Raw genomic sequence first — 54167 nt, 5'->3', positions numbered from 1 at the left:
CGGTGCGGGTTCATCGACCCGAATTCGGGCGTGTCGAGGCCGCCATGGGCGTGGCCATAGTCGAGCCGCTCGCAGTCGAGGCCAAGCTCGGCGAGGGTCCACATGACCAGTTGCACGTTGGAGGAGGTGGCGCGGCCATAGACGGTGAGCATCATTCGCCCCTCGGGTAGCGGGCGTTTTCCTCGACCACGTTGAGGTCCATGTGGTTGCGCATGTAGCGCTCAGAGGCCTTTTGCAGCGGCTGGTAGTCCCACGGGAAGTAGCCGCCCTGGCGCAGCGCCTCGTAGACGACCCAGCGGCGGGCCTGGCTTTCGCGGACCTGGGCATCGAACGCCTCTAGGTCCCAGCGGGCGGCGGCCTCGACGCGGAAGCGTTCGAGGGTGGCCTTGTGCGCGGGGTCTTCGGCCAGGTTGGTGAGCTCGTACGGGTCGGCGTCAAGGTCGAAGAGCTGTTCGGGGTCGAGCGCGCAGTTGGTGTATTTCCAGCGTCCGTGCCGCAGGGCGACGAGCGGCGAATAGGAGGCCTCGGCGGCGTATTCCATGGCGACGGGGCTTTTGCGGGCTGAGCCCTGTCCCGTCGGCACGAGGCTTTCGCCGGCGACCCAGGGCATGACCTCGGACATGTCCACGCCGGCGAGGTCGCACAGGGTGGGGCAGACGTCGATGTTGCTGACCGGCTCGGTGACGAGGCCGGGTTTCATCGACGGGGCGGAGATCATGAGTGGCACCCGCGACGAGCCCTCGAAGAAGGACATCTTGAACCACAGGCCGCGCTCGCCCAGCATGTCGCCGTGGTCGGAAACGAAGAGGATGATGGTGTCCTCCTCTTGGCGCGTGCCGCGCAGGGCCTCCATCACCTCGCCGATCTTGTCGTCGAGATAGGAGATGTTGGCGAAATAGGCGCGGCGGGAGCGGCGGATGTCCTCTTCGGTGATATCGAAGCTGCGCCAGTCGTTGGCGTCGAAGATGCGCTGGGAGTGGGGGTCGTGATCCTCGTAATCCATCGCGGGCACTTCGGGCAGGAGGTGCTCGCAGTCTTCGTAGAGGTCCCAGTATTTCTTGCGCGCGACGTAAGGATCGTGCGGGTGGGTGAAGCTGACCGTCAGGCACCACGGGCGGTCGTCCTTGCCGCGCCCGTAGTCATAGACCTTGCGGGTGGCGTTATAAGCGACCTCGTCGTCATATTCCATCTGGTTGGAAATTTCGGCCACGCCGGAGCCGGTGACCGAGCCCATGTTGTGGTACCACCAGTCGATCCGCTCGCCCGGTTTGCGGTAGTCGGGCGTCCAGCCGAAATCGGCGGGGTAGATGTCGGTGGTCAGGCGTTCCTCGAAGCCGTGAAGCTGGTCGGGGCCGACGAAGTGCATCTTGCCCGACAGGCAGGTCTGGTAGCCCGCGCGGCGCAGGTGGTGCGCGTAGGTGGGAATGTCGGCGGAGAATTCGGCGGCGTTGTCATAGACGCGGCTGCGCGACGGCAGGAGGCCGGACATGTAACTGGCGCGGCCGGGCGCGCAGAGCGGCGAGGCGGTGTAGGCGTTCTTGAACCGGGTCGAGCGGGCGGCGAGCGCCTTGAGGTTGGGCGCGTGCAGCCAGTCGGCGGGGCCGTCGGGAAAGAATTTTCCGTTCAGCTGGTCGACCATGAAGATGAGGATATTGGGACGTGTCATGTAGGGGCGCCTTCCGGGAGTGAGGTGTCGATGTAGTGCAGCAGCACACCGATGGCGGTTTCGCCCGAGAGCGGTGCGCTGTGCAGCGCCTGCCGGATATAAAGACCGTCGATCATCGCGGCCAGACCGCGCGTGAGGGTGCGGGCCTCTTCCGCCGGGGCAAGCTGGCGGAAGGCGTGGTGCAGATTGGAGCGCAGGCGGCGGTGGTAGACATGCAGAAGGCGGCGCGCCTCGTCGGATTTCTGGGCCTGGACGTAGAAGTTGAGCCAGGCGGCGATCATCTCGTCGCGGAACTGGCCGGGGGCGAAGCTGGCGCGGACGATCGCCTCGAGCCGCTGGCGGGGCGTCCTGGCCATGATGAGCGCGCCGCGCACCTCGGCCCCGTAGAGGGTGAGGATGTGGCGCATGGCGGCGGCGAAGATCTGTTCCTTGGAGCCGAAATAGTGATGCGCCAGCGCCGAGGACATGCCGGCGCGGCGGGCGATCTGGCTGACGGTCACGTCGAGCGAGCCGCGCGCGCCGATCTCGTGGATCGTGGCCTCGACCAGCGCCGAGCGCCGAAGCGGTTCCATTCCGATCTTGGGCAATTCGTCCTCCGAAGGTGATAACGGGAGTCGGTATTGAGTTTTGATTGACTCGTCAATCAATAAACGTATTGTCGGCACCAACAGAAGGCTGGGGAGTAAGGATGGGATGTCCGTAGCTTTCGCGTTGCACGTGGTCGTGCGTGGCGTCTAAGGTTGCCGCAATGTCGTTTCCGGACATTCCGGACCGACGCGAGGCGCTGCGTGTACGACAAGCCCGCGCCGGGACGCATCGGACCATCCGAGACATATGCGCGTCATGCGCAGAGCATAAAACAGTATCGTGTCAACAAGGGAGAACATGACATGTCATTGATCAAAGGCGGACTTCTGGACCGTCGCGGATTTCTGAAAACCACGGTCGCGGCGGGTGCCGCGGCGGCCCTGCCGATGGGCGCCTTCGCCCAGAGCACGCCGAAACGCGGCGGTGACCTGCGCGTGGCCAAGGGTCACGGCCAGACGACGGACACGCTGGACCCGGGCCAGTGGGAGAACGGTTACATGCTGGCGCTGGGCTTTGGCGTTCACGGGCGTCTGACCGAAGTTGCCCCCGACGGCTCGCTGGTGCCGGAACTGGCCGAAAGCTGGGAAGCGTCGGAGGATGCCAGCGAGTGGCGCTTCAAGATCCGCCAGGGCGTGACGTTCCATGACGGCAAGTCGCTGACCGTGGAGGACGTGGTGGCGTCGATCAACCATCACCGGGGCGAGAATTCGACCTCGGCCGCGGGGCCGATCGTGGCGCCGATCGCCGACATCACCACCGAGGGCGACGACACGGTCGTCTTCACGCTGGATGGCGGCAACGCCGACTTCCCGTTCATCCTGTCGGATTATCACCTGGTGGTCTGCCCGGCGACGGAAGACGGTATCGACTGGCAGTCCGGCAATGGCTGCGGCAGCTACATCCTGAAGAATTTCGACGCCGGGGTGAGCAGCCAGTTCGAGCGCAACCCGAACCACTGGCGCGACGACGTGGCGTGGTTCGACACGATCGAGATGCTGTGCGTGGTGGACCAGAACGCGCGGACCACGGCGCTGGTCTCGGGCGACGTGCATGCGATCGACCGGGTCGACCTGAAGGCCGCGAACCTGCTGGGCCGCAACCCCGGCGTGAGCATCGAGTCGGTCGCGGGCACGCAGCATTACACCTTCGCGATGTCCACCAACACCGATCCTTACACGGACAACAACATCCGTCAGGCCCTGAAATGGGGGATCAACCGCGAGGAAATGGTCGAGAAGATCCTGTTCGGTTATGGCTCGGTCGGGAATGACCATCCCATCGGCGAGGGTCAGCGCTATCATAACTCCGAGATGGAGCAGAAGACGTACGACCCCGACAAGGCGAAGTTCCACCTCAAGGAAGCCGGTCTGGACAGCATCGACATCAACCTGTCGTCGTCGGATGCGGCGTTCAGCGGCGCGGTGGATGCGGCAATTTTGTACCAGGCCTCGGCCAAGGAAGCGGGCATCAACATCAACGTGGTGCGCGAACCCAAGGACGGCTACTGGTCGGACGTGTGGATGAAGAAGCCGTTCACCGCCGTCTACTGGGGCGGCCGTCCGGTCGAGGACCAGATGTTCGCCACCGCCTACCAGTGCGGGGCGGCGTGGAATGACAGCTTCTGGTGCAATGACCGGTTCGAGGAGCTGCTGGTCAAGGCCCGCGCCGAGCTGGACGAGGACAAGCGCCGGGAGATGTATTACGAGATGCAGGACCTGGTGGCCAACCAGGGCGGCGTCGTGATCCCGATGTTTGCCAACTATGTCTTCGCGGTCGGCGACAAGGTCGCGCACGGCGAAATGGCGTCGAACTGGGAAATGGACGGCGAGCGCTGGATGGAGCGCTGGTGGATGGCCTGATTTCAGGCTTTATCCGTGAGCATTGGAGGACCCCCGGTTTGGCCGGGGGTTTTCTTTTTTGGGGGTGGTGGGTTGGAAACCCACCCTACGCAAGAGGTCCCGGATCAAGTCCGGGACGGGTGGGTTCAAGGGCTGCCGCGCGGCTATCCTACCTTGTAGGGCAGAACGCCGCGTTCGTCGGGGGTGACTTGCAGACGGCGTTCCAGGGGCGGGACCGAGCGCTGGTGACAGTGCGTGCGCTCGCAGATGCGGCAGGAGATGCCGATGGGCTCGTAGGCTTGTGAGAGCGTCAGGTCGAGGTCGTCGGCGTAGACCAGGGCGTCGGCGTGTTTCACCTCGCAGCCGAGGGCGATGGCGAAGCGGCGGACGGGGGCGCCAAAGTGCCCGCCGCGCTTGGAGACGTCGCGGGCAAGGCTGATGTAGCGCACGCCGTCGGGGGTTTCGGCCAGCTGGCGCAGGAAGCGGCCGGGGGTCTCGAACGCGCGGTGGACGTTCCAGAGCGGGCAGGCGCCGCCGAAGCGGGCGAATTGCAGCCGCGTGGCGGAGTGGCGTTTGGTGATCGTACCGGCCTGGTCGACCCGGACGAAGAAGAAGGGCACACCCTTGGCGCCGGGGCGTTGCAGGGTCGAGAGGCGATGGCAGACTTGTTCGATGGACGCGCCGAAGCGGGTGGCGAGGCGTTCGAGGTCGTGCCGGTGGTCTTGCGCCGCCTGAAGGAACGCCGTGTAGGGCATCAGCGCCGCCCCGGCGAAGTAGTTCGCAAGGCCGATCTTGGCGATGTCGCGCGCCGCGTCGGACTGGAACCGGGCGAAGTCGAGCGTGGCCTCGATCAGCTTTTCCTGTGTCAGCAGAGCCACTTGCAGGAGGAGCTGAAAGCGGCGGGTCTCGGGCTCGGCGTGGTTCGAGAGGTACAGGATGCGCGCGTCGCGGTCGTAGTGGCGCATCCTCGGGTCGTCGCTGTCCACGACCTTGATGCCGAGCGCATCCAGCCGCGCCTCGGCCAGGTCGGTGATGCGGCGGGGACCGGAGGCGGGGCCGGCGAAATGTTCCGCTGCGCGGTCGACGGCGTCGATGTAGTTGTCGCAGTAATGGAAGAAGTCGCGCACCTCATCCCAGGGAGAGGTCTGGGGGCGGGCATCCTCGCGCCCCAGCGCCTCGTCGAGGGAGGCGAGGCGTTCGTGGGTGTCGCGGTAGGCGCGGTGCAGTTCGAGAAAGGCGCGGGCCATGGCGGGGGCGTTGGAGGCGGTCAGGCGCAGGTCGCTGAGGCTGGGCGTGTCGTCGGCGAAGACGGCATCGGCCATCGCCTCGCGCATGTCCGTCACCAGCCGTTCTGCGTCGCCGGTGGCCAGTTCCGTGACGTCGAAGCCGAATTCCTGCGCCAGGGCGAGGATGACCGTGGTGGAGACCGGGCGATTGTTGTTCTCCATCTGGTTCAGGTAGGGCAGGGAGACGCCGAGCTTGGCGGCGAAATCCTTTTGCGTCAGGGCGAGGCGCTGGCGCGTCTCGCGCAGCTTGGCGCCGGCATAGAGTTTCTGGGTGGCCATGGGTGGCTCGCTTTGCAGGTTTGCGTAAGCGAAGGTTTAGATTTGCAAAGCCGTGTGCGCAAGGGCAGGGTTCAGATAGAGGGCGCGCCCAACTGCCGTTCGCGCAGGATGACGAGTGTAATGGCGAGGATGCCGCCAATGGCCGTCAGCAGCATCAGCCACACCAGCGGGAAGGCCCCGGTGCCGGGGCCCAGCAGGGCACCGGCCAGAGCCGAAAGCCCGGCGCCGCCGCCGATCATCAGGAAGCCGGCAAGGCCGCTGGCGGTGCCCGCGAGGCTGGGGCGGACGGACAGCGCGCCGGCGGTGGCGTTGGGGATGGTCATGCCGTTGCCGAGGCCCATCAATGTCATCAGGCCGAAGAAGGTGACCGGCGTGCTGATCCCGGCATAGAGTGTGGCGAGGTTGATGCCGTGGCCGATGGCGTTGGCGAGCGCGCCGTAGAAGACCATGCGGTTGATGCCGATCCGGGTGGAGAAGCGGCCCGACAGGAAGTTGCCGGTGAAATAGCCAACGGCGGGGGCGCCGAAGAAGAGGCCGAGTTCCGACGGGCTGAGTCCGAAAACCTCTGTGCCCACGAAGGGCGCGCCGCCCAGGTAGGCGAAGAAGGCGCCGGAGGAGAGCGCGGCGGCCAGCGCGTAGCCCCAGAAGCGGTAGGAAGTGAAAAGTTCGGGGTATTCGACGAACTGGTCGCGGAAGGTGCGGCCTTCGAGCGGGGCGGTTTCGCCGAGGTCGTTCCAGACCAGCCAGAGGACGGCCGCGGCCATGGCGAAAAGCGCCCAGAAGCTGCCGTGCCAGCCGAAGGCGGCATCCAGCGCACCGCCGATGGCCGGGCCGATCATGGGCACGACCGACATGCCCATGGTGACATAGCCGATCATCGAAGCGGCCCGGTCGGCCGGGACCATGTCGCGCACCACGGCGCGCGACAGGACCATCGCGGCGACGATGCCGCCCTGGAACATGCGGAAGATCAGGAAGATCCAGATGTTGGTCGACAGCAGGCAGCCAAGCGTTGCGAGCAGAAAGATCACCAGCCCGCCAAGGATCACCGGGCGGCGCCCGACCCGGTCGGAGATCGGGCCGATCAGCAGTTGCAGGATGGCGTTGATCCCGAGATAGCCCGCGACGGCAAGTTGCATCACGCCGTAATCGGTCTCGAAATAGGCGGTCATGCCGGGCAGGGACGGCAGGAAGATGTTGAGCGCCAGCGTCGAGATCCCTGCCAGCACGATCAGGGTGAAGATATGCGGCGGTGTGCTGCGGTCGAGGAAGCGGACGGTGGGCATGGCGAAGGCGCTATCCCGGAGTGCGGGGGATGTCCAGACGGGGCGGTGAGCGGAATGCTGTCCGCGTTTTGCCCCTTGCTGTCGCCTCGGGCCTCAGGCGAATGGTTTCAGTTCCCGGACGAAGCCAGCATGTCTCCGGCGTAGGCATCCATCAATTCTGCCCCGAATTCTTCCGCGCCTTCGCTGCGAAGTGCCGATATGCGTGCGAAGGTTTGATCGCGCACCTCGCGGGAGGGGTAGACCGTCACAATGGCGAACCGGTCCAGGTCGGTATCGACGAGCATCGAATGTTCGGCGCCCAGGGCAAGAAGCCCCGGAAAGTATTTTCGCTCCATTAGATCCTTCACGTGCGCGAGGGTCTCGGTCTCCCCCACCATTCTCCATGTCGTGATTGAAACAAAACTCATCGGTACGTCCTCCGCTAATCCAAGGTATAGCACAGTTCTGTACGCCGGTCTTTGCGTGATACGGGTCGTGTCCGGCGTCGGTGCGCCCTGCAGTTGGGGAGTGGCGTTCCTTTTTCTGTTGGCTGGTGATTGTTCCGAGGGCTGCGTGTCATCCGAGAGCGGCGCCAAGAGGGTCAATTTGCAGATTTGCAAGTTAGCAAGCACCGCTTCGCCAGATTTGGCAAATTTGCGGAAATTTTCTTGGATGGCCCGCGCGCAACCAGTAGGGTCGCGCCAGTCAACGAGGGGGACAGCATGAAAGATATCCTGCAGGAACTGGACACGCGCCGCGGCAACGCGCGGCTGGGCGGCGGGCAGAAACGTATCGACGGCCAGCACGAGAAGGGCAAGCTGACCGCGCGGGAGCGGATCGACCTTCTGCTGGACGAGGACAGTTTCGAAGAGTTCGACATGTTCGTCGCCCATCGCTGTACCGATTTCGGGATGGAGAAGAACCGGCCCTACGGCGATGGCGTGGTGACCGGCTGGGGCACGATCAACGGGCGTCAGGTGTACGTCTTCAGCCAGGATTTCACCGTGCTGGGCGGATCGGTGTCGCATACGCACGCAATGAAGATCTGCAAGATCATGGACATGGCGATGCAGAATGGCGCGCCGGTCATCGGCATCAACGACTCGGGCGGTGCGCGGATCCAGGAAGGCGTGGACAGCCTTGCGGGCTATGGCGAGGTGTTCCAGCGCAATATCGAGGCGTCGGGCGTGGTGCCGCAGATCAGCGTGATCACCGGGCCCTGCGCGGGTGGGGCGGTGTATAGCCCCGCGATGACCGACTTCATCTTCATGGTGCGCGACAGTTCCTACATGTTCGTGACCGGCCCCGACGTGGTGAAGACCGTCACCAACGAGCAGGTCACGGCCGAGGAACTGGGCGGGGCCTCGACCCATACGAAAAAGTCCTCGGTCGCCGATGCGGCCTTCGAGAACGACGTGGAGGCGATGGCCGAGGTGCGGCGGCTGGTGGACTTCCTGCCGCTGAACAACCGCGAGCCTGTGCCGGTGCGCCCGTTCTTCGACGATGTGAACCGCGCCGAGACCAGCCTGGATACGCTGATCCCCGACAACCCCAACATGCCCTACGACATGAAGGAGTTGATCGTGAAGATCGCCGACGAGGGCGATTTCTACGAGATCCAGGAGGATTTCGCGAAGAACATGGTCACCGGGTTCATTCGTCTGGAAGGGCGCACGGTGGGCGTCGTGGCGAACCAGCCGATGGTGCTGGCCGGGTGTCTGGACATCGACAGCAGCCGCAAGGCGGCGCGGTTCGTGCGGTTCTGCGATTGTTTCGAGATCCCGATCCTGACTTTCGTGGACGTGCCGGGCTTTTTGCCCGGCACCAGCCAGGAGCATAACGGGGTGATCAAGCACGGCGCGAAGCTGCTCTTTGCCTATGGCGAGGCGACGGTGCCGAAGGTGACGGTGATCACGCGCAAGGCCTATGGCGGGGCTTACGTGGTGATGTCTTCCAAGCACCTGCGGGGGGACATCAACTATGCCTGGCCCACGTCCGAGATCGCGGTGATGGGCGCCAAGGGCGCGACGGAGATCATCCACCGCGCTGACCTGGGCGATGACGAGAAGATCGCCAAGCACACGGCGGATTACGAGGCGCGTTTCGCCAACCCCTTCGTGGCCGCCGAGCGGGGGTTCATCGACGAGGTGATCCAGCCGCGCAGCACGCGCAAGCGGGTGAGCCGGGCCTTTGCCGCGCTGCGCCACAAGAAGCGCAAGCTGCCGTGGAAGAAGCACGACAATATTCCGCTTTGAGGGCGGTGTAGGGTGGGCGAAAGCCCACGCGGCGCGGATGGTGGGTTTTCACCCACCCTACGAGGACGGTCGAGGGTGCGAGCAAGAATGAGCAAGGGGTTTCATATCCTGCGTGAAGAGGGCGTGGTGACCGTTGCGCGGTGCGTGCCGGTGCGGTTCGACGTGAGCGCCGAGGCGCGCTTTGGCCCTGTGCGCAAGCTGGCGCTGGCGCAGCAGGTGCGGCAGGACCTGTGGCGCGCCTTGCGGCAGGTGCGGGGGTTTGCGCCGGTGGTGCGGGTTGCCGAGGCCGGCGGTGGCGTCACCGTGACCGCGGGCGGGCAGGTCGAGGGGCGGCACGACCGCGCCCGGCTGGAGGAGAGCATCGCGGTGCTTTTGGCCGATCCGCGCCATGTGGCGCGCTGGACGAGGTGGGCGCGATGAAGGGGATATGTGCAGGGACGCTGGCCGCGCTGATCGCGCTGGCCGCCCCAGAGCAGGGCGAGGCGCAAGAGGAGGAGCGCCTTGTCCTGCCGTCGGGGTTGGAGGCGGAATTGCAGGAGGTCATCACCGGCGAGGCGGCGATGGGGCTGACGGTGCGCTTTCGCTTCATAGCCGAGGGCTTTACCGGCACGGAGGATTTCGAGACCCAGGCCGCCGACCTGGAATACCTGTGCAACGGGTATGCGCTGGAGCGGATCGACATGAGCGAAACGACCCCGGATCGCATCGTGATCTCGCTGGCCGACAGGCCCTCGCAATTCGGGCAATTCGACCCCGATGTGGCGCAGATTTTCGAGAGCTTCTCGGTCGCGGACGCCGCCTGTATCTTGGAGCTGTTCTGATGGAAGCACTATATCTTGCGGGTCAAAGCGCAGGCCCTCGCCGGTTTGAGGCTTTCCAGACACAGGCGGGCGGGATTGCGCCGGCCACGTATGAAAATCGGATGGATTCCGCTATGTTCACACTCGGTTACAAACCCGTGACCCATCCCTTGAACGAGGGGCAGGTGGGGCGTTATGCGCGTCACCTGTTGGAGTACAGAGACAGGAGACAAAAATGTCGAACAGCATCAAGAGCGTCCTCGCGGTTGGTCTGGTTGCCCTCGTGGCGGCCTGCGCCCAGCAGCAGCAAGAAGAAGAATTCGTCGTGGTCGATCCCGAGCCGATCTCGACCGAGCCGACCTACACCGGCAAGCTCAAGTAAGCACGCGGACACACGACAGGGGCAGGCCCTTGGGCCTGTCCTGACCCAAGACGAGATCCGGCGGTCCCTTCGCATTGACGGAGGCGGGTCATGATAAAGCACCGCGGTTTTCCCGGGCGTCTGCCCGGCTCCGACTTTCAGTTCACCATTCGCCGCGCCAATCCGAAGGGCGCCACCGCCATCGTGCGGCGCGAACGCTATCGCGACCGCCGGCCTGCGGACAAGCGGGCGGATGCGGCTTTTGTCCGCGCGCTGTGGGAGAATTTCGGGGATCAGCCCTTCGAGCGGGGCAACCTGGATGCCGGGCGGCTGAGTTGGCTCTTTGGGCGCGAGGTGCTGCCGGCGGAAGATCCGTTCGATTCGGAGAGTTACGAGGCGTTGCTGATTCTGGATGTTCCGGCGGCGCAGCGCGCCTTTCCCGACGCCTTCGACGGAGGGGGCTGGGAATGATTGGCTCAATTCCGGTCCCTTATTTAGGCACGTTTTTGCCGACGCCCTGGAAATACACGCGAATTACAGCCGATCATCCGCAAGCTGAGATTTCCAGCTTGGCGCAACGAGCGATTGCGTGCAGGTTCGAGCCTGTAGTGGCGGCCTTTCCCCAATGGGCCGAGACATACCGTCTAAACCGTTACCCTTCCCCTGATGGGCGGCCTTTTGCAGTATTGCAAAGGCCGCCCTTTTTTGCTGCACGGTCAGAGGTTTGCAAAGGTAGGCGGGAGGTCGCCCAAATCCGGCGGCGGGGCAAGGACCGCTTTGACGCGGGGCCCGCCATGGCATTGACTGCGCGCAGTCATAATCATAGCGCGCGAGGCGATATACGATGCAGTTGGTCAAACCTTTCCTTGTTCTGGGGCTTCTGGGCCCGCTTGCGGCCTGCGGCAACACCGTGCCGGAACAGGCGCTTTTCGGCGGGGCCGCGGGCACCGGCGCAGCGGCCGTCGTGGGGGGATCGCTGCTTACCGGGGCGGCCGTCGGCGCCGCGGGCAACGTGGCGTTCTGCCAGGTCTACCCGGAAAAATGCCTGTAGCCTGAATAGCGCGCCCGGTTTCCGGGCGATTCAACCTGTATCAGACCACCCCTCGCGGCAGCGGGGCGGTGGTCTTTTTCGTATCATTTCCGACCGGCGCGCGTGCCGGGGCGGGCAAGACTGAAGGGGACGTGAGATGTTCAAGAAAATCCTGATCGCCAACCGGGGCGAGATCGCCTGCCGGGTGATCAAGACGGCGCGCAAGATGGGTATTCAGACGGTGGCGATCTATTCGGACGCCGACCGCCACGCGCTGCATGTGGAGATGGCCGACGAGGCGGTGCATATCGGCCCGCCACCGGCGTCGGAGAGCTATATCGTCATCGACAAGGTGATGGAGGCGATCAAACTGACGGGCGCCGAGGCGGTGCATCCCGGCTATGGTTTCCTGTCGGAGAACCCCAAGTTCGCCGAGGCGCTGGAGGCCGCGGGCGTGGCCTTTATCGGCCCGCCCAAGGGGGCCATCGAGGCGATGGGTGACAAGATTACCAGCAAGAAGATCGCCGCAGAGGCGGATGTGAACACCGTGCCCGGCCATATGGGCCTGATCGAGGATGCCGAGGAGGCGCTGAAGATCTCGGAAGAGATCGGCTTTCCGGTGATGCTGAAGGCCAGTGCGGGCGGCGGCGGCAAGGGTATGCGGATCGCGTGGAATGCCGAGGAGGTGCGCGAGGGCTTCCAGGCGTCGAAGAACGAGGCGGCCAGCAGTTTCGGCGACGACCGGATGTTCATCGAGAAGTTCGTGACGCAACCGCGCCATATCGAGATCCAGGTGCTGTGCGACAGCCACGGCAACGGGATTTACCTGGGCGAACGGGAATGCTCGATCCAGCGGCGGAACCAGAAGGTGATCGAGGAAGCGCCGAGCCCGTTCCTGGACGCCGAAACCCGCAAGGCGATGGGCGAGCAGGCCGTGGCGCTGGCCCATGCGGTGGGCTATTCCAGCGCGGGCACGGTGGAGTTCATCGTCGATGGCGACAAGAACTTCTATTTCCTCGAGATGAACACGCGCCTGCAGGTGGAACACCCGGTGACCGAGCTGATCACCGGCGTGGACCTGGTGGAGCAGATGATCCGCGTCGCGGCGGGCGAAAAGCTGTCGCTGAACCAGGACGACGTCACGCTGACGGGCTGGGCGATGGAAAGCCGGCTTTATGCCGAGGATCCGTATCGGAACTTCCTGCCCTCCATTGGGCGGCTGGTGCGCTATCGCCCGCCGGTGGAGGTGGCGGCTGGGCCGCTGCTGGACAAGGGCAAGTGGCAGGACGAGGCCGAGGCCGGAGAGACGGCGGTGCGCAATGATACCGGCGTTTATGAGGGCGGCGAGATCAGCATGTATTATGACCCGATGATTGCCAAGCTGTGCACTTGGGCGCCCGACCGGGGCGCGGCGATCGAGGCGATGCGCGTGGCGCTGGACAGCTTCGAGCTGGAAGGGATCGGGCACAACCTGCCGTTCCTCAGCGCGGTGATGGATCATCCCAAGTTCGTGTCGGGCGACATGACCACGGCGTTCATTGCCGAAGAGTACCCGGACGGGTTCGAGGGCGTGGAACTGGAAGAGGCGGCGCTGCGGCGCATCGCGGCCAGTTGTGCTGCGATGCACCGGGTGGCGGAAATCCGGCGCACGCGGGTGTCGGGCCGGATGGACAACCACGAGCGCCGCGTGGGCGAGGATTGGGTCGTCAGCCTGCAAGGCATCAGTTTCGAGGTCAGCATCGACGCGGATCGCGATGGCGCGACGGTGACCTTTGCGGATGGCGGCAGCCACCGGGTCTCCAGCGGCTGGACGCCGGGCGACGCGCTGGCGGTGCTGAACGTGGATGACGAGACGCTGGTGCTGAAGGTCGGCAAGGTTTCGGGCGGGTTCCGCATCCGCAACCGGGGCGCGGATCTGAAGGTGCATGTGCGCACGCCCCGGCAGGCGGAACTGGCGCTGTTAATGCCCGAGAAACTTGCCGCTGATACATCGAAGATGCTGCTGTGCCCGATGCCGGGCCTGATCGTCAGCGTGAACGTCGCGGAGGGCGACGAGGTGCAGGAAGGCCAGGCGCTGTGCACCGTGGAGGCGATGAAGATGGAAAACATCCTGCGGGCCGAGAAAAAGGCCCTGGTGACCAAGATCAACGCCGGTCCGGGTGACAGCCTGGCGGTGGATGACGTGATCATGGAGTTCGAATGACGCGGTGAGCCTTAGCGGTCATCATATCCTGCCGGTGGCGATGGCGGGCGCGGTCCTGCTGGGCGCCTGCACGCGCGACGACGAGGTGTCGATGCGGGCGCGGCTGGCGCCGTGGTTCAGCCTGGGGGAAACGCTGGCGTTTTCGTCCAAGGCGCGGTGTTCCGCGGCGGCGTTTCGGCTGGTAAGCTCGGATATCGGCGCCGGGGTGCCGGTGGAGCGCAATGTGCCCGACATGCTGCGCGCATTGCCGCGCCGGGGCGTTGCGGCGCTGGACGACCCGGAGATGACGCCGGATGCGGCGATGGTCGACGCGGTCAACATGCAGCGCACCGTTGGCATGGGGATGCGCCGCGCAGGGCTGGAGGCGCGGCTCTGCATGGAGGGCAAGGTGGGGGTGGAATTCCGCCGCCTTCTGATGCGGCCTGAGACCGTGCTGGCTTATGAGACGACCGAGGGCACGCTGATGCTGATGGACCGCGCCAACCGGGTTCTGGTGGTCGCGGCGGGAGAGCGGGCATGAATGGCGCGGGGGATCAGTTGCCGCTCAGCCGGTCGCGGATTTCCTGTTGCCGGATGGGCATCTTGTCGATCGCGCGCGAAAGCTCGCGCACGCTCCACGGCGCGGGTTTGCGCAGCTCGACCTTGCCGTCCTTGCCGATGAGCGCCAGCATGAAGCCGCGCGGGCGCAGCGTACGACGCAGGTCACTGTCGGCGGACGGGTCGGTGTCTGTCAGGACCACGACGTCGCGTCGGTCCAGATCATCCAGCCGGTCGGTGATGAAGTTCATCTGTTCGATGTATCGCGGGTCCGAGGCGTTGTCCGCAAAGACGACGATGGGGCGCTTTATCCAGAGAAATTCTTTCAAATCGACGCTTTCGCCGGGAAGTATGATCCCGTCATTCAGCGATACATCGGTCGCGCGGGCGCTGTTCGCGACGAATGAAAACGAAGTAAGCGCCAGAAAAGAAAGAACGATCAGCTTGCGCATTTGGCCTCCTGCTCGACCAGATATAAGGCCCGGGGCGCCGAAAGCGAAGGCCGTTTGGCCGCAGGGCCGCGAAAATTTTACCGTTAATCCCGTGGTCAGGTCCCGCGGTGCAGGGTTGCGCGACGCAAGGTCGACCGCCCGTGTATCGCGGGCCGCACGGGAAAGGCGCGTGATCATGGATGTTGTTCTGCATATCGGGGCCCACCGCACGGCTACCACGACATTTCAGGCTTATCTGGCGGAAAACCGCGCCGCGTTGTCGCGGATGGGCGTCACCGCCTGGGGCCCGAAACAGACGCGCGATGGCCTGCTGACCGGGGTGATGCCAATGGACAGCCCGCGCCCGCCGCAGGACCAGTTGGACCGCGCGCGTGCCCGCATTGCGATCAATATAGCCAAGGAGCGTCGCGCGGGGACGCGGGTGCTGGTGATCAGCGACGAGAACATGATCGGCGCGCCGCGTCGCTGCCTGCGGCAGGGGCGGCTTTATCCCGATATCGGCCAGCGGCTGGCACGGTTCGCCCACGCCTTTGACGGCCAGGTGACGCGGGCCTGCCTGTCGATCCGCAGCCACGAGAGTTTCTGGGCGTCGGTCGTGTCCTACGGCGTGGCGCGGGGGCATCGCGTGCCCCACCGCGCGCCGCTGGACAGGCTGGCGGCCTCGCCGCGGCTGTGGCGCGACGTGGTGCTGGACGTGGCCTGCGCGCTGCCCAAGGTCGAGCTGACCGTGCTGCCCTACGAGATTTTCGGCGGCCTGCCCGAGCGGGTGCTGGAACACATGACAGGGCTTGGCCCGATGCCGCGCGCCCATGCGCGGGAGTGGATGAACCAGGGCCCCGGCCTGGGCCAGTTGCGCCGGATCGTGAAGGATCGCGGCGGCGACCCCGCGCGCCTGCCCGAGGGGCCTGGCAAGTGGCAACCGTTCGACGACACCGCCTTGCGTGACATGCGCGAGGCCTATGCCGATGACCTGTTCTGGCTGCGTGCCGGGGCGGAAGGATTGGCGCAACTGACAGAGGAAACCGGACCGGCCAAGACGGGGACAACCCCGCGCCCGGACCAGAAGCGAAGAGGACAAGACGATGGGATCGAAAACCGACGATTGGCGTAAGATCGCGGAAGGCGAGCTGAAGGGCCGCCCGCTGGACGACCTGACGTGGAAGACCCTTGAGGGGATCGACGTCAAACCGCTTTACACCGAGGAAGATGTCGAGGGAATGGACCACCTTGGCACCATCCCCGGGCAGGCGCCGTTCACGCGCGGCGTGAAGGCCACGATGTATGCCGGGCGGCCCTGGACGATCCGGCAATATGCGGGTTTCTCGACGGCCGAGGAATCGAACGCGTTCTACCGCCGCAACCTTGCGGCAGGGCAGCAGGGCGTCAGCGTCGCCTTCGACCTGGCAACGCACCGTGGTTACGACAGCGATCACCCGCGCGTGGTGGGCGACGTGGGCAAGGCGGGCGTGGCCATCGACAGCGTCGAGGACATGAAGGTGCTGTTCGACGGCATCCCGCTGGACCAGGTGAGCGTCAGCATGACGATGAACGGCGCGGTGATCCCCGTGCTGGCCAGCTTCATCGTCGCGGGCGAGGAACAGGGGCATGACCGCAGCGCCCTGTCGGGCACCATCCAGAACGACATCCTGAAAGAGTTCATGGTGCGCAACACCTATATCTATCCGCCCGAGCCCAGCATGCGGATCGTCAGCGACATCATCGAGTTCACGGCGAACGAGATGCCGCGCTTCAACTCGATCAGCATCTCGGGCTATCACATGCAGGAGGCGGGCGCGAACCTGGTGCAGGAGCTGGCCTATACGCTGGCGGACGGGCGCGAATACGTGAAGGCCGCGATCGAGGCGGGGATGGACGTGGACCGCTTTGCCGGGCGGCTGTCGTTCTTTTTCGCCATCGGCATGAATTTCTTCATGGAGGCGGCGAAGCTGCGCGCGGCGCGCCTGCTGTGGCACAGGATCATGACGGAGTTCGGGGCGAAGAACGACCGCTCGAAGATGCTGCGGACCCATTGTCAGACCAGCGGGGTCAGCCTGCAGGAACAGGACCCCTACAACAACGTGGTGCGCACCGCCTACGAGGCGATGAGCGCGGTTCTTGGGGGCACGCAGAGCCTGCACACCAACGCGCTGGACGAGGCCATCGCGCTGCCCACGGATTTCAGCGCGCGGATCGCGCGGAATACGCAGCTGATCCTGCAGGAAGAGACCGGCGTGACGGCGGTGGTCGACCCGCTGGCGGGCTCTTACTACGTCGAAAGCCTGACAGCCGAGCTGGCCGAAAAGGCCTGGGAGCTGATGGAAGAGGTCGAGGAAATGGGCGGCATGACCAAGGCCGTCGCCAGCGGGATGCCCAAGCTGCGGATCGAGGAAAGTGCCGCGACCCGTCAGGCGATGATCGACCGGGGCGACGAGGTGATCGTCGGCGTCAACAAGTACCGCAAGGACAAGGAAGATCCGATCGACATCCTGGACGTGGACAACGTCAAGGTGCGCAAAGGGCAGGTCGAGGCGCTGGAGCGCATCCGCGCCGAGCGTGACGAGGACGCCTGCACGAAAGCACTGGATGAACTGACGCGCCGCGCCAAGGACGGCGGCAACCTGCTGGAGGCCGCGGTCGAGGCGGCACGGGCACGGGCTACTGTGGGGGAAATCAGCATGGCCATGGAAAAGGAATTCGGACGGCACCGCGCCGAGGTGAAAACGCTGGCCGGGGTCTACGGCAAGGCCTACGAGGGTGACGAGGGGTTTGCCGCGATCCAGAAATCGGTCGAGGCCTTTGCCGAGGACGAGGGGCGTCGGCCCCGGATGCTGGTCGTCAAGATGGGGCAGGACGGGCATGACCGGGGCGCCAAGGTGATCGCCACGGCCTTTGCCGACATTGGCTTCGACGTGGATGTCGGCCCGCTGTTCCAGACGCCGGACGAGGCGGCGCAGGATGCCATCGACAACGACGTGCACGTGATCGGCATTTCCAGCCAGGCGGCAGGGCACAAGACGCTGGCGCCGCAGCTGATCGATGCGCTGAAAGACAAGGATGCGGGCGATATCATCGTGATCTGCGGCGGGGTCATTCCGCAACAGGATTACGAGTTCCTGACCAAGGCGGGTGTGAAGGCCATTTTCGGCCCCGGCACCAACATCCCCGAGGCGGCGCAGGATATCCTGCGGCTGATCCGCGAGGCGCGGGCAGCCTGATGCAAAAGCGGCCCACGATCCTGGTCGGCATGGCAGCGGGGCTTGTCTGGGCCGTGGCCGTGTTGTGGATCGGGCGCCAGATTCCGGTGCCGATGGCGATGATGCAGCCGACGCTGATGGGGGCTGCGTTCGGCCCCGGCGTGGTGCTTGTGCTGATGATCGGACGGCTGGCGCAGCGGCGGTTTTTCGACGATGACACGATCGACGGGCAGCCGCTGACGGGCGGTGCTGCGATCGACGCCAGGGTGTTGCAGAACACGGTCGAGCAGGTGGTGCTGGCCTTGTGCATCTGGCCGCTGGTTGGCTTTTTCCTGGGCGCGGGCACGGTGCTGGCGCTGGGGATCGGCTTTGCCGTGGCGCGGGTGGCGTTCTGGGTGGGGTACCACGTGGCGCCGCCCTTGCGGGCCTTCGGGTTCGCGGCGACGTTCTATCCGACAGTGCTGGCGGCGCTCTGGGTGCTGTGGCGGCTTACGGTGGGGTAACATGCTGAAACTGGATCATTTCGCGGTGGCGGCCGAGACGCTGGACGAGGGCCGTGCCTATGCAGAGGAGAGCTTGGGCATCGCGTTGCGGCCCGGGGGGCAGCACGCGCATTTCGGCACGCATAACATGCTGCTTGGGTTGGAGGACGGGCTTTACCTGGAAGTTATCGCGATCGACCCCGAGGCACCCGCGCCGGGCTATGCGCGGTGGTTCGATCTGGACCGGTTCGAGGGGCGGCCGAGGCCGACGAACTGGATCTGCAATACGCCCGATCTTGGCGCGGTGGTGGCGCGGTTTCCGCAGGCGGGTGTGCCGGTGCCGCTGGCGCGGGGCGACTTGCGCTGGCAGATGGCGGTGCCCGAGAATGGGCGGCTGCCGTGGGACAACCTGTTTCCGGCCGTGATCGAATGGCAATGCGCGCAGCACCCCGCGCAGATGTTGCCGGCGTCGGGCTGTCGGCTGGACCGGCTGGTGGTGACGCACCCGGAGGCAAAGGCGCTGGAGGCGGCGCTTGGGCCAGTGTTGAGCGACGGACGTGTCGTCTATGAGACCGGCCCGGTGGCGTTGCGGGCGGAGTTGACCACGCCGCGCGGGGCGTGCGTGCTGGCATGAAGGTCCGGGCGGCGGAGGCCAGCGACGCGGCGGCGCTGGCGGGGATCGTCAATCACTATATCCGCGAGACCACGGTCAGTTTCACCGAAGACGAGAAGACCATGCTGGAAATGGCGCTGGCCATAAAGACGCGGGACGAGGCGGGCCACGGGTTTCTGGTAGCCGAGGACGCGGGCGAGTTGCTGGGCTATGCCACCTACGGGCCGTACCGCAACGGCTCGGGCTATCGCGAGACGCTGGAGCATACGGTGCTGCTGCGCCCCGGCGCAGAGGGCAACGGGGTGGGCCGGGCCCTGATGGCGGCGCTGGAGGAACATGCCCGCGCGGGCGGCGTGCATTCCCTGATCGGCGGGATCAGTGCCGAGAACGACGGCGGCATTGCCTTTCACCGCAGGATCGGCTTCGTCGAGGTGGGGCACGTTCCGCAGGCCGGGCTCAAATTCGGGCGGCGGATCGATCTTGTTCTGATGCAGAAACTCCTGTCCCCCGGGGGCCACGCCCTTTAGGTTGGCCGCCATGTCGATCTGGAGTCGCATATCCGAGGCGCTGTCGGCGCTGGCCAGTGGCGAGCCGCTGACAAGCGTGTTCGACCGGTTGCGCACGCCGCCCGAGCGGACGGTGGCCTTTGCCATTGCCGTGATCGCTCTGGGCGCGAAGATGGCCAAGGCGGACGGGCAGGTGACGCGCGACGAGGTGACGGCGTTCCGCGAGGTGTTCCAGATCGCCCGCGACGACGAGGCGGGTGCGGCGAGGGTGTTCAACCTTGCGCGGCAGGACGTGGCGGGGTTCGAGGAATATGCCAAGCGGATCAAGGCGATGTTCGGCGAAGATGCAGCGACGCTGAACGACTTGCTGGAAGGGCTTTTTCACATCGCGGTGGCGGACGGGGTGTACCATCCGAACGAGGATATCTTCCTGTCGGAGGTGGCCACGATCTTTGGCCTGCCCGAGCGGGAGTTCAACACGCTGAAAAGCCGCTTCGTGCCGGATGCGCGGCCCGATCCCTATGCGGTGCTGGGGGTCACGCCCCACACGCCGCTGGCCGAGATCCGCAAGGTCTGGCGCGACAAGGTGCGCGAGATGCATCCCGACCGGATGGTGGCGCGCGGCGTGCCGCAGGAGGCGATCAAGCTGGCCGAAAAGCGCCTGACCGACGTCAACGACGCGTGGGAGCAGATCCAGCGCGAGGCGGCCTGAGCGATGCGGTTCGCCACTTATAACATCGAGTGGTTCAACGCGCTTTTCGATGACCATGATGCGGTGCTGGACGACAATGGACCTTCGGCGCGGTACGGTGTGACGCGGGGCGATCAGCTTGCCGCTCTGGGAATGGTGTTCACGGCGATGGATGCCGACGCGGTGATGGTGATCGAGGCGCCGGACAGCAATGGCAAGCGCGATACGGTCAAGGCGCTGGAGGCGTTCGCGAGGCTGATGGACCTGCGCGCGCGCAAGGCGTTGATGGGGTTCGTGAATGATACGCAGCAGGAGATCGCGCTGCTTTACGACCCGGACGTGATGACCTGTCGGCATGATCCCAAGGGCGAGGAAACCGGCAAGAAAGGGTCGAGTGGGGCGCCGCGCTTCGACGGCGTGTTCCGGATCGACCTGGATATCGACGCGACGGAGGATCTGGTGACGTTCTCCAAGCCGCCGCTGGAAGTGGCGGTGGAGGTGAAGGGTGGGTTCGGGTTTCGCATGATCGGCGCGCATCTGAAGTCGAAGGCGCCGCACGGGGCCACCACGCGGGACGAGGTGATGCGGCTGTCCATTGCCAACCGGCGCAAGCAGCAGGCGCAGGCTGTGTGGCTGCGCAAGCGCGTCCGGGCGCATCTGGAGGCAGGTGAGCACCTGATGCTGCTGGGAGACCTGAATGACGGTCCGGGTCTGGATGAATACGAGAACCTGTTTGGCCGCTCGTCGATCGAGGTGATCATGGACGGGGCCGAGGCGGGCGGCTTGCGGCTTTATGATCCGCACGCGCGACGGGCGCTGACCCAGCGGATCGGCGCCCAGAACAGCACCGCGCGGTTCTACCTGAAGGACGAGGGACGGTACCTTCAGGCGCTGTTGGATTACATCATGATTTCCAGTGGGTTGCGGGCGAAGGGGCCGAAATGGCGCATCTGGCACCCGTTCGAGGACCCCGATTGCTGGAAGGTTCCGGACCTGCGCGATGCGCTGCTGGCGGCGTCGGATCACTTCCCGGTCACGCTGGATATCGACCTGACATCTTAAAATCGCCACGCAGACGCGCTATATTGGGCGTATGAAACGCATCGTACCCATCGCCGCCCTGTCGTTGTGCCTTGCCGCCGCGCCCGCCCTGGCGCAGGAGGAAGAGGACGAAGGCTTTTCCCTGATGGAGCGCGGGGCGCAGATGTTCATGGAAGGCATCATGCGCGAGATGGAGCCGGCGATGCGCGATCTTGAAGGGATGGCGAAGGACATGCAGCCGGCGCTGCGGAATTTCGTCGAGGAGATGGGCCCGGCCTTTGCCGACCTGATGGGCCAGATCGATGATCTGAGCAATTATCACGCGCCCGAGATGATGCCGAACGGCGATATCATCATCCGCCGCAAGACGCCGCTAGAGCAAGAGATCGACCCCGACGAGGAAATCGAGATCTGAGGCGGGTCGCCTTTGATCTCTTGATTGGTCCTAGGACTTGCCCGGCACGGCCTTAGCGCGGCGCGGGCGCAGCAGCTTGACGTCAAATTCGGCCTGAAGCGTGTCGGCGAGCGAGGCGAGGCGCGTCTGCGCCACCTCGCCGTAGAGCGGCACGGCTTCTTCCGTCAGACGCAGGACAAGCTGCTTCTTCTTGGGGTGCCATGTCAGCTCGCCCAGCTGCGTGTCCTTGCGCAGCCAGAACATGGCGGCAAAGCGCATGGCCTTGCCCAGAACTTCGGCCTGGTGCTGGTCACGCTCGTCCAGAAGTTCGGCGAGTTTCTCGAACTGGGTGCCATCACGCTTGTTGGAATAGCGGTGCATCAGGGCAAGGCCGAGAAAAACCCGCTCGGAATGCTTGAGCCCGCCCAGGTTGGCGCGGGTGGCGTTGTCGAAACAGTCCTGCGCCCGGTAGTCGGGATGCGAGCGCCAGCTGACATCGTGCAAGAGGCAGGCGGCGCGGATGATGCGCAGTTTGTCGTGCTTGGCACTACGAAAGAGCGGTTCCACGAAGTGATAGATGGCGCGGCCATAGCCGGGCAGGCGGGCGTCCTTGGCCTCGGCAAAGCGGCAGGCCTCGATCAGGGGGTCGCGGTCGCGCAACTGTTGGGGCATCTGTTCGTACAAGAGCCCCTCGCGGATGCCGTAGCTGGACACGGCGATGTCGCGGGGGCCGAAGGTCTTGACCAGGCGGCGCAGCACCTCGGCGGCGTCGGGGACGAGGGCCATCCGCTGAGAGGAAACGCCGGCGCGGTTGCGGAGCTCTTCGGAGTCGTTGTCGGCGATGTAGTCGGCGGTCTTGCGCACGTCCTTGGGGGTCATGCGGTATTCGTGCAGCACGTGCAGGGGATAGCCGCGGCGTTCCATGTCGATCTTGGCGATGGCGCGCCACGAGCCGCCGACGAGAAAGAGGCGGTTCTTCTGCTCGCCCAGCTGGTCGTGCATGCGCTCCAGCGTGTCCTTGATATAGGCCTTGCGGGCCTTCTTGCCGCCCTTGACCTCCTGCAGGGAGAAGGGGCCAAGGCGGGAGGTCAGGCGCTTGCCGACCTGTCCGCCGTTGATCTCGGCCAGTTCCATGGACGAGCCGCCGATGTCGCAGACAAGGCCATACGAGCCGGGCCAGCCCAGAAGCACGCCCTGGGCCGACAGGCGCGCCTCTTCGGGGCCGTCGACGACCCAGAGGTGGACGCCTGTTTCGCGCTTGATCTCGTCGCGGAAATCGTCGCCGTCGGTGGCCTCGCGCACGGCGGCGGTGGCCACGGCGGTCAGCGGGCCGGTGTCCATGTTCTCGGCCAGCCGGGCGAAGCGTTTCATGGCGGCCAGCGCGCGTTCGCGGCCCTCGGGGTTCAGGCGGCCGGTTTCCGACAGGCCCTGGCCGAGGCCGCACATGATTTTCTCGTTGTAGAAATAGGCCGGGCTGCGGGCGGCGCCGTCGAACACGACCATGCGGACGGAGTTGGAGCCAACGTCGACCACGCCCACGCGGCTGAGCGCCTTGGCCGCGTCCTTGTCGAAAAGCGGGCGCCCGAAGGGGCCCCATTCGCTGTGTTCAGGATCGGTCGTGCCGTCCATGACATCCCCGGCTTGGTAACGGCCCCCTATATGCGACAGGGGGCCGGAAGGGTCAATCGTCGGTATGGGTGAGTTTCGGCACGTCCGCCGCCCCGGCGGAGCCGCGGCCCGACAGCGACGGGTTTTCCATGAAGAAGCGGTGGCAGTTGAAGGCGAAGGTGCCTTCCTCGGTCAATTCGCGGTGGAAGCTGCCGTCTGGGGACATCACCCAAGTCTGCGCCACGTCGGCGAGGTTGGCGGCCATGACCTGGCCCACGATCTGGGCCTTGACGGTGGGGTTTGTGATCTCGACGAGGGTTTCGACGCGGCGGTTGAGGTTGCGGCCCATCCAGTCGGCGGAGGACATGTAGACCTTGGCTTTTTTCGAGGGCAGGCCCGCGCCGTTGCCGAAACAGACGATGCGGGAATGCTCGAGGAAGCGCCCGACGATGGACTTGACGCGGATGTTTTCCGAAAGCCCCTTTATCCCCGGGCGGATGCCGCAGATGCCGCGCACGACAAGGCAGATCTTCACGCCGGCCTGTGAGGCGGCATAGAGCGCGTCGATCACGTCGGGTTCGATGATGGAATTCATCTTGGCCCAGATCTCGGCCGGTTTGCCGGATTTGGCATGCTCGATCTCGGCGGCGATCATTTCCAGCAGGCGCGGCTTCAGCGTGGTGGGCGAGATCGCGAGGTTTTCCAGCTTTTCGGGCTGGGCGTAGCCGGAGAGGTAGTTGAAGACCTTGGTGGCGTCGCGGCCCAGCGAGGAATCGCATGTGAAGAGGCTGAGGTCGGTGTAGATCTTGGCCGTGATGGGGTGATAGTTGCCGGTGCCGTAATGGGTGTAGGTCACCAGCTTGTCGCCCTCGCGCCGGACCACGGTCGAGATCTTGGCGTGGGTCTTGAGGTCTATGAAGCCATAGACCACGTGGGCACCCGCACGTTCCAGTCGCCGCGACTGGCGGATATTGGCGGCCTCGTCGAAGCGGGCCTTGAGTTCCACGAGCGCGGTGACGGACTTGCCGTCTTCGGCGGCCTCGCAGAGCGCCTCGACGATGGGGCTGTCCTTTGAGGTGCGGTAGAGAGTCTGCTTGATCGCCACCACGTCGGGATCGCGGGCCGCCTGCGTCAGGAAGCGGATGACCATGTCGAAGGTCTCGTACGGGTGGTGCAGCAGCATGTCCTTTTGCCGGATGGCGGCGAACATGTCGCCGTCATGGTCCTGCACGCGCTCGGGCACGCGGGGCGTGAAGCTGGGCCACAGAAGATCGGGGCGGCTGTCGAGCACCATTTCCTTGAGATCCGCCAGCCCGATCATGCCGTCGACCTCGACCACCTCCTCGGGGCGGACTTCGAGCTTCTGCATGATGGTGCGGCGCAATTCCTCGGGCGCACCGGAAGAGATTTTCAGGCGCACGACTTCGCCGCGGCGGCGGCGTTTAAGGGCGACCTCGAACTCGCGCACGAGGTCCTCGGCCTCTTCCTCGACTTCGAGGTCGCTGTCGCGCAGGACGCGGAAATTGCAGTGTGCCTTGTAGGTATAGCCCGGGAAAAGGTGATCGAGGTTCAGCAGCAACAGGTCTTCGAGCGGCAGGGCGCGGAACTGGCCCGGCTCGGACGGGACGGTGATGAAGCGGTCGATCTGGTTGGGGATGGGCAGGAGCGCCTGAAGAGGGCGCTTGTCGGACTTGCGCTGCATCTGGAGCGCCAGCGAATAGCCGAGGTTCGGGATGAAGGGGAAAGGGTGCGCGGGATCGACGGCCAGCGGCGACAGGACCGGGAAAACCTGTTCGAGGAAGATGTCGCTGAGATGCGCGCGGTCATCCTTGGTCAGGCTGTCGATGTCGAGGATGATGATGCCCTCGGCCTCCATTTCCTGCCGCAGGTCTTCGAGGGTGCCCTGTTGCTGGGCCAGAAGCTTGCGGGCGTCTTCGTCGATCAGGACAAGCTGTTCGGCGGGGGTGAGGCCATCGGCGGCAGGCGTGGTGTTGCCGGCATGGGCCAGCTCGCGCAGGCCCGCGACGCGGACATTGTAGAACTCGTCGAGGTTGTTGGCCGAGATCGACAGGAAGCGCAGGCGTTCCAGAAGGGGGACGCGCGGGTTCTGCGCCTCTTCGAGAACGCGCCAGTTGAAGCCCAGCCAGCTGAGCTCTCGGTTGAAGAAGCGCCCGGGGCCGGTGATGTCGAGGCCGTCGATCGTCACGGGGGCCGGGGCGGTGGACTTGAGGAAATCGGCGTTTGTCATGTGGCCCTTATGGGATTGCGACGTAACGATAAGGTGACGACTGTGCCGTTACATCCCTGCCTTGTCCAGCACGTCGCGGGCAAAGGGACGGGTGAGCGCGCGTTTGCGCGAAAGTGCGGCGGAATCGAGCAGGGCGACGACCTGGCGGGCGGCCTCGAACGAGCGGTCGATGCGGCGCAGAAGGTAGGGAATGACGTCCGGCGTGGGCGTCAACTGGCGGTCGTCGAAGAGCTTGGCGAGGATCGCCGTCAGCAACATGTCGTCGGGCAGGTCGAGTTCCACGGCGGGCGTGCCCTGCACGCGGCTGGCAAGGTCGGGCAACGCGAGGTTCCAGTACTTGGGCGCTGTGCTGGCCGTCAGCAGCAGGGAATGGCCCTCGGCCAGCGTCAGGTTGTGCAGGTGGAAAAGGGCGGTCTCTGAGGCGTCCTGTCCGGCGATGGTCTCGCAATCCTCGACCGCCACGTGGCTGCGGGCGAGGGCGGGAATGTCGGCGCCGGGCAGGTCAGAGGCGGGCAGGATCGTGGCGCCGCTTTGCGCCGCCCAGACATGGGCGAGGTGGGTCTTGCCCGCGCCGGGCGGGCCGTGCAGCACCAGCTTGCGGGCGGGCCAAGATTCCCACGTATCTATAAGGGCGACGGCCTGCGCATTGGCGGCGGAAACGAAAAAATCCTCCCGCCCGTGTGCCGGTTTGGCGGGCAGGTCGAAGCTGAGCTGCTGTGCCATTATTCGGTGTCCCGGTCGCCTTGCCCGGTATAGAGGGCACTGTCCATGTATTGCTGTACGCCGAAGCGGGCAAGAACGCCGATGGCCGCTGCCACCGGCACCGCGACCAGCATGCCCACAAAGCCGAAGAGCGCGCCGAAGACCGACAGCGCGAAGATCAGCCAGACCGGGTGGAGGCCGACGGATTCACCGACCAGCTTGGGCGTGAGGATGTTACCCTCGACCACCTGTCCCAGCACGAAGATGCCGGCGACGAGGCCGATGGACAGCCAGTCGCCCCAGAACTGGAAAAGCGCGAGGCCGATGGCGAGCGCGCCGCCGAGGATGGCGCCCACGTAGGGGATGAATGTCACGAGCCCGGCAAAGGCGCCGACGACCAGTCCGAATTGCAGGCCCACCAGCATCAGCGCCACGGCATAGTACGTGCCGAGGATCAGGCAGACCGTGCCCATGCCGCGGATGAAGCTGGCGAGCGTCTGGTCGATCTCGCGCGCCAGACGGCGGATCACCGGGGCATGGTCGCGCGGCAGAAGGCGGTCGATCTCGGCAATCATGCGGTCCCAGTCGTAGAGCAGGTAGAAGGCCACGACCGGCACGATCACCAGGAGGACCACCACGTTGACGAGCGAGCCGACCGACGTCAGCACGGTTTCGACCACCTGCCCGCCGCGTTCCTGGATGGTGGTGCCGAGCGTGGCCAGCGACTGGCGCAGGGTGGAATCCTGGTCGACGAGATCGGGAAAGCGGGTGGTGAGGAAGTTTTGCAGGTCGTTGAAGAGCTGCGGCGCGATGTCGATCAGGTTGGCGGTCTGATTGACCAATGTGGGAATGACCAGCAGCGCCATGATGACGAAGATGCAGATCGCCACCAGCGTGATAAGCGCGACCGCCACGGCGCGCGAGGCGCCCAGGCGTTCGATCCGGTCCGCCACCGGGTCGAGGAAATAGGCCACGGCGCCGCCCAGCACGAAGGGCAGGATCACGTCGCCAAGGAACCACATGACAACGAGGAACAGCGCGATGGCGATGCCCCAGAATTGAAATTGTGTCCGGACGGGAAGGGCCATGCCACCTCGGAAGAACGAAATGCGTCTCCTTGCTTTTCGCGCAAGGGGGGCAGCGTTGCAAGCGCCTTCCGGCTTGTCTGGCGGGCCTTGAGGTCATAAACGGGGCCTAAGCACGCAATGACCAGAGGTTCCCCATGCGCCTGTCCAAGTATTTCCTGCCGGTTCTGAAGGAGACGCCCTCGGAGGCGCAGATCGCGAGCCACCGCCTGATGCTGCGGGCGGGGATGATCAAGCAGGCCAGCGCGGGTATCTATTCGTGGCTGCCGTTGGGCTTCAAGGTGTTGCGCAAGCTGGAGAATATCGTGCACGAGGAGCAGGTGCGGGCGGGGCATATCCCGATGCTGATGCCGACGCTGCAATCGGCGGACCTGTGGCGCGAAAGCGGGCGGTACGATGCCTATGGCCCGGAAATGCTGCGCATTCGCGACCGGCAGGATCGGGATATGCTCTATGGTCCGACGAACGAGGAACTGATCACCGATATCTTCCGCGCCCATGTGGGCAGTTACCGGGATCTGCCGCTGACGCTGTATCATATCCAGTGGAAATTCCGCGATGAGATCCGGCCGCGTTTCGGCGTGATGCGGGGGCGCGAATTCTTCATGAAGGACGGCTATAACTTCGACCTGACGAAGGAAGACGCGCTGCACGCGTATAACCGCCACCTGGTCAGCTACCTGCGCACCTATGAGCGGATGGGCTTGCAGGCCATTCCGATGCGGGCGGATTCCGGCCCGATCGGGGGGGACGACACGCATGAATTCCTGGTGCTGGCCGAGACCGGCGAGTCCGAGGTGTTCTATGATAGCCAGATCACCGACCTGAAATTCGGCGAGCGCGAGATCGATTACAGCGACAAGGCGCAATGCCAGGCGGTGCTGGAAGAGTTCACATCGCGTTACGCGCGGACGGACGAAACGCACGATGAAGAGGTGTTCAACAAGATCCCCGAGGACCGCCGCCGCGTGGCGCGGGGCATTGAAGTGGGCCAGATCTTTTATTTCGGGACGAAGTATTCCGAGCCGATGGGCGCCACGGTGCAGGGCCCCGACGGCAAGCCGGTGCCGGTGCATATGGGCAGCCACGGGATCGGCGTCAGCCGCCTTGTGGGTGCGATCATCGAGGCCAGCCATGACGACAAGGGCATCATCTGGCCCGAGGGCGTGACGCCGTTCCACGCCGGGATCGTGAACCTGAAACAGGGGGACGGCGAGGCGGATGCGGCTTGCGAGAAGCTGTATTCGGCGCTGAAGGCCAAGGGGCTGGATCCGCTCTATGATGACCGCGACGAGCGGGCAGGCGGCAAGTTCGCGACGATGGACCTGATCGGCCTGCCGTGGCGGATCACCGTGGGGCCGCGTGGGCTGAAGAACGGCGTGGTGGAACTGACCAGCCGCCGGACGGGCGAGAGCGAGGAGATGGCGCCCGAGGGCGCAGTCGAGAAGATCGCCGAGATCTACGCGCCGCATCGCGGTGAGGCCGGCACGGTAGAGCCGATGGAGGATCGGTCGTTTCACACCTGGATGTAACGGGCTTGCGGCGCCGGGACTGAGCCGGTGCCACAACCGTTCACGGCAATCTTTATTTCTGGATTCGCGCGAAACGCGCTATACTTGCCTCAAAACAATAAAAGACAAAAAGAGGCAGAGCGATGATTACCAAGGGACTGGCCCTGGCGGGCGGGCTGTGCTGTGCGCTGGCCGCGTCGCAATTTCCCGAGTTTTCGCAACAGTATAAGCAGCGTTTGTCGGGCGCCGTGGATGAATTGGCATGGGTGGTCGAACGGTTCGACTCCGATGCCGCGGCGCTTGGCCTGAGCCGCGACGCGGCGCTGAGTGACCTTGCGCGCGGCACCGCCATGGCGCAGGCGCGAAGCGAGAGCATGGGGCAGGTCCTGATCCGGCATGAGCGGTTGTCTGCCCATCTGGAGCATCTGCAGACGACCAATTCCGTCAGCGCGGCGCTGATCGGGTGGCAGTACCTGGACCCGGAGCTGGCGCGGAAGACATGGGGTGATTTCGAGCCTGCCGTGCCGGCGACGGTGGCGGGGGCGGGCTTTGGCCTTGGTGGGTTCCTGGCGGGGTACACGCTGATCGCGATGCTGCTGGGTGGATTGGGCCGAATGGTGCGGCGCAGGCCGGAGGCGACACCGGCGGAGTAGGCCTGTCAAACAAGCCCGCGCAGGGCGAAGGCCGCGAGCGCAAGCGCGAGGAGGCCGACGATCAAGAAGACCGCGCGACGGATGCGGTTGCGTGTTGTTTTCGCGGAAGATCGATCATTCATAGACGAACTGCTCGGACAGGATGTTGCGGGGTGGAATCCCGAGGGCGATGAGGCTGTCTTCGACCACGCGCAGCATCACCGGCGGGCCACAGAGGACATAGAGCCAGTCACGCTGGTCCGGCGTGCCGAATTCCCGGCGCAGCAGGTCGGGGGTGACATAGCCGGTTTCGCCGGTCCAGTCGGCGGGCGGCTCGGACAGGACATGGATGACCTTGGTGCCGTGGTCGCGTTCCAGCGCCTTCAGGTCCTTGGCGAAGGCGATCTGGCCGGCGTGGCGGTTGCCGTAAATCAGCGTGGTGGGCCGGGTGTCGCCGGTGGCGCGCAACTGGCGCAGAATGCCGATGATCGGGGCCAGGCCGACGCCGCCAGCGATCAGCGCGATGCCTGTGGCCTTTTCCCGACCGTCGAGCGTGAGGTGACCGTGGGGCGCCTCAAGCCAGGCGCGGGTGCCGAGGCGGAGGCGGTCGAGGGTGCCGGTGAAATCCCCAAGCTCCTTTATCAGGAACTGCACGTCGCCCCCGGCCGCGGGCGCGGAGCAGATCGAAAACGGGTTCTCGTTCAGCGAAAAGGCCGAATGCCCGACATTGAGCCAGGCGAACTGACCGGCGCGGTAGGGCAACGTGCCGTCGAAGTCGGGGGTGAGGGCGAGAACCCAGGTGCGATCGGCCTCATGCCGGATATCCGTGATGCGGAAGGGGCGGCGCAGGCGCAAAAGCGGCGCGATCAGGTAGACATAGAGGAGCGCCGCGACGGCCACGGTCAGCAGGCCGAGCCAGACCCAGGCCAGGAACGGCTCGGCGCTGTAGCGCCCGGCGCGCAGGGCGTGCAGCACGCCGAAGCCCGCAACGACCAGAGCGGCAAGCCCATGCAGAAGACGCCAGTGCTGGTAGCGCAGGCCGGTGGCGTCACGTCCGATTGCCATGCCGACCAGACCGCCAAGCAGGAGCCAGGCCGCGATGCCGGGCCAGAGCGCATGCCAGGAGGTCTCGGCCACTGTTTGTCGGGTGACGTCCCAGACCGGCGCCTGTGCCCGGGGCGAGATGTACAGGAACGGGTGGAGCAGGGCGAAGACCAGCGCCGCGCGCGCCAGAAGCTGGTGACTGCGCATGACCACGTCGCTTCCGACCCGCGCGGTGACGGATCGGAAGCGTCCGAGCAGCAGGAATTCCAGCAGGATCATCGCGAGGGCGACGAGGCCAAGTCCGGTCGCCAGTTCGTCCAAGGCGGTGCGCGGCTCCAGCCCCTGCGCCCAGGCGAGCCCGAGGGGCAGGAGGCCCAGCAGAAGGTAGAAGCCGATCAGGGCACCGGCAGGCATGGTACGTTTCCCCCCTGTGTCTCTGCTGCATATATCGGCATGATTTGAAACCGATGTGAAGACGGGGTTGACCTTGACCGGGGCCACGATACACCGCAGGGACAACTGAATTACCCGGGGGTTCCATCGTGGCAGCACAGCCCAAGCCGTTTTCCGCCTTCGAGACGATGATCGCGTGGCGCTACCTGCGGGCCAAGCGGGCCGAGGGCGGGGTCAGCGTCATGACGTGGATCAGCCTCATTGGCATCACGCTGGCGGTGTTCGCGCTGATTGCGACGCTGGCGGTGCGCGCAGGGTTTCGGGCCGAGTTCGTGGATACGATCCTGGGGTCGAACGCGCATGTGACGGTTTACAGTGCCGGCACGGTGGACCAGCAGACGGGGCGGATCGACCGGCAGATCACCGATTACGAGGCGATGGCGGAGCGGTTGCGGCAGGTCGAGGGCGTCACGCGGGCGGCTCCGTTGATCAAGAACCAGGTTCTGGCCACCGTGGGCGACCGCAATGCGGGGGTCGAGGTGCGGGGGATCACGCTGGAGGATCTGAAGGGGCTGCCGCGGATCGCAGACCCCGAGACCTCCCAGGGGAGTATTGAGGATTTCGCGCAGGACGCGGCCGAGACAGGGGTCTTTCCCATCGCCATCGGCTCCGGCGTGGCGAGTACGCTGGGGATCGGCGTGGGCGACAAGATCAGGGTGATCAACCCCACCGGCAACCGCACGGCGCTGGGCACCAGCCCTCGGGTGAATGCCTATGACGTGGTCTATGTGTTCAGCGCAGGGCGGTATGATATCGACCGCGTCCGTGTCTATCTGCCGTTCGAGGAGGCGCAGAGTTTTTTCAACAGCGAGGGGAAGGCGGACGAGATCGAGGTGATGATCGAGGAACCCGAGCGTGTGAACGACATGTCGCTGGCCCTGCTGCGCGCCGCCGGGGAGAACACGCAGATCTGGACCTGGCGGGATTCCAGCAGCGGGTTCCTGCGGGCGCTGGAGGTGGAGGACAACGTGATGTTCATCATCCTGTCGATCCTCGTGCTGATCGCGGCGATGAACATCACCAGCGGCTTGATCATGCTGGTCAAGAACAAGGGGCGGGATATCGGCATCCTGCGCACCATGGGGCTGACCGAGGGGTCGGTGCTGCGCGTGTTCTTCATGTGCGGTGCTTTCATCGGGATCATCGGCACGGTGATGGGGACGGTGCTGGGGTGTCTCTTTGCCATCTATATCGACCAGATTTTCGCGGTGATCGACAGTTTCAGCGAGCAGCCGATCTGGACACCCGACACGCGGGGGATCTATTTCCTGCCCGCCAAGCTGGAGTTCTGGGACGTGATGAGTGCCGTGGGCCTTTCGCTGTTCCTGAGCTTCGTGGTGACGATTTTCCCCGCCCGGCGGGCGGCACGGATGAACCCGGTGGAGGCGCTGCGTTATGAGTGAGGCGATGCTGAATCTGGCGGGGGTCGAGAAGGCCTATAACAAGGGCAAGGCCAACGAGGTGAGTGTACTGTCGGGCATCGACCTGACGATCGGCGCGGGGGAAATGGTGGCGCTGGTGGCGCCCTCGGGGGCGGGCAAGTCGACGCTGTTGCATATCGCGGGGTTGCTGGACACGGCCGATGCCGGCACGGTCGAGATCGGCGGCGAGGACATGGTGGGCCGGTCGGACCGGCGGCGCACGATCATGCGGCGGCAGGAGGTGGGTTTCGTCTATCAGTTTCACCACCTTTTGCCCGAGTTCACGGCGGAAGAGAACATCGTGCTGCCGCAGCTGGCCGATGGCATCAGCCGCAAGGTGGCCGACGCGCGGGCGACCGAGTTGCTAAGCCAAGTGGGTATTGCCGACCGGGCGAAGCACCGGCCCAGTGCCATGTCGGGCGGCGAGCAGCAGCGGGTGGCGTTCTGCCGGGCGCTGGCCAATTCGCCGCGCCTGTTGCTGGCGGACGAGCCGACGGGGAACCTGGACCCCGGCACGTCGGACCAGGTGTTCGCGGCGCTGGTTGAACTGGTGCGGGGCACCGGGCTGGCCGCGCTGATCGCGACGCATAATCTGGAGCTTGCGGCGCGGATGGACCGGGTGGTGAAGCTGGAGAACGGACGGATCGTGGTGGGGTGAAACCCCACCCTACGCAAGCGAAAACGGGGGATGCCATGCAGGTGACGTTGGGCGAGATCGAGACGACGGCGAAGGCGGCGCTGATGAAACATGGGGCCGAGCAGTGGATCGCGGGCGAGGTCGCCGCGGCGGTGCGCGAGGCGGAAGGCCTCGGTAACCGGATCTGCGGGCTTTATTACCTCGAAAGCTATTGCCAGCAGTTGCGGACGGGGCGCGTCAAGGGCGACGCGGTGCCGGAGGTGCGCAAGCCGCGGCCCGGCGTGGTCGAGGTGGATGCGAAATTCGGGTTTGCCCAGGCGGCGTTCTCGAAGGCGCTGCCGGAAGCGGTGAAGGCGGCGAAGGAGATGGGCACGATCAGCCTTGCGGTCTGTCATGCGCATACCTGCACCAGCCTGGGCTATTTCACGGCGCAGATCGCCCGGGCCGGGTTCATCGTGCTGGGCATGACCAACGCGACGCCGGTGGTGGCGCCGCCGGGAGGAAAATCCCGCGTGATCGGCACGAACCCGATTTCCTTTGCCGTGCCGGATGGCGAGGGCGGGGTGGCGATGCTGTTCGACCAATCCACGACCACGGTTGCGCTGGGCAAGATCACCATGGCCAAGGCGGCGGGCGAGACGATCCCCGAAGGCTGGGCCGTCGATGCGGACGGCAAGCCCACCACCGACCCGGAGGCGGCGCTGAAAGGCTCGCTGGTCAGCATGGGGGGCTACAAGGGTTGGGGGTTCGGCCTGATGGCGGAACTGTTGGCGGCGGGCATGACCGGCAGCCGGGCGGGCGTGGACCTTGGCCCGCTGAAAGCGCCCGAGGGCGACCCGCACGATATCGGAGATTTCTACCTGATCGTGGACCCCGATGTTTCGGGTGGCGCGTTCTTTGACCGGCTGACGCAGGTGTCGGGCGCAGTGCAGCGGGACGAGCGCGCGCGGATGCCGGGGCAGGCGCGCGCCGTGCAGGACCCGGTCAATGTCGACCCGGATGCGTGGGCGCTGGCGCAGCGGCTGGCGGGCGCGGATTAACCCGCGCAGGTGGCGCGCAGCATGTCCATTGCAGGCGCGCGCCGATCGTAGGAAGCCTCGAAAATCGCGCGGCTTTGCGACGGCGTGCAATCGGCCAGCCGGATGTTGCGGCCACGCTTGAGCGCCAGTGTCACGTCGTAGAGATCGTACTGGTCGAGGGCCGCGAAACTGGCGGCGCTGAAATGCGCGGGCACCAGGTCGGCCGGGTCGGGCTCGTCGAAATCCTGTGCGAAGGCGGTGCCGGCAAGGCTGGCGCAGAGGGCTGTCATGGTGAGGACGCGGTGCATCAAAAGGCTCCTGTTGTCTGACACCAGAGATATAGGGCGCGGGCACCAAAAACAGAAGAGCGGTTTCAGTTTGCCGGGTGGCAAGGCTCGTTCGGAGCGGCGCGGGCGCCGGGTGGCGGCAGCCGGTCCAGGGCCGGGTCGCAAGGCAGGGCGGCGCTGTGGGCGTCGGGCGCGGTGAGGGCCATCACGATCAGGCCGGTGCCGAGGCGCAGGGCGGGTTTCCAGGGGAAGGCGAAGGGTGGTGGCATGGGTGGCGTGTCCTTTGCTCTGTGACGGATGCAGATGGGTCGCCAGGGGGAACGGATCCGTTCAATCGAGATGCGCGGCGACTTGTGCTTCACGCATAGGTGACTGGCCCGTGTGGGCGGGGCGTCTAACTGCAAGGCAGACAACAGGGAGGTTATGATCATGCGTTTCGTTCTGCCGGTGGCCTTGGCCGCTATGACATCTTTTTCGGTATCCGATGCCCATGCCGCGCCGGTATCGTTTGATGGAAGCTGGAAGCATCAAAGGTTCTCGCTGTTCTCGGGCAACGACTATGCCCGCAGGGGCGGGGCGTTGGACGTGACCTCGGACGCCGCAGTGTCTCTGCTTTACCGCGAATTGCCCAAGAGCGCGTGGCAGGCCAGCGGGGCATCGTGGAACTGGCAGGTGTCGCAAAGCGTGCCGCCCACCAACCTGGCGCGCAAGGGTGGGGACGACCGCAACCTGGCGCTTTACTTCGTGTTCCTGCCGGAAGGCGCGGCCGAGCGTGCGCAGGGCAGCCGGGTGACGCGGCTGTTGTCGAACGAGGACGTGCGGGTGCTGGTCTATGTCTGGGGCGGTGACCACGCGCGCGGCGAGGTTCTGAACAGCCCCTATCTCGGTGCGCGGGGCAAGACGGTGGTACTGCGCGGTGCGGGGACGGGCGAGGCGCGCGAGAGCGTGGACCTCAACGCCGATTTCCGCCGCGCCTTTGGCGGGCCGGCGACATCGCTGGTGGGACTGGCCGTGTCCGGCGACAGTGACGACACCGATAGTATGATCCGCGCGCGGATTTCGGGGTTGCAGGTGCGGTAGAGCCCTGCGCGCCAATACATCGCGCATCTGATCCAGATCAAGGCGCGGCGCGCGACCGGGGTGCAGAATGATTCCTGCGATGCCGTTCGAACCGCGCCGGAGCACAGATGCCGGTGGCCGGGGCGCGGCATCCCTGCACGCCCGGAGGAGCATATGAGAGCATTCAGCACGCATGAAGGATGGGCCGGACGCCCGCGGCTGATCGGGGCGGTTGCATGTCTGGCCTTGGGCGCGGGGCCGGTCCTGGCGGAAGGGGACGCCGGAGCCGGTGCCGCGCTTTATGCACAGCATTGCGTTAGCTGTCACGGACCCCGTGCCGATGGTCACGGGCCGATGCGCGAGGTGCTGCTGGTGCAGCCCTCGGACCTGACAACGCTGACCGCCCGCCATGGCGGCACTTTCCCGGTGGAGCGCGTGGCGCAGAGGATCGACGGGCGCGACCCGCTGGTGTCGCACGGGTCCAGCATGCCGGTCTACGGCGATTTCTTTGACACGACGCGCCAGATCGCGGTGCGCACGGGGGCTGGACAGCCGGTGATGGTGTCGCAACCGGTTGCGGATCTGGTGGTGTTTTTGCAGTCGCTGCAGGAGCAGTAGCCGGCACGGCATTGATGCGCGGGCAGGACGGGCTATCATCCCTCTCAGAGGAGTGTATTGATGACCCGTTTTCTTTCTTTTCTTGTAGTGATCTTCCTTTTGGCCATGCCGGCGCGTGCCGACGACGCTGCGCGTCAGGTTATCTCGGACCAGCTTGACGCGTTTCAGCAGGACGATTTCGACAGCGCCTTCACCCATGCCAGCCCGATGATCCAGGGCATCTTCGGCTCGCCCGAGCGGTTCGGGCAGATGGTGCGCAACGGCTATCCGATGGTCTGGCGCCCGGCCGAAGTGGAATTCCTGGGTGAGCGGGACAAGGGCGATGCACTGGTTCAGGACGTGCTGATCCGCGGTGCGGACGGCGTGTATTACGAGCTGGAATACGAGATGATCCAGGGGCCAGGCGGCTGGAAGATCAACGGTGTGCAATTGAAGCGCACCGGCGACGGCGTGGCCTGACGCCGCGGCTTGCCGGACGGCAGGCCGGACTGACCTGACGCGCGGTATTTGCCGCAAGAAACGGGTCGTCCGGACAAGGGTGTCATGCGACCAACGGGCATGAGCGACAGCCCGTCCATATCCCCATCCTCCGCCCTGATGCTGCTGGCGCTGGCCGCCGTCTGGGGCGGGTCGTTCTTTTTCGCGGAAATTGCGCTGACCGAGGTTCCGCCGCTGACCATCACGCTGCATCGGGTCGTCTGGGCGGTGCCGATTCTGCTGGTGGTCGTGCGAATGCTGGGGCTGCAGCTGCCAAGGGAGCCAAGGATCTGGGGCGCCTATCTCGTGATGGGGGCGCTGAACAACGCGCTCCCGTTCTCATTGATCTTCTGGGCGCAGGTGGAGATCCAGAGCGGGCTGGCCTCGATCCTGAATGGGACGACGGCGGTGTTCGGTGCGGTGGTGGCGGGGCTGCTGTTGCGCGACGAGCCGATGGTGCCGCGCAAGATCGTGGGCGCCTTGCTGGGCCTGGCGGGCGTGGCGGCGATCATGGGGCCGGACCTGCTGCGCGGTGTGGACCTTCGCAACCTTGCACAGCTTGCGGTGTTGGGCGCGGCGCTGAGCTATGCGCTGGCCAGTGTCTGGGCCAAGCGGGCGCTGGCGGGGCAGGCGCCCCAGATGAACGCGCTGGGGATGCTGATCGGATCGAGCCTGCTGATGCTGCCCGTGGCGCTGTGGGTGGACGGGGTGCCGCGGTTCGACCTTTCGATGCATGTCTGGGCGGCGCTGGTGTCGCTGGCGGCGCTGTCGACGGCGCTGGCCTACCTGCTTTACTTCGCCATCCTGCGGCGCGCGGGCGCGGCGAACCTGATGCTGGTGACGCTGATGATCCCGCCCTTTGCGGCGGGGCTTGGCGCGGTGTTCCTGGGCGAGCGACTAAGCGCGGAGGCGTGGGTCGGGTTCGGCCTGATCGCGCTGGGGCTGCTGGTGACGGACGGGCGCGTGTTGCGCCGGGGGTGATCCATGTCAAGGTGGGCGGGGGCGCGGCTGTGGGACAATGGCGTGTCCAAAGAGGAGGAGACCGTCATGTATACCCATATCCTTGTGCCTGTGTCCTTTGACGAAGATCGCGATGCGGCAGGCGCGATGCACGTGGCCGAAGTGCTGGCCGAGCACAGCGCGAAGATCACGCTGTTTCACGTCATCGAGCAGATCCCGAGCTATGCCGCGACCTATCTGCCCGGCGGTTACGTGAAAGAACGCAAGATCGCGATTCAGGCGGAGCTGGACAGCGCAGCCTCGGGCCTGGAGCACGCCGCCGGCGTGGTGGTGGATGGCCATTCGGGGCGCACCATCGTGGACTATGCCGACAGCCACAAGGTCGATTGCATCGTGATCGCGGGGCACCGCCCGGGGATGCAGGACCTGCTGCTGGGATCGACCGCGCAATACGTTGTGCGGCATGCCGCCTGCGCGGTGCATGTCCTGCGCTGAGGCTTGAGAAACCGGCGGGCGATGCCCATCTGGAATGCAATGAACAGGATTACAGGAGGACTGCCCGATGAAATGTCCGGTTGACGGAGAAACGCTGGTGATCACCGACCGCGCCGGTGTCGAGATCGACTATTGCCCGCAATGCCGTGGGGTGTGGCTTGACCGTGGCGAGCTGGACAAGCTCATCGAGCGGACCACGCCCGAGGCGCCGGATGCCCGCGTCTGGCAGGCCGACAGCCGCCCGCAGAAGAAGAAAAAGCGCGGCGGGTTCCTGGAAGAGCTGTTCGACTTCTGAGGCTGCCCCGGGATCTGTCGTTTTGACCGACGGTTCTTTCTTGGGCTGCTGGCGCCAGGAATGTGCTATGCTGGGCTTGCCCGCGGTTCGGCGGGCAGGCCCATTTCTTTAAACAAGCGAGTTTTCATTAGTTATCGGGGCCTTTGACTGAACAGCTACAGTTCAAGGGAGACCACTGATGAACGCGAGAGCATTTTTCCTGACAATGGCGATTGCTTGTGGGGCGCCTGCCGCTTTGGTGGCGCAGGATGACACGCGGACGGAAACGGTCCGCTTCGACGCGGGCACCAGCGGCACGACGATCACCGACAGCATCACCGGCTATGAAAGCGTGCTTTACACGTTGGGTGCAGAGGCCGGGCAGCGGATGCAGGTCAGATTGGAGCCGACGAACCTGGCCACCTATTTCAACGTCTACGCCCCCGGAAAGGGGCCGGGCGACGAGGCAATTGCCAATGCCGGGACGATGGGCGAGATGGTGCCCGATCTGAACCGGTTCGACGGGGTGCTGCCTGCATCCGGGACCTACACGATCTCGGTCTACATGATGCGCAGCGCGGCACGGCGCGAGGAAGTGTCTGACTACGAGCTTTCCATCAGCATCGAGGGCGCGACCGGTGATACGGTACAGAACGACTATGCCGACGGGCTGCAGGGCGGGCCGGATTTTTACCGCGTGGCGACGTCGGGCGGCGGTGTGCTGAATCTGCGCGAAGCTCCGTCGGGCGGCGCGGCCGTGGTGACGACGCTGAACAACGGGCAGAACGTCCGCAACCTGGGCTGCCGGATGGAAGAAGCGCGGCGCTGGTGCCGGGTGGCGACACTGGCCGATCCGGGTTTTGAGGGCTGGGCCGCAGGAGACTACCTTGTGGAAGGCAGCAACGACCCGTCGGCAGGGCCGACCGGGACGGCGAGCGGCTCGGACGCAGCGGCCTCCGATATGCCAAGCGCCGCCGAGCAGGCCTGTCTGCAGGCTGTGACCGAGGAGACCAACAATCCTGACGTGGTCCTGCTGAGTTCGAGTTTTTCCGAGGCGGGCACGGAGGTGATCGTGGGCGTGGGGCCGGGGCAGGCGCCGTGGCAGTGCATTGCCTATCGCGACGGGTCCACCACGCGGCCCAAGTCACTGACCGACGAGGGGTCGCTCTGAGCGGGGGAGCCGGCGGGTGAAAGGCCTAGAAACTCTGGCGCGCGCTTTGTAGGGTCCGTCGCAGGAGGGCCGTTGCATGCACAAGATCATCGCGCTTTGGGCGCATCCGCGGTCGATGTCCACGGCGACGGAACGGATCATGCGCGAACGCGGCGACCTGGACGTGCTGCACGAGCCGTTCATGTACGACTATTACGTGGGCCAGGGCCGGGATTTTCCGGGGTTCGAGCCGGTGCCGGGGCATCCGACCACTTATGAGGGTATCTGCGACATGTTGCAGGAGCGGGCCGAGGATGGCCCGGTGTTTTTCAAGGACATGGCGTTTTACGTGGTGCCGCGGATGCTGGAGGACGCGCGGATGCTGCGCCGGATCACCCATGTTTTCCTGGTCCGTCCGCCGGTGGCGTCGCTGCTGAGTTATCACAAGCTGGATCCGGACTTCACGCTGGAGAACGTCGGGCTGGAGGCGCAATGGCGGCTGTACCAGGCGGCCGAGGCCGATGGGCTGTCGCCCGTGGTGATCGAGGCAGAGGCGGTGCGGGCCGACCCCAAGGGCATCATGCGCGCGCTTTGGGCGCGGATCGGGCTGGAGTGGACCGAGGCCGCGTTCGACTGGCAGGCCCCGCCCGAGGATTGGGAGCATGTCAGCGCGTGGCACGAAGAAGCGCGCACGTCCTCGGGCATCCGCACGGCGGACCCGGAGGAAATGCTGCGCAAGGAGATTGAATTCGACGCGCTGGTCGAGAAGGCGCCGCATCTGCTGGACTACCTGCGGCACCACGCGCCCTTTTTCCAGAAATTGTCGGAACGCGCGCTGCGCGTCTGAACGAAATCGCCCGCCCCGGCGAAGCGGGACGGGCGAAGACCGTTAGGGATTTGGTCGCTTACTGCATCTTCTCGGCGATGTTGTTGGCGAAGGCGCCGACCATCGCGTTGTAGAACTCCATGCTGCCGGGGGCGAGCAGCATGATGTCGGCGTCCGCCGGAAGCAGAACCGCGGCCTGCTCGGCGTTGACGGTCAGGCTGTAGGCTTCGTCATACTGGTCGCCGGGCCGTTCGATGACCACGTCGCCGGAAATCTTCGAGTCGGCCAGGTCGGCGACGTTCTCGAAGGACGAGGCCAGCTCGACCGAGGTGATGTCGATCATGATCTGGGCGCCGTCTTCGCCCTCGGCGGCGATCTGGTCGGCCAGCTGCACTGCCAGAGTACTTTTCAGGTCGGCGGGCAGGTTGGCCCAGACATTGGCGGCGGTGGCGTTCTGGATGGAGCTCAGGTCGGCCTCGACGGAAATGTCCGAGACAGCGGTTTCAGCTGCGGTCGCGGCGAGCGGCAGGGAAAGCAGGGCTGCCAGCGCGGTGGTTCTGAGAAACGATTTCATCATTCTACTCCTTTTCTGCGAACGCCGGATGGCCCCGTGGCGCATCCCTCGTGGCGTTCGGCGATACAACCGCGTCGTGGGCATGGTGGTTCCCGGCAGGTTTTGGAAATCGGCGGAATCGTGCCATGATGACCCGGCGCGACGCTTGAAAAGAAGGGGTTTGGATGCAGCGGCTTGGGGCGATTTTCATGGCCTTGGCAGGCCTTTCTGGCTGTGCGGAGGTGGATTTCGAGAGCGCCCGGGCGGGGGAATTCGACGGCGCGGTGTCGGTCTATTGGCTGGAACAGAGCACTGCGGGCTCGGGCAGCGGCGGGCGGTTCGTCTATGTGCCGGTGCCGGGATTCGAGTTGCGTTTCATCCGTCCTGAGGGGAGCGTGCCGGCCGTCATCGCGCCCGGCGTGATGTATACCGATGGCGGGTCGATTCCGCGCGTGGCGCAGGCGTTCCGGGGGTTTTCGCCCTGGAGTTACGGACCGGTCTATATCGTGCATGACTGGCTTTTCGCCGCGCGACGCTGCGTGCAGGACCCGGAGGCGACGCCGGAACAGCTGAAGACTCGCGACATGGCGTTCCAGGAAACGGTCGATATTTTCGTCGAGACGTTGAAGACGCTGGAGCGTGACCGGCGGATCGTGGCGCGGGATTTCAGCCAGGACACGGTGGCGAGCGCCATCGCCGGGCCGATCTCGCGCAACCTGTGGGCCCGAACGGACGCCTGTGACGAGAACCGGCTGTCGCCGCGGGACCAGGCGGTGGTGGACCGGATCCTGCAGCAGCAGAAGACGCTGCGGACTGCACGCGTACCGGGGCAGGAACAGGTGATCGAGGGCGTGCGGGTGCGACTGGTGGATACGATCTCGTTTTGAGGCGGTGCTGTGCTAGGCTCGAGCAGAGGAGGAATCGCCCATGTTGAAGATCGAGGCCGGGGCCACGTGCCAGACTGTCGTCACAACGTTCGAATGCTCGCCGGGCACCTGCGCGGATTTGCTGGAGGCGCTGGAGGCGGCTTATGCGGAGTTTATCTCGAAACAGACCGGGTTCATCGCCGCCGCGCTGCATGTGAACGACGCGCAGACGCGGATCGCCAATTACTCGCAATGGGAGCGGCGGGAGGATTTCCAGGCGATGCTGCGGTCCGAGGAGATGCGGCGGCGGAACCGGGAGTTCGCGGGTATGTGCTCGCGGTTCGAGCCGGTGATGTACGAGGTGGCGGGGGTGTTTTAACTGTTCAAAGGTATTCCAACAGTAAGGGGGAGGCTTACTCTTTTAGGTCGCGTCATTCAATGCTGATCTGACCCTGTTCTTTAGACCTTGTGCGGTTGCAATAAAATCGAAAGCTTCACCAGCTAGAAGTTTAAAATCAGTCGTGTGAGCAGCCTCATTTCTCAAATGTCGTAGGTTGTGAAGCAAAGACACTGTGTCTGCGTCAAGGATGTTATTTTTGTCTAGGACTCTTAATCTCGCCATAAAAGATACAGGCCGCTTGTTGGGAGAAACATTGAGCTTTTTTTCGTAGTTTGCCCAATTACTGGCAAACCATGAGCGGAGAATTTCTTCAATTTCGGCGAATTCTTTTAAGATAATCAGTTGTGCGTCTTCAGGCCTAAGTTCGCGAACATTGACGATTGAAGGTTCCACTCCCGCTTCTTTAGCGTCGTCCAGAAATTCATCCACCTCGCGACTGAAATCAAATTCGTTTCCTGCAAGCTTGGCTTTTCGCAGTTTACTTACAAGCAACGAAATCTGTTTTCGGAATAGTAGTGCGATCACTAGCACCGTAATAGGCCAAGCAAAACTCGCGGAAACGTCTTTTAAGAAGTTAAGCCATTGGCTGAAATAAAGGTAATCTGAAAACTTTTCCATTTGCGGAACTTAATTGAAGCATTTCAAGAAAGGCAATTACTTCTTCCTCCGCTTCACATTCCCACCCCGTTGCCCCGGTCGGCCCGCCGTCGACCGGCCCTGTGACTTCGTCGCCGCATCCGACGCGGCCTCGACCGCCGATTGACGCGCGAGAGGGTCGTCGTGGACGGCGAGGTCGACGGCCTCGAGGCGTTTGACCTCGTCGCGCAGGCGGGCGGCTTCTTCGAATTCGAGGTTCTCGGCAGCCTTGCGCATCTCGGTGCGCAACCCGTCCAGATGGGCTTGAAGGTTGGCGCCGACGAGGGGCTTGTCGACCTTGGCGGTCACGCGGTTCATGTCGACGTCTCCCTGGTAGAGACCAGCAAGGATGTCCTCGACATTTTTCCTGATTGTTTCAGGGGTTATGCCGTGTTCTTCATTATAGGCGATCTGCTTTTCGCGGCGGCGGTTGGTCTCGCCGATGGCGCGCTCCATGCTGCCGGTCATGCGATCGGCATACATGATCACGCGGCCCTCGGCGTTGCGCGCGGCGCGGCCGATGGTCTGGATCAGCGAGGTCTCGGAGCGCAGGAAGCCTTCCTTGTCCGCGTCCAGAATGGCGACGAGGCCGCATTCGGGAATATCCAGCCCCTCGCGCAAGAGGTTGATGCCGATCAGAACGTCGAAGGCGCCAAGGCGGAGGTCACGAAGAATCTCAATCCTTTCAATGGTATCGATGTCGGAGTGCATGTAGCGCACGCGGATGCCCTGCTCGTGCAGGTACTCGGTCAGGTCCTCGGCCATGCGCTTGGTGAGGGTGGTCACCAGCGTGCGGTAGCCGGCCTCGGACACGCGGCGCACCTCGTCCAGCAGGTCGTCGACCTGCATCTCGACCGGGCGGATCTCGACCTGAGGGTCCAGGAGGCCGGTGGGGCGGATCACCTGTTCGGTGAAGACGCCGCCCGTTTGCTCGATCTCCCACTTGGCCGGCGTGGCGGAGACAAAGACGGATTGCGGGCGCATGGCGTCCCATTCTTCGAACTTCAGGGGGCGGTTGTCCATGCAGCTGGGCAGGCGGAAGCCGTGTTCGGCCAGGGTGAACTTGCGACGGTAGTCACCCTTGTACATGCCGCCGATCTGGGGGACGGAGACGTGGGATTCGTCCGCGAAAACAATGGCATTGTCGGGAATGAACTCGAACAGCGTGGGGGGCGGCTCGCCCGGGGCGCGGCCCGTCAGGTAGCGCGAGTAGTTCTCGATCCCGTTGCAGACGCCGGTCGCCTCGAGCATTTCGAGGTCGAAATTGGTGCGTTGTTCCAGCCGCTGTGCCTCGAGCAGTTTGCCTTCGCCGACCAGCTGGTCGAGGCGGGTGCGCAGCTCTTTCTTGATGCCGATGATGGCTTGTTGCATCGTCGGTTTGGGCGTCACGTAGTGCGAGTTGGCATAGACGCGGATCTGGTCGAAGCTGTCGGTTTTCTCGCCCGTCAGGGGATCGAATTCAGTAATGGATTCAAGTTCTTCCCCGAAGAAGCTCAACTTCCAGGCGCGGTCCTCCAGGTGGGCGGGGAAGATCTCGAGGCTGTCACCGCGTACGCGGAATGAACCACGCTGGAAGGCCTGGTCGTTGCGGCGGTATTGCTGGGCGACAAGGTCGGCCATGACGGCGCGCTGGTCGTAGTCGGAGCCCACTTTCAGATCTTGTGTCATGGCGCCGTAGGTCTCGACCGACCCGATGCCGTAGATGCAGGAGACCGAGGCCACGATGATCACGTCGTCGCGTTCCAGAAGCGCGCGGGTGGCGGAGTGGCGCATCCGGTCGATCTGTTCGTTGATCTGGGATTCCTTCTCGATATAGGTGTCCGAGCGCGGCACGTAGGCCTCGGGCTGGTAGTAGTCGTAGTAGCTGACGAAATACTCGACCGCGTTGTTGGGAAAGAAATTCTTGAACTCGCCGTAAAGCTGGGCCGCCAGCGTCTTGTTGGGCGCGAGGATGATGGCGGGACGCTGGGTTTCCTCGATCACCGATGCCATGGTGTAGGTCTTGCCGGTGCCGGTGGCGCCGAGCAGGACCTGGTCCCGCTCGCCGTCGTTGACGCCCGAGGACAGCTCGGCGATGGCGGTGGGCTGGTCGCCGGCGGGCGAGAACTCGGTCACCATCTCGAACCGCTTGCCGCCCTCGAGCTTTTCGCGCGCCTTCACGTCGGGTGCGGGCGCGTGCATCAGGGCGGTGGACTTGTCGGAATGGGCGTAGGGCATGGGGGCGATTCCTTGAAACTTGCCCCAGACTTGATGCCTGCGAGCCCAAGTTCAAGGCGGGCGGGCGATGGTGCCTGGAATGGTGACGGGATTTGTCAGGAGGTGCGCGTGGGGATTTGAGTATTTTTGGCAAGAAAAAGCCGCGGGGCGCGCGCAAATGGCCTCTTGTGACAGTGGGGCCGCTTGGGGTAATCGGGAGGACAAGACCAGATCGGAGACGTATCATGCCAGCACGTATCTACCAGCCCGCGCGGACAGCCACCCAATCGGGGCAGGCCAAAACCAACACCTGGGTGCTGGAGCATGTCAACGAGACCGGGCGCGACGTGGATCCATTGATGGGCTGGACCAGTTCGTCGGACACGCAGGCGCAGGTGCGGTTGCGTTTTTCCAGCAAGGAGGCGGCGCTGGACTATGCCAAGGAGCACGGCATCGACGTGGTCGTGGCAGAGCCGCACAAGCGCAAGCCCAACATCCGGAGGGGCGGCTATGGCGAGAATTTCGCCACCAACCGCCGGGGCGCCTGGACCCACTGAGCCCATTGCATCGGGCGCGCGGGATGGCGGGCCGGTGCCGTGGGTGCAGAGCTTTGCCTCTGCCGCGGGGCAGTTCGATGCGGCGCTCTTGCCCGCGCGAGCTTGACAGGGATCAAGGTGCCGGATGGCAGAGGGCGGTATACTTCGCTTGATTTGATTGAGCGAAGGAGATGCGCGATGGCTGTCGTGGAACAGATGAACGCCAAGGCCCGTGGTAACGGGACGGCGGAGAGCGGGCAGGACAGCGTGACCGCGTTTCGCCGCGCCTTCGAGGCGGGCGAGTATCCCTACGAGGAGAAGATGAGCCGCGACGCCTACGAGGCGGAGAAGGCACCGTTGCAGGCCGAGTTGTTGAAAGTGCAGCACTGGGCGCAGGAGGCCGAGCAGAAATTCGTGCTGCTGTTCGAGGGGCGCGATGCGGCGGGCAAGGGGGGCACGATCAAGCGGTTCACCGAGCATCTGAACCCGCGGCAGGCCCGCGTGGTGGCGTTGAACAAACCCACCTGGGAAGAGCAGGGGCAGTGGTATTTCCAGAGGTATATCAACGAATTGCCGACTGTGGGCGAAATGGTGTTCTATGACCGGTCGTGGTACAACCGGGCCGGCGTGGAGCGGGTGATGGGCTTTTGCCAGCCGCATGAATACCTGGAGTTCATGCGCCAGACGCCCGAGTTGGAGCGGATGCTGACGCGGTCGGGCATTCGGCTGTACAAGTACTGGTTCTCGGTCACGCAGGAGGAGCAGAAGCGGCGGTTCGACAGCCGCGCCACGGACCCGCTGAAGCAGTGGAAGCTGAGCCCGATCGACAAGCAGAGCCTTGGCAAGTGGGATGACTACACCGAGGCGAAGGAGGCGATGTTCTTCTACACCGACACTGCCGATGCGCCTTGGACCGTCGTCAAGTCGAACGACAAGAAGCGTGCGCGGTTGAATTGCATGCGGCATTTCCTGGCCTCGCTGGACTATCCGGGCAAGGACGAGGAGATCGTGCAAAGGCCTGACCCGCTGATCGTGTCGACGGCGCAGCATGTGTTGCACGGCACGGATCATATTCTGGGCAAGTCGCTGCATCCCGACACGCGCAAGGGGTCTTGAGGCGCGCGACGGCCGCGGCCATTTCCTGCGCAGGAAATGGGCCGGAAAATGCGCATTTTCCGGTGGCGCGCGATGGCCGGTGCAGGGGCTCTTGCCGTGGGGGCGGCGAGGGCCTAGACCTTGCGGCATGTGGCGTTGCCTGACCTTTCTCTGTGGCCTGATTGCCGCGCCGATGGCGCAGGCGCATCCGCATGTCTTTGTGGATGTGACGCTTGCCCTGGAGACCGATGCGGAGGGGCGCGTTGACGGGGTCGAGGTGACGTGGGTCTATGATCCACTATTCACCATGCTGGTGTTGAGTGACCGGGGGCTGGATGCGGATGCGGATCTGAGCCTGACGGAGGAGGAAAAGGCCCTGTTGCTGGGCTTTGACCTGCAGGACTGGCCCGAGGGCTTTGACGGCGCGTTGTTTGCCTATGACGAGGACGGAGCGGTGGCGCTGGGTCCGGCGGAGGCGCTGTCGGTGGGGATGCAGGATGGGGCGCTGGTGACGCGGCATCGCAGGCCGGTTGCGGCGCGGGAGATCGGTGCGGGCGAGATGCTGCGGATGAAGCCTTATGATCCCTATTACTATGCCGCGCTGAGCCTGGTGGGCATAGACGGCCTGCCAGACGGCTGCACGGCGCGGATCGTGCCGCCGGACACGGATGCCGCCGATGCGCGGGTGGCCGAAATGGGCAACAGCAACGACGAGCTGTTCTTTGAAGAGGCGAAGGTGGGTGTCCACTATGCCTTTACCGCCGAGGTGACATGCGCGGGATCGTGACGGCGCTTGGTCTTGTCGTGGTGGCGCTGGCGGTCTGGCTGTGGGGCTTTGGCGGGGCAGGTGCCGTGCAGGCCTGGGCGCTGGAGGGTCAGCGCGAGGTGCAGCAGGCGATGGCGGGCTATTTGCAGAAGTTGCGGGCCGGGGAGGCCGGGGCGTTGATGGGCCTGTGGGGGATCTGCTTTGCCTACGGGTTTTTTCACGCGGCGGGGCCGGGGCATGGGAAGCTGTTGATCGGCGGGTACGGCGTGGGTCGCGCGGTGCCGGTCAAGCGGCTGGTGGGCCTGGCGCTGGCGTCGAGCCTGGCGCAGGCGGCGGCGGCGGTGCTGCTGGTCTATGCGGGACTTTACGCGCTGGGGCTGGGGCGCGAGGCCGTGACGGGGCTGGCCGATCGGACACTGGCGGCGGTGAGCTATGGCGCGATTGCGCTGGTGGGCGTGTGGCTGGTGCTGCGCGGGGCGATGAAGCTGTGGCGGGCGAGGGGCCACGGCCACGGGCATCACCACGACCATTCCCACGATCACGGTGACGGCGTCTGTTCGACCTGCGGGCATCGACACGGGCCGAGCGTGGAGGAAGCGGCCAATGTGCATGGCTGGCGGGAGGCGGCTGCGTTGGTGGGCGCGGTGGCGATCCGGCCCTGTACCGGGGCGCTGTTCCTGCTGATCCTGACATGGCGCTTCGGGATCGACCTGGCGGGCATTGCCGGCGCCTTCATCATGGGGCTGGGCACGGCGAGCGTGACCATGGTTGTGGCCGTGGCTGCCGTCAGCTTGCGGACAGGCGTGTTGGCGCGGCTGGCCACGGGAGGAGCGGGCGCAAGGGCGCTGCCGGTGATCGAGATGGCCGCCGGGGCGCTGATCGCCGTGGTGTCGCTGCAACTGGTGGCGGCGGTGCTGTAGGCGCCGCTGCGCCATGAGTATTTCTGGCAAGAAAAAGCGAGGCTGTGTACGAGGTTGTGCGGGCCAGTCGAAAGGGGTTTTGCGGACGCGGGAAAGCCTCTATGGGCTGGGGTATGACCGATGTGACGACATATCGTGCACACGCCCGGGCGGCGCTGAATCTGGGGCTGCCGCTCGTGGGCAGCCACCTTGCGCAATTGGCGATCACGCTGACGGACGCGCTGATGCTCGGCTGGTACTCGGTCGAGGCGCTGGCGGCGGAGGTGCTGGGGGGCACGCTCTTTTTCGTTCTGTTCATTTTCGGGTCGGGCTTTGCCTGGGCCGTGATGCCGCTGGTGGCGGCAGCGCAGGGCGCGGGGGATGAAACGCAAGTGCGGCGGGTGACGCGGATGGGCGGCTGGGCCTCGGTGCTGTTTGCCGCCTGTGCGTTGCCGGTGATGATCTGGTCGGGGCCGCTGTTCGTGTGGGCGGGGCAGGAGGCGGATACGTCGGCGCTGGCCGGGGAGTATGCGCGGATCGTGGGCTTCGCGTTGTTCCCGGCGCTGCTGGTTATGGTGCTGAAGTCGCACCTGGCGGCCCTGGAACGCACGCAAGTGGTTCTTTGGGTCACTGTGGCGGCGGTTGGGCTGAACGTGGTGGTGAACTACGCACTGATCTTCGGAAACTGGGGCGCGCCGGAGATGGGGGTGCGCGGGGCCGCCGTGGCGTCGCTGGTGGTGACGAGCGCGAGCTTCGTGGCGCTGGCGGTTTATGCGGCCAAGGTGACGCCCGAGCACGCATTGTTCCGCCGCGTCTGGCGGCCGGATTGGGAGGCGTTCGGGCAGGTGTTCCGGCTGGGCTGGCCCATCGGGATGACCAGCCTTGCGGAGGTGAGCCTGTTCGCCGCCTCGACGGTGATGATGGGCTGGCTGGGGACGATCGCACTGGCCGCGCACGGGATCGCGCTGCAGGTCAGTTCGGTCACGTTCATGGTGCATCTGGGGCTGAGCAACGCGGCGACGATCCGGGCGGGCAACGCGTTCGGGCGCGGTGACGGGCCGGGACTGCGGGACGGGGCGAAGGTGGTCTTGGCGCTGTCGGGCGTCTTTGCGGCGGTGACGGTGGTGCTGTTCCTGACGCTGCCGGAGCCGATGATCGCGGCGTTCCTGAACCCTGATGAGCCGGAGCGCGACGCAGTGGTCGCCGTGGGCGTGGGCCTGTTGGCGGCGGCGGCCCTGTTTCAGCTGGTGGACGCGGCGCAGGTGATGGCCTTGGGCCTGTTGCGCGGCGTGCAGGACACGCGGGTGCCGATGCTGATCGCCGTCGTCAGCTATTGGATCGTGGGCGTGCCGGTAAGTTACGCGATGGGGTTCTGGCTGGATTGGGGCGGTGTGGGCATCTGGCTGGGGCTGGCCGTGGGGCTGGCGCTGGCGGGGGTGTTCCTGCTGTGGCGCTTCTGGTGGTGGTCGGGCCGGAACGTGGCGGCGCGGGTCTTGCAAGAGAGCCGCGAAACCGCTAGGTGAACGCCCTGCGGTCGCAGCCTACCCGCGTTAAAAAACAAGGACCAAATCAATGGATACGATCGTGATCTGCTCTGGCGGGCTTGATTCCGTGTCGCTTGCCCACAAGGTGGCGGGCGAGGGGACGCTGCGGGGGCTGTTGTCTTTCGACTATGGCCAGCGGCATGTGAAGGAAGTGGCATATGCCGCGGCCTGTGCCAAGCGGCTGGGCGTGCCGCACAAGGTGGTGGACATCTCGGGCGTGGGCGCGGCGCTGGGTGGCTCGGCCCTGACCGATGACGTGGACGTGCCGGACGGGCATTACGCGGAAGAGACGATGAAGATCACCATCGTGCCGAACCGCAACGCGATCATGCTGGCCATCGCCTTTGGCATGGCCGCCGCCGAGAAGGCCGAGGCGGTGGCGGCCGCCGTGCATGGCGGAGATCATTTCATCTACCCTGACTGCCGGCCCGGGTTCGTCGAGGCGTTCCAGGCGATGCAGGATCAGGCGCTGGAGGGCGTGGCCGAGGTGCAGCTGTACACGCCGTTCCTGACGGGGTCGAAGGCGGATATCGTTGCCGAGGGCGCGCGCTGGAACACGCCCTTTGCCGAGACATGGTCGTGCTACAAGGGCGGCGACGTGCATTGCGGGCGCTGCGGCACCTGCGTGGAGCGGCGCGAGGCGTTTCACTTGGCGGGTGTCCCGGACCCGACCGCCTACGCGGATGAGACGTTCTGGAAAGCGGCGACGGGGGTGGCGTGATGTATACGATCACCAAGGAGTTTCATTTCTCGGCCAGTCACCAGTTGCACGGGTTGCCCGAGGACCATCAATGCGCGCGGCTGCACGGGCATAACTATGTGGTCGTTATCGAGCTTCGCGCCGCCGAGTTGAACGGGCATGGGTTCGTGCGGGATTACCTCGATCTGGCGGAGTTCAAGCGGTACGTTGATGAGACGCTGGATCATCGGCACCTGAATGATGTGCTGGGAGATGATTGTGTGACCGCCGAGCGGTTGGCGAAGCATTTCCATGACTGGTGCCATGCGCGGTGGCCCGAGGTGGCGGCGGCAAAGGTCAGCGAGACGCCGAAGACATGGGCGGAGTATCGGCCGTGAGCGAGAAGCACCTCATCCGTGTCTCCGAGATTTTCGGGCCGACGATCCAGGGCGAGGGGGCTTTGATCGGCCAGCCGACGGTGTTCGTGCGCACGGGTGGCTGCGATTTCCGCTGTTCGTGGTGCGACAGCATGCACGCGGTGGACAATGACTATCGCGATACGTGGAAGGCAATGACGCCCGAGGCGATCATGGAAGAAGTGGCGCGCCTGGCAGGGGGCAAGCCGATCCTGATCACGCTCTCGGGGGGCAACCCGGCGATTCAGCCGATGGCGGACCTGATCCGGCTTGGCCAGGAACAGGGCTGTTATTTCGCCATGGAAACCCAAGGGTCGGTCGTGCGCGGTTGGTTCGAGGCGCTGGACATGCTGGTGCTGTCGCCCAAGCCGCCGTCGAGCGGGATGCCGACCGACTGGGGGCTGGTGGCGGAATGCGTCGAGGCGGGCCAGGGCACGCAGACCATCCTGAAGCTCGTAGTGTTCGACGAGGCGGATTTTGCCTATGCGCGCGAGGCCGCGGCGATGTTTCCGCAACTGCCCGTCTACCTGCAGCCGGGCAACCATACGCCGCCGCCGCCCGATGACGACACGGCCCAAGTCGACCGCGACGGGCTGGAAGCGCGGATGCGCTGGCTGGTGGACAGGGTGACCGAAGAAAAGTGGTATGACGCGCGGGTGCTGCCGCAATTGCACGTGACCCTGTGGGGCAACATGCGCGGGGTCTGACGGAGGACGGAATGGCGGACAATATCTACAAGGATCTCAAGCAGCTGGGCGGCGAAACGAAAGTGCCGCAAAGCCCCGAAGAGGCCGAACTGGAGCGGGTCGAGAACCCGCAGACGGATGTGGCCTATAACGTGCGGTTCACCGCACCGGAATTCACATCGCTATGCCCGATGACCGGCCAGCCGGATTTCGCGCATCTGGTGATCGACTATGTTCCGGGCAAGTGGCTGGTGGAAAGCAAGTCGCTTAAGCTTTTCCTCACAAGTTTCCGTAATCACGGGGCTTTTCACGAGGACTGCACCATTTCGATCGCGCGACGTCTGGTGGATTATCTGGAACCGCAATGGCTGCGGATCGGGGGATACTGGTATCCGCGTGGGGGTATCCCGATCGACGTCTTTTGGCAGACCGGTGAGATACCGGCCGGTGTCTGGGTGCCGGATCAGGGCGTGCCACCGTATCGCGGGCGGGGCTGAAACGCAAAGCCCCAGAGTCTTCGTGCGAAGACTCTGGGGCTCGAAAATTCGAAAAATTTTCCGATGCTTAGCAGGGGCGCGTCACATAACCGCCACGGCCGTCCGCATAGGCGCATTGGTCGGTGCGCTGGTTCCGCGCGATAAGCGCGCCTGCAGCGGCGCCGCCAGCTGCGGTCACAACGGTCCAGCCGAGATTTGCGTCAAAGGCCTGGGCGGCAACGGCGCCTGCGCCTGCGCCGATCAGGGCGCCCTGTTCCTCCTCGGTCAGTGTGTCACATGCAGTGACGGTCAGGGCGGCGGCGGTAGCAAGTGCTGTGATGTGTTTTTTCATGAGTCCTCTTCCTTTTGCTGTACCTCCAACGACTTTAGAGCCCAAGAGTTCCACGTCAGGTCACATGATTTTTCATCCGCGTAAATCTGCGTAAGTGGCAGGGCTGTCGGCGGAAATACGCTTCCCTACATCAGGGTGGTGTAATCAGGATACCTTTTGGTCTGAAGCTCTCGGCAGCCATGGCGCAGAGGGCGGACCGGAACCCGCACACAGACTTGCGGGCAAAAAGGGCTGTTGCTCGGGGCGCCGTCGGCCCATAACAGCGACGGATCAGCCGAAGGACCTGCGCCCTTTCATGTCATCAGACCGCCCCGTCTGGCTACGGCTTGCACCGTTCATCTTTCTCTTGCTGTGGTCGGGAGGCTATGGCGTGGCGAAGGTCGGGCTGGTCTATGCCGCGCCGATGACGATCCTGGCGCTGCGTTTTGGGTTGGTGGTGGTGGCGATGGCGGTACTTTGGGCCGTGCTGCGTCCGCCTTTGCCGCAAAGCCGCGCGGAATGGGGACATCTGGCCATTGTCGGCCTACTGATCCAATCGGTTTATTTCGGTATGTCGTACTGCGCGCTGGAAGCGGGTGTCGCGGTGGGGACGTTGGCGCTTTTGATGACGCTGCAGCCGATCCTGGTGGCGCTGATCGCGCCGCGCTGGACAGGCGAGCGCGCGGGGTTGAAGCAGTGGTCCGGCTTGATCCTGGGGCTTGTCGGGGCTGGCATGGTGATCGGAGCACGCTCGGCGGTGGAGCCGCCCAGCCTCATGGGGTTCGTCTTTGCGATGATCGGACTTGGGGGCATCGTCACCGCGTCGCTTTGGGAAAAGCGGTACGGGCTGCGACACCACCCGGTGACCTCGAACCTTGTCGGTTATGCCGCCGGGCTATTGGGGATCCTGCCGTTGCTGGCGCTGCAGGAGGATCTGTCGATCAACTGGAGCTGGCCGTTCGTCGGCGTGCTGTTCTACCTGGTGGTGGGCAATTCGCTGCTGGCGGTGGGGCTGCTCCTGGCGATGATCCGGGTGGGTGACGTCGCCAAGGTATCGGCGCTTTTCTTCCTGGTGCCGCCGCTGGCCGCGGTGATCGCGTGGGTCATGCTGGGCGAGGTGATGCCTCCCCTGGCCTGGGGCGGCATGGCGCTGGCCGGTGTCGGCGTGGTGCTGGCGACGCGCAAGGCGGCATAGCGGCGGCAATGCGCGGGGTGGGAGGCGCGTGCGACCCTGTTGCGTCACGTCACTCTACGATGAAAACGCCACGGGCCTCTTTTGGCGGGGCGGAATGATCCTTGACCAGAAACGGGTATTCGCCCTTGCGCATGGGGTGAAAGCTGAACCGGGCACCGCCCTTGCCGTCGCACTGGATCGCGCGGAAGCTGAGACCCTGGGCGTAGAACTCCATTTCGCTTTCGAGGACCGACAGAACGCGGATATGTGCGTTTTCCATCAGCTGCGGGGACTCGAAATGAAAGCCGGTCTCGGGCGTGACCGCCTGCGGGCAGACCACGTTGAGCCGGTAGTAGCCGCCATGGGCCAGCCGGAATTCGGATTGCGAAATCGCGACGCCGCCGTCGGCATCGCGGGTCATCTCCAGGTGGATGTCGTTGGGCTTGCCTTCGCCAAGCTGGCCCGACACCGGCTGTTCGGCCAGCGCGGGTGTCGCGGCAAGGACGGCGGCAGAGATGAGGGCGCGGATGGGATGTGCGATGAGGGATCCTCCGGTGGATATTTCGAGAAAGAGAAATAGTTCCGCTGCGGCGATTTTCCAGTTGCGCATTTCGAGAGGGCGTCCTCTGACGGAGGCAAAGACGGCAGGGCAGGAAAAAGGGCCGGCACCTGCGGCACCGGCCCCGTGGCGTGGTGAGGTGGGCAGGATGCCCACCCTACGAGGTCAGCTCTTGTTCATTCTGTTGTCGATGAGGTCGTCGACGACGGAGGGGTCTGCGAGTGTGGAGGTGTCGCCGAGCGCGCCGTAGTCGTCCTCGGCGATCTTGCGCAGGATGCGGCGCATGATCTTGCCGGAGCGGGTTTTCGGCAGGCCGGGGGCCCATTGGATCAGGTCGGGCTTGGCGATGGGGCCGATCTCGGAGCGGA

61 protein-coding genes and 1 pseudogene (1 of these 62 running past the window's edge) are annotated in these 54167 nt (G+C 64.9%); 42 read left to right on the top strand and 20 right to left on the bottom strand.

Annotated features, from left to right (window positions below):
* The 3 genes in view from C2I35_RS15400 to betI are tightly spaced (each overlapping or abutting the next) and all read right to left on the bottom strand, a layout consistent with a single transcriptional unit that may run on beyond the window.
* Positions 1-155: the start of a glutathione S-transferase family protein gene (locus C2I35_RS15400; protein WP_245890505.1), read on the bottom strand. It extends 496 nt beyond the left edge of the window; only the first 155 of its 651 coding nucleotides appear in the window; the start codon lies at positions 153-155; its stop codon lies off the left edge, out of view.
* Positions 152-1666, bottom strand: a complete 1515-nt coding sequence (gene betC, locus C2I35_RS15395; RefSeq protein ID WP_103763951.1) for a choline-sulfatase — start codon at positions 1664-1666, stop codon at positions 152-154. Before betC ends, C2I35_RS15400 begins: the two co-directional genes overlap by 4 nt.
* The gene (gene betI, locus C2I35_RS15390) at positions 1663-2253 is read right to left on the bottom strand and encodes a transcriptional regulator BetI (RefSeq protein ID WP_170067232.1); all 591 of its coding nucleotides are present in this window, start codon (positions 2251-2253) and stop codon (positions 1663-1665) included. Before betI ends, betC begins: the two co-directional genes overlap by 4 nt.
* Positions 2254-2556: 303 nt before the next feature.
* On the opposite strand from betI, the gene C2I35_RS15385 reads away from it, so the two are divergent.
* Positions 2557-4113, top strand: coding sequence for an ABC transporter substrate-binding protein (locus tag C2I35_RS15385; RefSeq protein ID WP_103764088.1), 1557 nt, complete (start codon positions 2557-2559; stop codon positions 4111-4113).
* A gap of 143 nt (positions 4114-4256) precedes the next feature.
* On the opposite strand, the gene C2I35_RS15380 is transcribed toward C2I35_RS15385, so the two are convergent.
* The 3 genes from C2I35_RS15380 to C2I35_RS15370 all read right to left on the bottom strand — a co-directional run bounded on the left by C2I35_RS15380 (position 4257) and on the right by C2I35_RS15370 (position 7350).
* Positions 4257-5657 carry a helix-turn-helix domain-containing protein gene (locus tag C2I35_RS15380; RefSeq protein ID WP_103763949.1) on the bottom strand — a complete coding sequence of 467 codons (1401 nt, stop codon included), beginning with the start codon at positions 5655-5657 and terminating at the stop codon, positions 4257-4259.
* Positions 5658-5728: 71 nt separating this feature from the next.
* Positions 5729-6943 carry a multidrug effflux MFS transporter gene (locus C2I35_RS15375; RefSeq protein ID WP_103763948.1) on the bottom strand — a complete coding sequence of 405 codons (1215 nt, stop codon included), beginning with the start codon at positions 6941-6943 and terminating at the stop codon, positions 5729-5731.
* A gap of 107 nt (positions 6944-7050) precedes the next feature.
* Positions 7051-7350 carry a hypothetical protein gene (locus C2I35_RS15370; protein WP_103763947.1) on the bottom strand — a complete coding sequence of 100 codons (300 nt, stop codon included), beginning with the start codon at positions 7348-7350 and terminating at the stop codon, positions 7051-7053.
* 294 nt (positions 7351-7644) lie between these two features.
* Between C2I35_RS15370 and C2I35_RS15365 the strand changes: the two genes are divergently transcribed.
* From C2I35_RS15365 to C2I35_RS15335, 8 genes are all read left to right on the top strand, one after another.
* Positions 7645-9177, top strand: coding sequence for an acyl-CoA carboxylase subunit beta (locus C2I35_RS15365; RefSeq protein ID WP_103763946.1), 1533 nt, complete (start codon positions 7645-7647; stop codon positions 9175-9177).
* 87 nt (positions 9178-9264) lie between these two features.
* Positions 9265-9597 carry a hypothetical protein gene (locus C2I35_RS15360; RefSeq protein ID WP_103763945.1) on the top strand — a complete coding sequence of 111 codons (333 nt, stop codon included), beginning with the start codon at positions 9265-9267 and terminating at the stop codon, positions 9595-9597.
* Complete coding sequence (locus tag C2I35_RS15355) at positions 9594-9998, top strand: DUF6497 family protein (RefSeq protein WP_103764087.1); 405 nt, start codon at positions 9594-9596, stop codon at positions 9996-9998. The genes C2I35_RS15360 and C2I35_RS15355 overlap by 4 nt, the downstream gene beginning before the upstream one ends.
* A 214-nt stretch (positions 9999-10212) precedes the next feature.
* A complete protein-coding gene (locus tag C2I35_RS22185; protein WP_170067231.1) occupies positions 10213-10359 on the top strand; it encodes a hypothetical protein in 147 nt (48 codons plus the stop codon).
* A 90-nt stretch (positions 10360-10449) separates the two neighbouring features.
* Positions 10450-10809: a hypothetical protein gene (locus C2I35_RS15350; RefSeq protein WP_103763944.1), complete on the top strand. Its 360-nt coding sequence runs from the start codon at positions 10450-10452 to the stop codon at positions 10807-10809.
* A gap of 373 nt (positions 10810-11182) precedes the next feature.
* The gene (locus C2I35_RS15345) at positions 11183-11389 is read left to right on the top strand and encodes a hypothetical protein (protein WP_103763943.1); all 207 of its coding nucleotides are present in this window, start codon (positions 11183-11185) and stop codon (positions 11387-11389) included.
* 136 nt (positions 11390-11525) lie between these two features.
* Entirely contained in the window at positions 11526-13571 is a 2046-nt protein-coding gene (locus C2I35_RS15340; RefSeq protein WP_103763942.1) for an acetyl-CoA carboxylase biotin carboxylase subunit, read from the top strand.
* Positions 13572-13575: 4 nt separating this feature from the next.
* Positions 13576-14091: a hypothetical protein gene (locus C2I35_RS15335; RefSeq protein WP_146050046.1), complete on the top strand. Its 516-nt coding sequence runs from the start codon at positions 13576-13578 to the stop codon at positions 14089-14091.
* 13 nt (positions 14092-14104) lie between these two features.
* Here C2I35_RS15335 and C2I35_RS15330 read toward each other — a convergent pair whose 3' ends face one another.
* Entirely contained in the window at positions 14105-14560 is a 456-nt protein-coding gene (locus tag C2I35_RS15330; protein ID WP_103763940.1) for a DUF4174 domain-containing protein, read from the bottom strand.
* Positions 14561-14735: 175 nt separating this feature from the next.
* On the opposite strand from C2I35_RS15330, the gene C2I35_RS15325 reads away from it, so the two are divergent.
* The 8 genes from C2I35_RS15325 to C2I35_RS15290 are packed head-to-tail and all read left to right on the top strand — an operon-like array spanning position 14736 to position 21502.
* Positions 14736-15671, top strand: a complete 936-nt coding sequence (locus C2I35_RS15325) for a hypothetical protein (protein WP_103763939.1) — start codon at positions 14736-14738, stop codon at positions 15669-15671.
* Positions 15643-17775, top strand: a complete 2133-nt coding sequence (gene scpA, locus C2I35_RS15320; protein WP_103763938.1) for a methylmalonyl-CoA mutase — start codon at positions 15643-15645, stop codon at positions 17773-17775. The genes C2I35_RS15325 and scpA overlap by 29 nt, the downstream gene beginning before the upstream one ends.
* Entirely contained in the window at positions 17775-18257 is a 483-nt protein-coding gene (locus C2I35_RS15315) for an MAPEG family protein (protein WP_103763937.1), read from the top strand. Before scpA ends, C2I35_RS15315 begins: the two co-directional genes overlap by 1 nt.
* Before the next feature lies 1 nt (position 18258).
* Positions 18259-18870, top strand: a complete 612-nt coding sequence (locus C2I35_RS15310) for a VOC family protein (RefSeq protein ID WP_103763936.1) — start codon at positions 18259-18261, stop codon at positions 18868-18870.
* A complete protein-coding gene (locus tag C2I35_RS15305) occupies positions 18867-19376 on the top strand; it encodes a GNAT family N-acetyltransferase (RefSeq protein ID WP_103763935.1) in 510 nt (169 codons plus the stop codon). Before C2I35_RS15310 ends, C2I35_RS15305 begins: the two co-directional genes overlap by 4 nt.
* A gap of 10 nt (positions 19377-19386) precedes the next feature.
* A complete protein-coding gene (locus tag C2I35_RS15300; RefSeq protein ID WP_103764086.1) occupies positions 19387-20067 on the top strand; it encodes a molecular chaperone DjiA in 681 nt (226 codons plus the stop codon).
* A 3-nt stretch (positions 20068-20070) separates the two neighbouring features.
* Entirely contained in the window at positions 20071-21108 is a 1038-nt protein-coding gene (locus tag C2I35_RS15295; protein WP_103763934.1) for an endonuclease/exonuclease/phosphatase family protein, read from the top strand.
* 31 nt (positions 21109-21139) lie between these two features.
* On the top strand, positions 21140-21502 hold the full coding sequence (locus C2I35_RS15290) for a hypothetical protein (RefSeq protein ID WP_103763933.1): 363 nt from the start codon (positions 21140-21142) through the stop codon (positions 21500-21502).
* Positions 21503-21532: 30 nt separating this feature from the next.
* Here C2I35_RS15290 and C2I35_RS15285 read toward each other — a convergent pair whose 3' ends face one another.
* From C2I35_RS15285 to C2I35_RS15270, 4 genes are read right to left on the bottom strand one after another with little or no spacing between them, the layout of a single operon-like run.
* Complete coding sequence (locus C2I35_RS15285; RefSeq protein WP_103763932.1) at positions 21533-23110, bottom strand: Ppx/GppA family phosphatase; 1578 nt, start codon at positions 23108-23110, stop codon at positions 21533-21535.
* A 52-nt stretch (positions 23111-23162) separates the two neighbouring features.
* Entirely contained in the window at positions 23163-25337 is a 2175-nt protein-coding gene (locus C2I35_RS15280; protein ID WP_103763931.1) for an RNA degradosome polyphosphate kinase, read from the bottom strand.
* Between the two features lie 48 nt (positions 25338-25385).
* Positions 25386-26060 (bottom strand): HdaA/DnaA family protein, encoded by a 675-nt coding sequence (locus tag C2I35_RS15275; RefSeq protein ID WP_103763930.1) that lies wholly within the window; start codon positions 26058-26060, stop codon positions 25386-25388.
* A complete protein-coding gene (locus tag C2I35_RS15270; protein ID WP_103763929.1) occupies positions 26060-27127 on the bottom strand; it encodes an AI-2E family transporter in 1068 nt (355 codons plus the stop codon). The genes C2I35_RS15275 and C2I35_RS15270 overlap by 1 nt, the downstream gene beginning before the upstream one ends.
* Before the next feature lie 134 nt (positions 27128-27261).
* Between C2I35_RS15270 and proS the strand changes: the two genes are divergently transcribed.
* Entirely contained in the window at positions 27262-28656 is a 1395-nt protein-coding gene (gene proS, locus C2I35_RS15265; RefSeq protein WP_103763928.1) for a proline--tRNA ligase, read from the top strand.
* Positions 28657-28778: 122 nt separating this feature from the next.
* Complete coding sequence (locus C2I35_RS15260) at positions 28779-29288, top strand: DUF2937 family protein (RefSeq protein ID WP_103763927.1); 510 nt, start codon at positions 28779-28781, stop codon at positions 29286-29288.
* A gap of 114 nt (positions 29289-29402) precedes the next feature.
* On the opposite strand, the gene C2I35_RS15255 is transcribed toward C2I35_RS15260, so the two are convergent.
* Positions 29403-30725, bottom strand: a complete 1323-nt coding sequence (locus C2I35_RS15255; RefSeq protein WP_103763926.1) for a ferredoxin reductase family protein — start codon at positions 30723-30725, stop codon at positions 29403-29405.
* A 128-nt stretch (positions 30726-30853) separates the two neighbouring features.
* Between C2I35_RS15255 and C2I35_RS15250 the strand changes: the two genes are divergently transcribed.
* From C2I35_RS15250 to C2I35_RS15240, 3 genes are read left to right on the top strand one after another with little or no spacing between them, the layout of a single operon-like run.
* Positions 30854-32167 (top strand): lipoprotein-releasing ABC transporter permease subunit, encoded by a 1314-nt coding sequence (locus C2I35_RS15250; protein ID WP_103763925.1) that lies wholly within the window; start codon positions 30854-30856, stop codon positions 32165-32167.
* Positions 32160-32843, top strand: coding sequence for an ABC transporter ATP-binding protein (locus C2I35_RS15245; RefSeq protein WP_103763924.1), 684 nt, complete (start codon positions 32160-32162; stop codon positions 32841-32843). Before C2I35_RS15250 ends, C2I35_RS15245 begins: the two co-directional genes overlap by 8 nt.
* A 35-nt stretch (positions 32844-32878) precedes the next feature.
* Positions 32879-33862: an Ldh family oxidoreductase gene (locus C2I35_RS15240; RefSeq protein WP_103763923.1), complete on the top strand. Its 984-nt coding sequence runs from the start codon at positions 32879-32881 to the stop codon at positions 33860-33862.
* On the opposite strand, the gene C2I35_RS15235 is transcribed toward C2I35_RS15240, so the two are convergent.
* Both C2I35_RS15235 and C2I35_RS15230 read right to left on the bottom strand, forming a co-directional pair.
* Complete coding sequence (locus C2I35_RS15235) at positions 33859-34149, bottom strand: hypothetical protein (protein WP_103763922.1); 291 nt, start codon at positions 34147-34149, stop codon at positions 33859-33861. The genes C2I35_RS15240 and C2I35_RS15235 overlap by 4 nt on opposite strands.
* A gap of 65 nt (positions 34150-34214) precedes the next feature.
* Complete coding sequence (locus C2I35_RS15230) at positions 34215-34397, bottom strand: hypothetical protein (RefSeq protein WP_103763921.1); 183 nt, start codon at positions 34395-34397, stop codon at positions 34215-34217.
* Positions 34398-34557: 160 nt separating this feature from the next.
* On the opposite strand from C2I35_RS15230, the gene C2I35_RS15225 reads away from it, so the two are divergent.
* The 8 genes from C2I35_RS15225 to C2I35_RS15190 all read left to right on the top strand — a co-directional run bounded on the left by C2I35_RS15225 (position 34558) and on the right by C2I35_RS15190 (position 40008).
* Positions 34558-35208 (top strand): DUF3047 domain-containing protein, encoded by a 651-nt coding sequence (locus C2I35_RS15225; RefSeq protein ID WP_103763920.1) that lies wholly within the window; start codon positions 34558-34560, stop codon positions 35206-35208.
* Between the two features lie 153 nt (positions 35209-35361).
* Positions 35362-35805 carry a c-type cytochrome gene (locus C2I35_RS15220; RefSeq protein ID WP_103763919.1) on the top strand — a complete coding sequence of 148 codons (444 nt, stop codon included), beginning with the start codon at positions 35362-35364 and terminating at the stop codon, positions 35803-35805.
* Positions 35806-35865: 60 nt separating this feature from the next.
* Positions 35866-36264, top strand: a complete 399-nt coding sequence (locus C2I35_RS15215; RefSeq protein WP_103763918.1) for a DUF4864 domain-containing protein — start codon at positions 35866-35868, stop codon at positions 36262-36264.
* 99 nt (positions 36265-36363) lie between these two features.
* Positions 36364-37263, top strand: coding sequence for a DMT family transporter (locus C2I35_RS15210; protein WP_245890504.1), 900 nt, complete (start codon positions 36364-36366; stop codon positions 37261-37263).
* A 66-nt stretch (positions 37264-37329) separates the two neighbouring features.
* Positions 37330-37737, top strand: a complete 408-nt coding sequence (locus tag C2I35_RS15205; RefSeq protein ID WP_103764085.1) for a universal stress protein — start codon at positions 37330-37332, stop codon at positions 37735-37737.
* 67 nt (positions 37738-37804) lie between these two features.
* Entirely contained in the window at positions 37805-38032 is a 228-nt protein-coding gene (locus C2I35_RS15200) for a TFIIB-type zinc ribbon-containing protein (protein WP_103763916.1), read from the top strand.
* A gap of 178 nt (positions 38033-38210) precedes the next feature.
* Positions 38211-39182, top strand: a complete 972-nt coding sequence (locus tag C2I35_RS15195) for an SH3 domain-containing protein (protein ID WP_103763915.1) — start codon at positions 38211-38213, stop codon at positions 39180-39182.
* A gap of 76 nt (positions 39183-39258) precedes the next feature.
* Entirely contained in the window at positions 39259-40008 is a 750-nt protein-coding gene (locus tag C2I35_RS15190) for a sulfotransferase-like domain-containing protein (RefSeq protein ID WP_103763914.1), read from the top strand.
* A gap of 58 nt (positions 40009-40066) precedes the next feature.
* Here C2I35_RS15190 and C2I35_RS15185 read toward each other — a convergent pair whose 3' ends face one another.
* Positions 40067-40561 (bottom strand): hypothetical protein, encoded by a 495-nt coding sequence (locus tag C2I35_RS15185; protein ID WP_103764084.1) that lies wholly within the window; start codon positions 40559-40561, stop codon positions 40067-40069.
* Positions 40562-40725: 164 nt separating this feature from the next.
* On the opposite strand from C2I35_RS15185, the gene C2I35_RS15180 reads away from it, so the two are divergent.
* Together C2I35_RS15180 and C2I35_RS15175 are read left to right on the top strand one after the other, a co-directional pair.
* A complete protein-coding gene (locus C2I35_RS15180; RefSeq protein ID WP_103763913.1) occupies positions 40726-41427 on the top strand; it encodes a DUF1353 domain-containing protein in 702 nt (233 codons plus the stop codon).
* Positions 41428-41467: 40 nt separating this feature from the next.
* Complete coding sequence (locus C2I35_RS15175) at positions 41468-41785, top strand: antibiotic biosynthesis monooxygenase family protein (RefSeq protein WP_103763912.1); 318 nt, start codon at positions 41468-41470, stop codon at positions 41783-41785.
* A gap of 42 nt (positions 41786-41827) precedes the next feature.
* Here the strand turns inward: C2I35_RS15175 and C2I35_RS15170 are convergent, their stop codons facing one another.
* Positions 41828-42424 carry a DUF4145 domain-containing protein gene (locus C2I35_RS15170; RefSeq protein ID WP_103763911.1) on the bottom strand — a complete coding sequence of 199 codons (597 nt, stop codon included), beginning with the start codon at positions 42422-42424 and terminating at the stop codon, positions 41828-41830.
* Positions 42425-42460: 36 nt separating this feature from the next.
* The gene (gene uvrB, locus C2I35_RS15165) at positions 42461-44659 is read right to left on the bottom strand and encodes an excinuclease ABC subunit UvrB (protein WP_103763910.1); all 2199 of its coding nucleotides are present in this window, start codon (positions 44657-44659) and stop codon (positions 42461-42463) included.
* A gap of 224 nt (positions 44660-44883) precedes the next feature.
* Between uvrB and C2I35_RS15160 the strand changes: the two genes are divergently transcribed.
* The 9 genes from C2I35_RS15160 (at position 44884) to queF (ending at position 51756) form a co-directional block, all read left to right on the top strand.
* Positions 44884-45195, top strand: coding sequence for an ETC complex I subunit (locus C2I35_RS15160; RefSeq protein WP_103763909.1), 312 nt, complete (start codon positions 44884-44886; stop codon positions 45193-45195).
* Between the two features lie 195 nt (positions 45196-45390).
* Positions 45391-46290, top strand: coding sequence for a polyphosphate kinase 2 (gene ppk2 / locus C2I35_RS15155; protein WP_245890518.1), 900 nt, complete (start codon positions 45391-45393; stop codon positions 46288-46290).
* A gap of 127 nt (positions 46291-46417) precedes the next feature.
* Positions 46418-47056 carry a DUF1007 family protein gene (locus tag C2I35_RS15150; protein WP_170067230.1) on the top strand — a complete coding sequence of 213 codons (639 nt, stop codon included), beginning with the start codon at positions 46418-46420 and terminating at the stop codon, positions 47054-47056.
* A complete protein-coding gene (locus C2I35_RS15145) occupies positions 47041-47955 on the top strand; it encodes a nickel/cobalt transporter (protein WP_103763906.1) in 915 nt (304 codons plus the stop codon). The genes C2I35_RS15150 and C2I35_RS15145 overlap by 16 nt, the downstream gene beginning before the upstream one ends.
* 113 nt (positions 47956-48068) lie before the next feature.
* Positions 48069-49457: an MATE family efflux transporter gene (locus tag C2I35_RS15140; RefSeq protein ID WP_103763905.1), complete on the top strand. Its 1389-nt coding sequence runs from the start codon at positions 48069-48071 to the stop codon at positions 49455-49457.
* A gap of 49 nt (positions 49458-49506) precedes the next feature.
* Complete coding sequence (gene queC, locus C2I35_RS15135) at positions 49507-50199, top strand: 7-cyano-7-deazaguanine synthase QueC (protein ID WP_103763904.1); 693 nt, start codon at positions 49507-49509, stop codon at positions 50197-50199.
* Positions 50199-50555 carry a 6-pyruvoyl trahydropterin synthase family protein gene (locus C2I35_RS15130; protein WP_103763903.1) on the top strand — a complete coding sequence of 119 codons (357 nt, stop codon included), beginning with the start codon at positions 50199-50201 and terminating at the stop codon, positions 50553-50555. Before queC ends, C2I35_RS15130 begins: the two co-directional genes overlap by 1 nt.
* A complete protein-coding gene (gene queE, locus C2I35_RS15125) occupies positions 50534-51280 on the top strand; it encodes a 7-carboxy-7-deazaguanine synthase QueE (protein WP_103763902.1) in 747 nt (248 codons plus the stop codon). The genes C2I35_RS15130 and queE overlap by 22 nt, the downstream gene beginning before the upstream one ends.
* Before the next feature lie 11 nt (positions 51281-51291).
* Positions 51292-51756: a preQ(1) synthase gene (gene queF, locus C2I35_RS15120; protein ID WP_103763901.1), complete on the top strand. Its 465-nt coding sequence runs from the start codon at positions 51292-51294 to the stop codon at positions 51754-51756.
* A 67-nt stretch (positions 51757-51823) separates the two neighbouring features.
* On the opposite strand, the gene C2I35_RS15115 is transcribed toward queF, so the two are convergent.
* Entirely contained in the window at positions 51824-52087 is a 264-nt protein-coding gene (locus tag C2I35_RS15115) for a YMGG-like glycine zipper-containing protein (RefSeq protein ID WP_103763900.1), read from the bottom strand.
* 295 nt (positions 52088-52382) lie between these two features.
* Between C2I35_RS15115 and C2I35_RS15110 the strand changes: the two genes are divergently transcribed.
* Complete coding sequence (locus C2I35_RS15110; protein ID WP_103763899.1) at positions 52383-53261, top strand: DMT family transporter; 879 nt, start codon at positions 52383-52385, stop codon at positions 53259-53261.
* 49 nt (positions 53262-53310) lie between these two features.
* Here the strand turns inward: C2I35_RS15110 and C2I35_RS15105 are convergent, their stop codons facing one another.
* Together C2I35_RS15105 and C2I35_RS15100 are read right to left on the bottom strand one after the other, a co-directional pair.
* On the bottom strand, positions 53311-53850 hold the full coding sequence (locus tag C2I35_RS15105) for a hypothetical protein (protein WP_103763898.1): 540 nt from the start codon (positions 53848-53850) through the stop codon (positions 53311-53313).
* Positions 53851-53964: 114 nt separating this feature from the next.
* Positions 53965-54167, bottom strand: a pseudogene (locus tag C2I35_RS15100) (acetate--CoA ligase); the annotation flags it as partial.

It is taken from the genome of Roseovarius confluentis, from assembly GCF_002917925.1.
Taxonomy (GTDB): Bacteria; Pseudomonadota; Alphaproteobacteria; order Rhodobacterales; family Rhodobacteraceae; genus Roseovarius; species Roseovarius confluentis.
This window is presented reverse-complemented; position numbering and strand designations above follow the sequence as displayed.

Coding starts and splice junctions, on each gene's coding strand:
- betC (WP_103763951.1), bottom strand. CDS start 1,666: ATGACACGTCCCAATATCCTCATCTTCATGGTCGACCAGCTGAACGGA.
- C2I35_RS15385 (WP_103764088.1), top strand. CDS start 2,557: ATGTCATTGATCAAAGGCGGACTTCTGGACCGTCGCGGATTTCTGAAA.
- C2I35_RS15380 (WP_103763949.1), bottom strand. CDS start 5,657: ATGGCCACCCAGAAACTCTATGCCGGCGCCAAGCTGCGCGAGACGCGC.
- C2I35_RS15375 (WP_103763948.1), bottom strand. CDS start 6,943: ATGCCCACCGTCCGCTTCCTCGACCGCAGCACACCGCCGCATATCTTC.
- C2I35_RS15370 (WP_103763947.1), bottom strand. CDS start 7,350: ATGAGTTTTGTTTCAATCACGACATGGAGAATGGTGGGGGAGACCGAG.
- C2I35_RS15365 (WP_103763946.1), top strand. CDS start 7,645: ATGAAAGATATCCTGCAGGAACTGGACACGCGCCGCGGCAACGCGCGG.
- C2I35_RS15360 (WP_103763945.1), top strand. CDS start 9,265: ATGAGCAAGGGGTTTCATATCCTGCGTGAAGAGGGCGTGGTGACCGTT.
- C2I35_RS15355 (WP_103764087.1), top strand. CDS start 9,594: ATGAAGGGGATATGTGCAGGGACGCTGGCCGCGCTGATCGCGCTGGCC.
- C2I35_RS22185 (WP_170067231.1), top strand. CDS start 10,213: ATGTCGAACAGCATCAAGAGCGTCCTCGCGGTTGGTCTGGTTGCCCTC.
- C2I35_RS15350 (WP_103763944.1), top strand. CDS start 10,450: ATGATAAAGCACCGCGGTTTTCCCGGGCGTCTGCCCGGCTCCGACTTT.
- C2I35_RS15345 (WP_103763943.1), top strand. CDS start 11,183: ATGCAGTTGGTCAAACCTTTCCTTGTTCTGGGGCTTCTGGGCCCGCTT.
- C2I35_RS15340 (WP_103763942.1), top strand. CDS start 11,526: ATGTTCAAGAAAATCCTGATCGCCAACCGGGGCGAGATCGCCTGCCGG.
- C2I35_RS15330 (WP_103763940.1), bottom strand. CDS start 14,560: ATGCGCAAGCTGATCGTTCTTTCTTTTCTGGCGCTTACTTCGTTTTCA.
- C2I35_RS15325 (WP_103763939.1), top strand. CDS start 14,736: ATGGATGTTGTTCTGCATATCGGGGCCCACCGCACGGCTACCACGACA.
- scpA (WP_103763938.1), top strand. CDS start 15,643: ATGGGATCGAAAACCGACGATTGGCGTAAGATCGCGGAAGGCGAGCTG.
- C2I35_RS15315 (WP_103763937.1), top strand. CDS start 17,775: ATGCAAAAGCGGCCCACGATCCTGGTCGGCATGGCAGCGGGGCTTGTC.
- C2I35_RS15310 (WP_103763936.1), top strand. CDS start 18,259: ATGCTGAAACTGGATCATTTCGCGGTGGCGGCCGAGACGCTGGACGAG.
- C2I35_RS15305 (WP_103763935.1), top strand. CDS start 18,867: ATGAAGGTCCGGGCGGCGGAGGCCAGCGACGCGGCGGCGCTGGCGGGG.
- C2I35_RS15300 (WP_103764086.1), top strand. CDS start 19,387: ATGTCGATCTGGAGTCGCATATCCGAGGCGCTGTCGGCGCTGGCCAGT.
- C2I35_RS15295 (WP_103763934.1), top strand. CDS start 20,071: ATGCGGTTCGCCACTTATAACATCGAGTGGTTCAACGCGCTTTTCGAT.
- C2I35_RS15290 (WP_103763933.1), top strand. CDS start 21,140: ATGAAACGCATCGTACCCATCGCCGCCCTGTCGTTGTGCCTTGCCGCC.
- C2I35_RS15285 (WP_103763932.1), bottom strand. CDS start 23,110: ATGGACGGCACGACCGATCCTGAACACAGCGAATGGGGCCCCTTCGGG.
- C2I35_RS15280 (WP_103763931.1), bottom strand. CDS start 25,337: ATGACAAACGCCGATTTCCTCAAGTCCACCGCCCCGGCCCCCGTGACG.
- C2I35_RS15275 (WP_103763930.1), bottom strand. CDS start 26,060: ATGGCACAGCAGCTCAGCTTCGACCTGCCCGCCAAACCGGCACACGGG.
- C2I35_RS15270 (WP_103763929.1), bottom strand. CDS start 27,127: ATGGCCCTTCCCGTCCGGACACAATTTCAATTCTGGGGCATCGCCATC.
- proS (WP_103763928.1), top strand. CDS start 27,262: ATGCGCCTGTCCAAGTATTTCCTGCCGGTTCTGAAGGAGACGCCCTCG.
- C2I35_RS15260 (WP_103763927.1), top strand. CDS start 28,779: ATGATTACCAAGGGACTGGCCCTGGCGGGCGGGCTGTGCTGTGCGCTG.
- C2I35_RS15255 (WP_103763926.1), bottom strand. CDS start 30,725: ATGCCTGCCGGTGCCCTGATCGGCTTCTACCTTCTGCTGGGCCTCCTG.
- C2I35_RS15245 (WP_103763924.1), top strand. CDS start 32,160: ATGAGTGAGGCGATGCTGAATCTGGCGGGGGTCGAGAAGGCCTATAAC.
- C2I35_RS15240 (WP_103763923.1), top strand. CDS start 32,879: ATGCAGGTGACGTTGGGCGAGATCGAGACGACGGCGAAGGCGGCGCTG.
- C2I35_RS15235 (WP_103763922.1), bottom strand. CDS start 34,149: ATGCACCGCGTCCTCACCATGACAGCCCTCTGCGCCAGCCTTGCCGGC.
- C2I35_RS15230 (WP_103763921.1), bottom strand. CDS start 34,397: ATGCCACCACCCTTCGCCTTCCCCTGGAAACCCGCCCTGCGCCTCGGC.
- C2I35_RS15225 (WP_103763920.1), top strand. CDS start 34,558: ATGCGTTTCGTTCTGCCGGTGGCCTTGGCCGCTATGACATCTTTTTCG.
- C2I35_RS15220 (WP_103763919.1), top strand. CDS start 35,362: ATGAGAGCATTCAGCACGCATGAAGGATGGGCCGGACGCCCGCGGCTG.
- C2I35_RS15215 (WP_103763918.1), top strand. CDS start 35,866: ATGACCCGTTTTCTTTCTTTTCTTGTAGTGATCTTCCTTTTGGCCATG.
- C2I35_RS15210 (WP_245890504.1), top strand. CDS start 36,364: ATGAGCGACAGCCCGTCCATATCCCCATCCTCCGCCCTGATGCTGCTG.
- C2I35_RS15205 (WP_103764085.1), top strand. CDS start 37,330: ATGTATACCCATATCCTTGTGCCTGTGTCCTTTGACGAAGATCGCGAT.
- C2I35_RS15200 (WP_103763916.1), top strand. CDS start 37,805: ATGAAATGTCCGGTTGACGGAGAAACGCTGGTGATCACCGACCGCGCC.
- C2I35_RS15195 (WP_103763915.1), top strand. CDS start 38,211: ATGAACGCGAGAGCATTTTTCCTGACAATGGCGATTGCTTGTGGGGCG.
- C2I35_RS15190 (WP_103763914.1), top strand. CDS start 39,259: ATGCACAAGATCATCGCGCTTTGGGCGCATCCGCGGTCGATGTCCACG.
- C2I35_RS15185 (WP_103764084.1), bottom strand. CDS start 40,561: ATGAAATCGTTTCTCAGAACCACCGCGCTGGCAGCCCTGCTTTCCCTG.
- C2I35_RS15180 (WP_103763913.1), top strand. CDS start 40,726: ATGCAGCGGCTTGGGGCGATTTTCATGGCCTTGGCAGGCCTTTCTGGC.
- C2I35_RS15175 (WP_103763912.1), top strand. CDS start 41,468: ATGTTGAAGATCGAGGCCGGGGCCACGTGCCAGACTGTCGTCACAACG.
- C2I35_RS15170 (WP_103763911.1), bottom strand. CDS start 42,424: ATGGAAAAGTTTTCAGATTACCTTTATTTCAGCCAATGGCTTAACTTC.
- uvrB (WP_103763910.1), bottom strand. CDS start 44,659: ATGCCCTACGCCCATTCCGACAAGTCCACCGCCCTGATGCACGCGCCC.
- C2I35_RS15160 (WP_103763909.1), top strand. CDS start 44,884: ATGCCAGCACGTATCTACCAGCCCGCGCGGACAGCCACCCAATCGGGG.
- ppk2 (WP_245890518.1), top strand. CDS start 45,391: ATGAACGCCAAGGCCCGTGGTAACGGGACGGCGGAGAGCGGGCAGGAC.
- C2I35_RS15150 (WP_170067230.1), top strand. CDS start 46,418: ATGTGGCGTTGCCTGACCTTTCTCTGTGGCCTGATTGCCGCGCCGATG.
- C2I35_RS15145 (WP_103763906.1), top strand. CDS start 47,041: ATGCGCGGGATCGTGACGGCGCTTGGTCTTGTCGTGGTGGCGCTGGCG.
- C2I35_RS15140 (WP_103763905.1), top strand. CDS start 48,069: ATGACCGATGTGACGACATATCGTGCACACGCCCGGGCGGCGCTGAAT.
- queC (WP_103763904.1), top strand. CDS start 49,507: ATGGATACGATCGTGATCTGCTCTGGCGGGCTTGATTCCGTGTCGCTT.
- C2I35_RS15130 (WP_103763903.1), top strand. CDS start 50,199: ATGTATACGATCACCAAGGAGTTTCATTTCTCGGCCAGTCACCAGTTG.
- queE (WP_103763902.1), top strand. CDS start 50,534: ATGGGCGGAGTATCGGCCGTGAGCGAGAAGCACCTCATCCGTGTCTCC.
- queF (WP_103763901.1), top strand. CDS start 51,292: ATGGCGGACAATATCTACAAGGATCTCAAGCAGCTGGGCGGCGAAACG.
- C2I35_RS15115 (WP_103763900.1), bottom strand. CDS start 52,087: ATGAAAAAACACATCACAGCACTTGCTACCGCCGCCGCCCTGACCGTC.
- C2I35_RS15110 (WP_103763899.1), top strand. CDS start 52,383: ATGTCATCAGACCGCCCCGTCTGGCTACGGCTTGCACCGTTCATCTTT.
- C2I35_RS15105 (WP_103763898.1), bottom strand. CDS start 53,850: ATGCGCAACTGGAAAATCGCCGCAGCGGAACTATTTCTCTTTCTCGAA.